The sequence below is a fragment of the Elusimicrobiota bacterium genome, assembly GCA_040757695.1.
Lineage (GTDB): Bacteria > Elusimicrobiota > UBA8919 > UBA8919 > UBA8919 > JBFLWK01.
Genome location: JBFLWK010000002.1, coordinates 1 through 57671, shown reverse-complemented (window position 1 = coordinate 57671; position 57671 = coordinate 1). Strand labels below are relative to the sequence as shown.

26 protein-coding genes (1 of these 26 running past the window's edge) are annotated in these 57671 nt (G+C 40.3%); all 26 read right to left on the bottom strand.

Annotation, left to right across the window (positions count from 1 at the left end; all coding sequences use genetic code 11):
* Nucleotides 1–7743, bottom strand: the 5' portion of a protein-coding gene (locus AB1349_00595; GenBank protein MEW6555835.1) for an alpha-amylase family glycosyl hydrolase. Its footprint begins 621 nt before the window's first position; only the first 7743 of its 8364 coding nucleotides appear in the window; the start codon lies at nucleotides 7741–7743; its stop codon lies off the left edge, out of view.
* On the bottom strand, nucleotides 7707–8264 hold the full coding sequence (locus AB1349_00590; protein MEW6555834.1) for a transposase: 558 nt from the start codon (nucleotides 8262–8264) through the stop codon (nucleotides 7707–7709). Before AB1349_00590 ends, AB1349_00595 begins: the two co-directional genes overlap by 37 nt.
* A 124-nt stretch (nucleotides 8265–8388) precedes the next feature.
* Entirely contained in the window at nucleotides 8389–9789 is a 1401-nt protein-coding gene (locus AB1349_00585; GenBank protein MEW6555833.1) for a sugar ABC transporter substrate-binding protein, read from the bottom strand.
* Nucleotides 9790–9797: 8 nt separating this feature from the next.
* Entirely contained in the window at nucleotides 9798–10607 is an 810-nt protein-coding gene (locus AB1349_00580; GenBank protein MEW6555832.1) for a carbohydrate ABC transporter permease, read from the bottom strand.
* A gap of 202 nt (nucleotides 10608–10809) precedes the next feature.
* Nucleotides 10810–11685, bottom strand: coding sequence for a sugar ABC transporter permease (locus AB1349_00575; protein MEW6555831.1), 876 nt, complete (start codon nucleotides 11683–11685; stop codon nucleotides 10810–10812).
* A 184-nt stretch (nucleotides 11686–11869) separates the two neighbouring features.
* Nucleotides 11870–13915, bottom strand: coding sequence for a hypothetical protein (locus AB1349_00570; protein MEW6555830.1), 2046 nt, complete (start codon nucleotides 13913–13915; stop codon nucleotides 11870–11872).
* A gap of 359 nt (nucleotides 13916–14274) precedes the next feature.
* Complete coding sequence (locus AB1349_00565) at nucleotides 14275–15141, bottom strand: hypothetical protein (protein ID MEW6555829.1); 867 nt, start codon at nucleotides 15139–15141, stop codon at nucleotides 14275–14277.
* Nucleotides 15142–15153: 12 nt separating this feature from the next.
* The gene (locus AB1349_00560) at nucleotides 15154–15846 is read right to left on the bottom strand and encodes a response regulator transcription factor (protein ID MEW6555828.1); all 693 of its coding nucleotides are present in this window, start codon (nucleotides 15844–15846) and stop codon (nucleotides 15154–15156) included.
* Between the two features lie 77 nt (nucleotides 15847–15923).
* The gene (locus AB1349_00555) at nucleotides 15924–16313 is read right to left on the bottom strand and encodes a response regulator (GenBank protein MEW6555827.1); all 390 of its coding nucleotides are present in this window, start codon (nucleotides 16311–16313) and stop codon (nucleotides 15924–15926) included.
* Between the two features lie 79 nt (nucleotides 16314–16392).
* Nucleotides 16393–17817, bottom strand: coding sequence for a HAMP domain-containing sensor histidine kinase (locus tag AB1349_00550; GenBank protein MEW6555826.1), 1425 nt, complete (start codon nucleotides 17815–17817; stop codon nucleotides 16393–16395).
* 182 nt (nucleotides 17818–17999) lie between these two features.
* Nucleotides 18000–19436 carry a hypothetical protein gene (locus AB1349_00545; GenBank protein MEW6555825.1) on the bottom strand — a complete coding sequence of 479 codons (1437 nt, stop codon included), beginning with the start codon at nucleotides 19434–19436 and terminating at the stop codon, nucleotides 18000–18002.
* Nucleotides 19433–21628, bottom strand: coding sequence for a fibronectin type III domain-containing protein (locus AB1349_00540; GenBank protein ID MEW6555824.1), 2196 nt, complete (start codon nucleotides 21626–21628; stop codon nucleotides 19433–19435). Before AB1349_00540 ends, AB1349_00545 begins: the two co-directional genes overlap by 4 nt.
* A 67-nt stretch (nucleotides 21629–21695) precedes the next feature.
* Nucleotides 21696–22682, bottom strand: a complete 987-nt coding sequence (locus tag AB1349_00535; GenBank protein ID MEW6555823.1) for a hypothetical protein — start codon at nucleotides 22680–22682, stop codon at nucleotides 21696–21698.
* A gap of 26 nt (nucleotides 22683–22708) precedes the next feature.
* On the bottom strand, nucleotides 22709–39073 hold the full coding sequence (locus AB1349_00530) for an Ig-like domain-containing protein (GenBank protein MEW6555822.1): 16365 nt from the start codon (nucleotides 39071–39073) through the stop codon (nucleotides 22709–22711).
* A 546-nt stretch (nucleotides 39074–39619) separates the two neighbouring features.
* On the bottom strand, nucleotides 39620–40864 hold the full coding sequence (locus AB1349_00525) for a hypothetical protein (GenBank protein ID MEW6555821.1): 1245 nt from the start codon (nucleotides 40862–40864) through the stop codon (nucleotides 39620–39622).
* Between the two features lie 68 nt (nucleotides 40865–40932).
* Complete coding sequence (locus tag AB1349_00520; GenBank protein MEW6555820.1) at nucleotides 40933–43770, bottom strand: SBBP repeat-containing protein; 2838 nt, start codon at nucleotides 43768–43770, stop codon at nucleotides 40933–40935.
* Nucleotides 43771–44087: 317 nt separating this feature from the next.
* Nucleotides 44088–44459, bottom strand: a complete 372-nt coding sequence (locus AB1349_00515; GenBank protein MEW6555819.1) for a hypothetical protein — start codon at nucleotides 44457–44459, stop codon at nucleotides 44088–44090.
* A gap of 520 nt (nucleotides 44460–44979) precedes the next feature.
* The gene (locus AB1349_00510) at nucleotides 44980–46245 is read right to left on the bottom strand and encodes a sugar ABC transporter substrate-binding protein (protein MEW6555818.1); all 1266 of its coding nucleotides are present in this window, start codon (nucleotides 46243–46245) and stop codon (nucleotides 44980–44982) included.
* A complete protein-coding gene (locus AB1349_00505; GenBank protein ID MEW6555817.1) occupies nucleotides 46242–46721 on the bottom strand; it encodes a tetratricopeptide repeat protein in 480 nt (159 codons plus the stop codon). Before AB1349_00505 ends, AB1349_00510 begins: the two co-directional genes overlap by 4 nt.
* Nucleotides 46722–46920: 199 nt before the next feature.
* Nucleotides 46921–47253, bottom strand: coding sequence for a hypothetical protein (locus tag AB1349_00500; protein ID MEW6555816.1), 333 nt, complete (start codon nucleotides 47251–47253; stop codon nucleotides 46921–46923).
* Nucleotides 47254–47288: 35 nt separating this feature from the next.
* The gene (locus tag AB1349_00495) at nucleotides 47289–48371 is read right to left on the bottom strand and encodes a prepilin-type N-terminal cleavage/methylation domain-containing protein (GenBank protein ID MEW6555815.1); all 1083 of its coding nucleotides are present in this window, start codon (nucleotides 48369–48371) and stop codon (nucleotides 47289–47291) included.
* A 15-nt stretch (nucleotides 48372–48386) separates the two neighbouring features.
* The gene (locus AB1349_00490) at nucleotides 48387–48959 is read right to left on the bottom strand and encodes a prepilin-type N-terminal cleavage/methylation domain-containing protein (protein ID MEW6555814.1); all 573 of its coding nucleotides are present in this window, start codon (nucleotides 48957–48959) and stop codon (nucleotides 48387–48389) included.
* A gap of 19 nt (nucleotides 48960–48978) precedes the next feature.
* Complete coding sequence (locus AB1349_00485) at nucleotides 48979–49605, bottom strand: type II secretion system protein GspG (GenBank protein MEW6555813.1); 627 nt, start codon at nucleotides 49603–49605, stop codon at nucleotides 48979–48981.
* A 67-nt stretch (nucleotides 49606–49672) separates the two neighbouring features.
* Nucleotides 49673–53848 carry a hypothetical protein gene (locus tag AB1349_00480; GenBank protein ID MEW6555812.1) on the bottom strand — a complete coding sequence of 1392 codons (4176 nt, stop codon included), beginning with the start codon at nucleotides 53846–53848 and terminating at the stop codon, nucleotides 49673–49675.
* A 328-nt stretch (nucleotides 53849–54176) separates the two neighbouring features.
* The gene (locus tag AB1349_00475; GenBank protein ID MEW6555811.1) at nucleotides 54177–56450 is read right to left on the bottom strand and encodes a TIM-barrel domain-containing protein; all 2274 of its coding nucleotides are present in this window, start codon (nucleotides 56448–56450) and stop codon (nucleotides 54177–54179) included.
* A gap of 257 nt (nucleotides 56451–56707) precedes the next feature.
* The coding region (locus tag AB1349_00470) for a tetratricopeptide repeat protein (GenBank protein MEW6555810.1) at nucleotides 56708–57671 on the bottom strand (964 nt) is incomplete at its 5' end.

Genomic DNA, 57671 nt, shown 5'->3' with positions numbered 1-57671 from the left:
ACCGTGTGATGTGATATTAGCGGTAGATGTTGAGGTTGCCATACCATTAGAGCCGCTTGTAGGGACGGTATCGTAATATGTTGTTCCGACGGTAAGTCCTGAGATTGTGAATGTAGAATATGCGAATAATATAAAATTGTAAGTTGTTCCACCAGCAAGATTTACAGAAAACTCCTGCTCGGTTGAATCATCAGCAGGTGCGGTCATATTTACAGCACGACCTGTTGATGTTAAATTAGACCTGCCTACTTCATCCCATGCGGACACGGTTTGACCTTCCTGGAATGCGATTGTTTTTCGGACATTACGCCATATTGGTTCTGCGCCTTTATTCACTCTTATTTTTACAACTACATACTCGTTAGTCGGGCACGCAGAGACAGTGGCAGAAAATACGCTGTAGCAGTTGCCGTCAATTCCGCCAGCAATTCCCTTAAAGGTATCTGAAGCACGGATAATGTAGTAATATGTGACGCCGTTTTTGAGTGGCGGGGATGTATATGTAAACGAACTACCGGAAACAGTAGCAGTTGCTTGATATTTAGAGAAATCGTTTGTGATTGCTATATCTGTGCAGACATATATCTGGTAGACACCGCCGCAGACAACATCTGCGGCTTTCATTGACTCACCACCACTTGCAGGCACATTACCTGTGTTTTGGGGTGGTGGCCATATCCATGCATTGCCGTAAGGTGCAGACCATACAAGGGTAACCTTTTGATTCCCGGGTATCGCTTGAATATATGTTGGTGCGGTAGGTGTAGATGCAAAATTAGCGAATACATACCAGGTAGCATCATTGTCAAGTGTTGTATCCACATACAAGATTCTGCGAGCATCATTATCTTTGCCTGCGTTACCAAACCAGCCGTATTGATTACCTGTTATAGAAGTTGAACTTTTAGATGTGATAAATTTTGCAGTTGATGGAACTACAGAATAACTATTCCAGGTGCCAGCGTTCCAGACGCAATCGTAGTATACGGTATTAGCTTTAAGCCCGTCTGGTGGTGTTGCGGTTGTTTCTGCAAAGAACAAGAAATTGTAGTACTGCCCTTTAATCAGCGGCACACTAGCGCGATAGGTTTTGTTTGTAGCATCTGCAGTCATATCAAGTTTTCCATTAGTAATATTCGCTCTGTCGGCTGAACTCCAAACTGAAGTTTGTGTTGATGACATTATCGCGAGTTGCAGTTGGATTTTACTACTATCACCCCAAGGCGAACTTGCAAGCCCAATTGTGTATGGCACACCGAAATTAACATAAACAATCTGGTTACTAATCCAGCAGGAAACAACGGTTGCGGTAGAACTTTCAAGTTTTTGGCCACCTGAATCAACTGCACGAATCAGGAATGAGTAAGTATTGCCAAGTGTAAGTCCTTCTACAGTGTATGGCTGGCTGTAAGAGACAGGTGATGCATTTAGCTGTATAGTTGTCTGGCTTGTAAGCCCGTCGTTTCTATAGATATTGTAGCCGAGTAATTCTTCAGCGGTTGTATTTCTATCCCAATAAAGATTCGCTTTTTGATACCCTGCATAAACCAGTGTGCCTGCAATTGCATCCGGATTTTCTTCCCAGTCGTCGTAGTTTGTTGTTGTTGAATATGGGATTGTATATTCACGGTCTGTAGATGCTGTATTAAAGTTCTGTTCTTTGTTATCTAAATCGTTATTATACGAGTATCTGTATCTGATGCTGCTATTAGCGACCATTCCGAGTTGGCGATACCATGTGGTACTATTACTCATTTGTGTAAGGTTTATCGATGTGGTCCAGTCAAGTGGTTCTGTATCACCGATAATCTGGACATTTGTTAATGTGATATTACCCATATCTACTTCAAAAGTGATTGGGAATAAATTCACAGAGAGTTGTGAGGTATACGGTGAACTGTTGCCTGAAGAATCAACTGCTGCGAGTTTGTAATAGTAAGTAGTGCCGGTTGTGATATTAGAATCGGTATAATAAGTAGCGGTTGGGCAGATAAGCGTATAATTCAATTTATTTGTAGTGTCGGGTGTGAAACCTGACACAGTTGATTTATAGATATTATATCCTGCTAAATCACCTTCGTAATTTTGCGACCATTTTACTTTGATTGCAGTCAAGCCATCAGTGCCTGCGCCTACTGCTTCAAGCCCTGTTGGTGTAGAAGGTGCAGATGTATCAGTTGCTCTCGGGTAGTCCGAAATTACAGAAGAATAGCCGGATGTATTGCCTCGTCTATCAGTAGCGGAAACAGAATAGAAATAGGTAACATTATTAGTTAGCCCGAGGTCAACATAATTGATTGCTGCACTTGATACCTGCACATATTTAAGTGTACTATCGGCAGTATTAGAAGTACGGATTGTGTAATAATTCAAATCCGGCTCTGCATTTGCCGTCCATCCAACAGTTAGTTGATTCGGTCCTGCGGTGATTTCAAGCCCTTGTGGTGTTCTTGGTGCTTGGTCATTATAGTATTGCCATTTATCCGCTAATATCATCTCGCCATTGCCTTCATCTTTTATTTCAATATCAGGCACCTGCTCGTTTTCATTCACACTATTTGACTGGTTATATTTGTAAAGTTCACCACGGTTGTGACCTTGTTGAGGCCCGTCAAGGAACAATTGACCACTACTACCCTCCCAAACATTATTACCATTGTGAAGTTTATATTTGTATTCCAAAAATATTGTATCGTCAAACTCAACCTCTTTCTGAAAAACACCGTCTACAACTTCATCCATTGCCAAACCGTTGGGCCAACTGCCATATGTAGCATTCCCGAATGCGAGTGCACCGCCAGTTACAGTAGCAGATGTTATGGTGAGTCCGGAATCCCGCGCATCCAGCCAGAATTTTACTTTTACAGCTCTTGGGATTACAGTAATTTGATTAGATAATGCAGATTTGTTACCGTTCCTATCAACCGCACGGATACGGTAGTAGTATGTAGTTCCATTTTGTATCCGGTCGTAGACATTGTCGTTGCTGTCTAATTGTCCGTCAAGATTGTTATCATAATAAAATGTTTTGAATACCTCAAAAACTGGTTCTGGGAATGAGCCATCGGGTATAGGTTCTGTTGACGAGCGATAGATAAGATACGACTGAAAATCCGATTCTGTATTTGGCTGCCAGGAAAGCATCACTGCTTCACTTCTTGGCTGTGCAGCGAGTGTTGATGGTGCTGATGGTGGTGTATTATCTGTTGTTAATGTAAAATCAACACCATTATTTATGAGTGCGGTTGTGAAATTAACATCTGTGGTTGCGATATTATAGCCATCCGCCCAGCAGCGTATAGTATGACTTCCGGTTAATATCTTTCTTAAATTGCCTGAAATAGAATAATAACCATTCGCATCAGTCATCACAGTCCAGTGTGATTTCTGGTCAATATCAACAACAGCGTTTGCGACAGGTGAGCCACCACTTGTAACGGTGCCTGTGCAGTTTACCCAGTCATAACCACCACGAATCAGAATTCTTCCGTAATGTGATGGCACTACAATTGTAGTTGTGAACTGTCCGGACGCATTCGTTGTATATCCAGCATCGGTAAGCCAGTCCTTATAACTTGTGCTTGCATCACCTGTGCCTATAAGAGCTGGCAGGGTTATATCACCTGCTGACCAGTTCCAGAAGACAATTGCTTTCTGACCCCAGCCAGTTCTTGAACATCCAAGAATATTTGTATCAAACTCGGCAGCATCTGTTCCGTTATACCATCCGCGACCGCCTTCTTGGGGATCGCCGCGCAATGGTGCGAAATTTGCTTTTGCTTGAATTGCTCGCCGGATAGCGGGTCTAACATTAGTCCACGGGTCAACATTAACTCTATCAAACTCCATTAGCCGAACATTGCCGTTGATATCCATTTTTGCTTTTTGTGAGCCATCGTAAGGACCTTCAAGACCGACTTCACCACCATACATAATACTTAAAGGCCCACCGAGTGTGATTGCTGCCATATAACCAACCTGAGAATCATATCCCCAGGAAGCACCATCATCTCCACGAGATCTGCTGATGAATCTTCGTTCATCATGGCTTTCCATAATTGTTGCGTTTATCGCCCACTCGTTTTTCCAATTGATTTCTTCATTATCTAAACTATTTCTACAAACTTGAGAAGTATTCCAGCCATCTGCGTTACTATGTCTATTATTAGCTTCAGCAGCCACACCAACAGTACCCTTGGGCATAGCCCACGAACTGATATAATACTGCCCACCTTCTTTATACCCACCTACTTTCATCTGCTCGCCACCGTGTAGCATCGGCCCGTTATTTCCTGTATAGTTATTGATATCGCCAGCGGTTTCTGGTATCTCAGAAAAGAGGTAGTACTGCGGGTCCCAGCGGTCAGTAAGTTTCCTCAACGCTCTATTAAACTCATATTGTTCAGGTCCGAGACCATTATCCCAGAATTTGGGGTTATCAAAACGGACAGCATCTGTTATTGACATATTCCAGATGAGATTGTTGAGATAAAGTGCGCGTGGTTCTGCATATTCCTGTTTTGTGCCACCGCCAGAGGTAGAAAACTGCTCCGGCTGATAATATGTAGGATGCTTCTTCGCAGTTGGTGAATCAGGTCCACCAACCTGACCCGGTACCCAGTCCATCATTACTTTGATATTATGGTTTCTGAGTGTTTTCATCATCTCAATATATTTGGAAGTACCACCGAACTTACCTTCGTGCTTGTAGATATCGTCAATATTGTAGCCCCAGATACCGCCACCATTTTCATGGAAAGGCCCGAAATAAACCATATTGATTCCCATCTCGTTGAGGTAGTCCACTTTATCTATAACACCCTGGAAATCACCACCGTAATCGTTAGTATCGCCGATATCGTCGTTAGTAGTATCGCCGTTATACCATGCATCCGGGAAAAGCCGATACATAATATAGTCCAGTGCAGAAGGCGGGCAGGGTGAGACACCGTTTGATGCGTTTTCTGGCTCATCCGGGATTGAAGATGTTGTTGATAGTGTAGAAGTAGCAGAACTAACATAGCCAAATGTAGAAAATGTGATTGCGAGATAATGGTCAACAATCCTGCCTTCAACTTCATTCCAAGTAGCAGGTCCTGATGAACTTACTACATCTACTATATTAGAATTTGTTGCAGGTGACCAGTTGCCGATAGCGTCACCATCATTCCAGAATGTTGCAACTGTGAAGTTAACCGTTTTGCCTAAAAATTTGCTACTGCCACCTAATTTTGATAATGGCATTGCAACTTCATAAAAGTAGCCGCTGTTATTTTCTGTATACTTTCCATACTGGCGGTTAGTGAATAAATTATCTTCTACACGAAACTGGTCGTTACCTGTTACAATCTCACATAGATATTCCCAGGAAACATATTTTGAGACATAACTGTCCTCGTATTTATCACCACGACCACGGAAGACGCGTTCTGCAGAGATGTTACCATTGTCAATTAAAATTTGTACAAAATTCCTGCCATCAAAAACAGGCGAACTACCACCGGTATTACTGGAAGCAAAAAGCACATACATATAAAGATTATATTCATCACAAGTAATTGAAAATGTAGCGATATCCAGTTGTGTATAATTTGGCTGGTTATCATCTGCACCACGCTCGTCAGTAGTTGTATCAATCCAGACCGCCTCACGCCAGTTTCCTGCACCTTGATAGGTAGTTATAAAGTTATATGTTGATAGGTTAAAAGTTGACCAATCGGCAAGCGAGCCGTCAACCGTTTTTGCATTCACATAGATACCGTCTGAAGCAGTCCAACTACCTGTGATGGCTTCGTCATTTGTGGCACGGACACGCGCATAATGATATTTTCCACGCACTAAACCCGTTGCGGTATATGTAGAAACAGTTGATGAAAGCGCTGCAGAAGATGAGTAGAATGAAAAATTTATATCTGTTGAGACCTCAATCTCGTATTTGGTGATATTCCCACCATCAGGTATAAATGGCCAATCCCAGGTGACAGTACCATCTGCATCTTCAATACCATCAATAAGCCCGTAATTGTTTGTATTTGTAGAAGAACGGTTATCATAGACCACGCTTACCTTTACTTTTTCAGAGGCAGTCGGTTGCGGACAGGCGTTTACTATCGTAGAAGTAATAGAGTTCAACACATAACTTATAAGCCCGGGGTCTGTATCACCTTTATCAAAAGTAACTATCCGGTAGTAGTAGGTTGTATGGATAGCGAGTCCTGTTGATATATGAACATCAGTAGGATGAGTAACGGTATCTACCAAAATAACATTCAGTGTTGTTGTGCTTGTGAATGTAAATGTAGCACGAAAAATATGGTAATACGAAATATCATCAATATATAGAGGGACAGGTTTTTCCCAGGACAGATTGATAGTTGTTGAGGAGTTGGAAATTGCAGAAAGTGAAGGTGGTGGATTAGGATTTAAGTCCAAAGCATAATTTCGGTTGGCTGTATTGACACCGACTGTTGACCATGATGCTGTATTCCCGGCGGTATCTATCGTTTCAATTGCGAAATAATAAGTTGTGCCTGGATTTAAACCAGTCATTGTGAATACCTGTTCTTGTTGTGCTATTATAGAACTACTTACATACCGTTCATATGTAGGATATGGTGGGGAGTCAAAATTTGTAATATTTTCTGTTCTTGTAGACCATTTGATATGGTATTGACCTGAGAAATCGCCAACTGCACCATCGCTACCGGGTGCAGTCCATTTGAGTAATATATCACCATCGTATTGTGTGCCTGTGAGTGCGGTAAGATTTGAGATAGCATCCGGTGGCTTGTTATCAAAGGCGAATTTTGCGACACCGCCCTGACCGAGTGTTGTATTTGTGGACGATGTGGCACCTTGACTGTCTTCTGCCCAGCATCGCCACCAGTATGTTGCTTTATCGGTTAGTGTAGTCCACAGGTATCCTGTAGTCCCTTGCGATAGATATGCAGATGTTGTACAGAAAAATGGCTGTGACCAGTCAGCAGAACTTCCACTTGTGACTGAAGTCACGTGTAGATAAAACTTTACAGTATCACCTGCTTGCGGGTCTTGAAGTGTGAATGACGAAATGATTAATGACGAATTTGTCCATTGCATTGAGGCTAAAGCCTCACTCCCAGCAAGTTGAGTAAGTCCTGAAATTGTCGGCGGGTTATTCGGGAATATCCAGTTAAAGTTGTTCCCGGAATCAGTAGAATAGTTAGCGGTAACCGTTTTTATACAGGCAGATGAGTCCTTAACATCTACATAATCAACCGATTGAGCGCTGTTTGGGAATTGAATATACCATAAAGAAGCGTCAACTGTTGACCGCAGTTTTATCAAATTACCCGAAGCACCTGTTAGTGTGAATATATTTGTTACCGTCTGGGTTGACTTTTCGGTAAATTGCAATTCTTTTGCTGAGGTTTCGCAACGAAAACAGTAAAAAGTGGTATTGCCTGTAAGTGTGCTTGTATATGTTGTATAAAATGTAATGGTTGAGGTGCCGAAATCAAAAATACCGGTATCATTTTTGGTCCAGTTTCTGCCTATATTGATAACACCACCGCTTGCTACGAACACTGCACCTGCATCAATTGCAACATCGCTTGAAATATCAACAGTTGTGAAATCAGAAAGCGTAGCCGTCCCCGCAGTTATAGTAAATGACCCATAAAGGTAAGAAATACCTATTACAATGTAGACGGCAATTAAATGCCGTATTAAATTATAAATTTTTCTATAGGGATTTGTATCCATAATCTTTTTTCACCGTAATACTGGTGATAACTTGAAAATTCATAATCTTTAGGGTGGTCAACAATCCCTGCTTTGACGGGATTCCAATGCATATATTCTATTTTTTCACGAACTTGTTTTGGGTCTCGTAATGCAGTGTCATAAAAACTTTCCTGCCATACAGGTTTGTATGAAAACCCTCTATAATCCCATTTCAGGTAGTCGGCGTTTAAACGCCGACTACCTGTGGGTTGGTTTTTTTGATACCATTCGTTGTATTTACGGGCAAAATTGCCTTTGATTTGCTTCATAATAACAGATAGATTATATTTCTCGCTTAAAATCTGCAACAACATATGTAAATGGTCTGGCATAATCACATATCCCAGAAGGTAAAAATTAAGCATAAACTTATGATACCCAATACATAATAACAGAAATCTTGCAGAAACTTCATCATTAAAAATTTTCACACGATTTATAGTATTAGTTGTTACAAAATGAACCGCACCTTTTTCCAAAAACCTGTGAATTTTGCCCATATATTTATCTCCTTCCGTAGACGGCAATTAATTGCCGTCTACCTTGTGTTACTTTTGACACTTCAGTGCCGGTTCTGATTCGGTTTTAACCGAAACTAAAGTTTCGTAGAAAAAGTTGACTCTATTATTTTACATAATATTTTGATAGCAGGTTTTCTATCTGTGGCTGAATTGTTTCTAAAACTTCTTTGGCTGGTTTTTTACCCTGCCAGACCCAATCAATCTCTCTGCCTAATAACTCATTTATTTCAACCCAGTATGGATTTGTCGGTGTCGGTTGAGCATATTTTATTGAATCAAGATAAACCTTTGCATCTATCGGCTGAGTAATCACTTTCGCTTTCAGGAAACGGTCTGACTTTGCAACTGATTTCAAAGACGGTATAGCATGACCTGCTTCTGCAACCAATTCCTGCCCTTCTTTACTCATCAAGTACTTTATAAGTTGCCATGCCTCTTCTTTATGTTTGGATTCGTTTGCGATACCGTAGCAGACAACAAAAAGCGTAGCAGCCCGTTTTTTGTTATACGGCAGTGGTGCGATATCCCACTTAAAATCTTTTATATGCCTGAATTGCATACACATCCATCTACCGTAAGTGCACATAGCCACTTTGCCAGTCATAAACATATCCGCAGTACCAAAATCAGTTGTCACAGTTGGTCTCGGTGCGACATTATGTTTCCAGACCAAATCCGCAAGGAACTGGACTGCTTCTGAATTTCTATCAATATACTCAGGTGAGCCGAGCAGCCATTTCTTTTTATCATCGCTCATTATTTTTCCATCATTCTGCCAAACCCAAGGTGCCCATTCTTGAAACCATGTCTCTAATACAAACCCGTACTGGTCTATTTTACCATCGTTATTAAAATCAACAGTCAGTTTTTTTGCAGCATCTAAAAAATCAGCCCATTTCCACCCACCCTTCTTATTCGGATATTTTACCCCCATTTTATCAAACATATCTTTGTTGTAATACAAAACTAACGGTGTAAAGTCCTTTGCAATCCCGTAATACTTTCCATCGTATTCAAAACATTTCATCAGTTCCGGATAAAAATCGTTAAGGTTAAACTCCTGCTTATCTCGTTCAAGATATGGATTGAGGTCTAAAAGCACACCGCGGGTTGCGAATGATGGGAATGTCTCAAGCCCGACATACATAACATCCGGCGGTGTATGTGCAGCGAACATCGTTTTTAGTTTATCGTCGTAATTTTGTGGGGTATGCAGTATTTTTATCTTGATTTTAGGGAACTTTTCTTCAAATTGTTTCAAGTACTCGGTTACCGTTTTTAATTCATCCGGCTCACCCCACATCATATATTCAAGTTCTACCTCGCCTTCTTTTAACTTCCCATCTTTTTTCCTGCAACCGGTAAAGCAGGTAGATAGGTAGATAGGTAGATAGGTAGATAGGAAAACCAAACCTAACCACCTAACCACCTGACCACCAAACCATCTATTCACTTGACCACTTAACCACTTGAAGTCAACAAACCACTTAGCCACTTTTTGCATAATCCCCCCTACTTAAGTCCTGTTAAGGCGATACCTTTAACAAAAAATCGTTGGTTGAATATATAAACCAACAGCACTGGCAGAAGCACAATCACACTTGCAGCCATAAGGAGCGTCCAGTCGGTATAATACATTCCCTGAAACGATGCCAGCCCGACTGGTAGTGTCATTTTTGTTTTTGTTTTTATCACAATCAATGGCCACATAAAATCATTCCAGGTGCCCATAAATGTGAATGTTGCCAGTGTTGCTAATGCCGGTTTTGATAAAGGCATGATTATCTGACACCAGATTCTGAATTTGCTCGCACCGTCAATCACTGCCGCCTCTTCTAATTCTTTCGGGATAGACAGAAAAAACTGCCTTAACATAAAAGTTCCATATGCGGTAAAAAGCCCCGGTAGTATCAGTGCTTGTATAGAATCAATCAGTTGCAATTTTGTGATTAAGATAAAAACCGGTATCATTGTTACTGGGAATGGTATCATCATTGTAGCGAGATAGCCTAAAAATATTTTATCTCTGCCTTTGAAACTCAGCCGCGCAAACGCATATGCAGCAAGCGATGATGTGAGCACCTGCCCGATTGTAACGCATAAAGAGACAAGAATAGAATTCAGGAAGAACCTGCCAAACGGAACCGCATTCCATGCATCAACATAATTTCGCCATCGGACAGGCACAGGCAGCCATTTTGGCGGATATACAAACACTGCACCGGGCTCTTTTAACGATGTAGAGAGCATCCACAGAAACGGTGCGAGCATTACAACTGCGCCAAATATCAGTATTGAATAAGTAATAATTTTTTTTACCATATTTTTGAACGCAGATTACGCAGATTGCACACAGATATACGCAGACACCGTTCCCGTCCCGTATGTGTCATTCCCGCGAAAGCGGGAATCTACGGGATAAACTCCAGCGGGAATCTACAATTATGGATTCCCAATAGAGACACTCGGGAATGACACTTCGTGTCATCTGTGTTCATCTGTGTTTATCTGTGGTTTCATTTTTTTAATATGTTAGTTCTCTGAATTTGGCAGTATATTTCCATTGAAGAATAGTAGCGCCAAAAATCAGCGCAAAAAGTGCCCAAGAGATTGCCGATGCATAACCCATATGGAACCACTGGAATGCATTATTATAGATGTAATAAACGATTGTCGTGGTTGAGCCACCGGGTCCGCCACCTGTCATCATAAATATCTCGCCAAATGTTTGGAAGACACCAATTACGCTCATAATGATAATAAAGAAATGTGTTGGTGAAAGCAATGGAAAAGTGATATGCCAGAATTTATTCCAAATGTCTGCGCCATCCACTTCTGCAGCTTCGTATAAAAAATCCGGAATGCCTTGAAGTGCTGCTAAATAAAGCAGCATATTATATCCTGCACCTTTCCAGATATTCATCAAAATAATTGCTGGTTTAGCCCAAGTTGTTGAAGAAAGCCATGCAGGACCGTTTATGCCAACCATTTTTAACAGCCCGTTCAAGAGCCCGAAATCAGGATTATAAATCCATCGCCAGAGCAGTGCGCAGGCGACAAATGACGAGACAACTGGCATAAAATAAACAGTTCTGAAAAATACGATTCCTTTGATTTTCTGATTCATCATTATTGCAAAAAGTAAAGAGACCGCCATTCCAACAGGTATTCCAAGCATAAAGAACAGTGTGTTCAACAGATATTTCCAGAAATAAGTGTCTTTGACCAGTTTCACAAAATTAGCGACACCGACGAAAACAGGTGTACTGAACAGATCCCATTCAAAAAAACTTAAGACCAGCGATGCGAAAACTGGCAAAAAAACAAATACCAGAAAGCCCAAGATATTTGGTAAAAGAAACGCATAGCCCGTAAGGTTTTCTTTTATTGTTTTTTTCATCTAATTTTAACCACAGAGAACACTGAGAACACAGATGACACGAAGTGTCATTCCCGAGTGTCTCTATCGGGAATCCATAATTGTAGATTCCCGCTGGAGTTTATCCCGTAGATTCCCGCTTTCGCGGGAATGACACATACGGGACGGGAACGGCGTCTGCGTATATCTGCGTTCATCTGCGGTTTCATTGTATTGTTTCTATTATTAAAACACCGTAAGTTTCAAGTTTCGGCAGTAGTGTCCGAATATATCCGTCTTTTAACTCCCAATCTAATGATTTAGGTATTAGTAATTCCTCGTAATCCGGCGTTCCATAATAGACCGCGACTGGTTTTTTGTTTTTAGGCAGAGTATAAGCAATTTCGTAGTTTTCTAATGTATTCGGTGTGGCAACTTTTTGATTCCATTCACTGTTGTTGCCGTTATGCAAAATACTTACCACGATATATCTATTTGATAAAAATTCTCTTGTAATACAATCCGGTAGTTCAAAATCTGACTTCAGGTTATTCACATTTTTGCCGTGTGTGATTCTGTATAGCAGTGTATCAAAAGTATAATAATTTTTTAAGATACCAAAATTGTCGTCGGGCATTGCGACATTATCAGGATAATAAAGCGTATTCAACGCATGCATTCGGTTGTTTTGTTCGTCAGGCTCGCCGGCAACCATAACGGAGCCGCCGCCGGTCATTGCAGCACCGAGTAAGTATTTCAGACATTCTTTTGAGAATATTTTTGGACTGCCCACAGTATCCGCTGGATAGAGTTTGATTACTACCCGCTGATTTTTAGCCACACGGTTTTTATAGCAGATATCAACTAAATCTTCTAAGCCGCTTTTATAACCCGCCCAATTCTCTATGAATAGGAAATCCACTATATTACACATTTGCTCTATACCGTATTCGTTGACACAATTAAACGATACAACAGAATCAGGTTTAATTTTATGTGCTATTTTACGAACAGCATTCACAAAAGTCATAATAATTGTGCTCAACAGTTCACCATTATATTTACTACTTGCACTATAGTATCGTTCGTTTTTGGAATGACCGTAAGAATCAATCTCAAAACCATCAAATGAAACCAAATCATCAGCAGAATTATCCATCGTTTTTCTGAACTGTTCCATAATGTAAGAATACCATTTAGTATCCTGTGCGATTGCCATCAGATAAAACCAGATATCCTTGTTTTGGTTTTTGGCGTCAAGTTCTGTTGTGATACTACCATTAAAAACTTTCGGGTTGCCTTTTTCATCAGTCATTGGATACGGGTATTTTTCATAAATAGATTTAGAAGCCGAATATGCAGCAACATATGCAACAGACAGGATATTTCGGTCTCGTGCAGAATCAATTTTTTGCTGAATATCGTCGGCTAAAATCGTTATACCGAATGGCTCAGATTTATACATTTTTTCTTTAGGTGCGTAATAACCGTGTGCTGGAAAATAATCGTAATACTCAATCGCATTGATATGCAGTTGTGCAAAATAGTCGGTTTTCTTCTTGTAGTCAGCGCCGATTTTATCCCAGTTTGCATAGAAGCCGTATCTTAAATCATCAGAAATATTTTTTACTATTGAAATAACTTCATATTCTCTATCTATAACTTTTTCTTTTTCTTTTAATTCAAACTCAAAAATATAACCGTCTTCACTGTAACTTTTTGTTTGGATTTCAAATGTTATAGATTTCTCTATTTTTTTTGTTTCTTTTTGTGCTAATACTTGGTTGTCAAACTTTTTAACATAAAACACAAGTGTAGTATCTTTTTTTTTACTCTCTATATTTTCTATATCTACAGTAACTTTCGTTTCTTCATTTGGTTTTATCCAGATTTTATGCAGGACTATTTTTTTTATATAAATGCTATCCAAATTTTTTTTGATTTTTTCAACAATTAACGGTTTTAGAATCCGACCTTCAACCAAGAGCCGTTTTTTAGTTACCGTTACAAGTTCGCTGAAATTAACCACTGAATTCCCATCATTATCTTTCTTAAAAGAGCCGGCTAAATATACTTTATGTGCATTCTTTGCGTCAAATGTGAACAGTACACCATCCTCAACCACTTTCGGTGCAGATGCAGTTGCATAAAGGCAGGTAGAAAGATAGAGAGATAGAAAGATAGAAAAATAGAAAGATAGAAAGGAAAATCTATTACCTAACCATCTTTCCATCTTTCCATCTTTCCATCTAGTAGTTATATAGGTGTGCATATTTTTTCATACTGACTTTAGTTTCGGTTAGAACCGCTCCAATTTATCGGAGCGTAGAAAAGTAGTCTTCCTGTAGTGTGGCATGAAGGCCACACTACATGACTACGAAAACACGAAAACACGAAACTTTTTGATAGTTTTTTTTCGGACTTTCGTGATTTCGTGGTTAAGATAGCCCTCGCTTCGCTCGGAATTCTCCAAGACATCATAAATCAGACCCGCCCTTATTTCCTATTAGAAGCATCCCCATTCCCGTTATTTGCTCCGTCCCTTTTTGGCGCGTCCCTTTAGGGCGATTTTCATCCGTCCCCATTTCAGTCCAGCGTCGGCTACTTTCTCTCAGAATAACAATTTTTTTTCTACGGGCCACATGGGAACCAGAATGCAGAGAAATTTGATTCAGAGAGATTCATATTTCCCCAGTGCTGGTCCTGTACCTTCACAGTGAGGGTTCCCGTCTGCGTGACCCTTTTCACGCCGACGCAAGTCACAAGCCAAGACCAACCAGTATAATTTGCTGCCTGTAACTGTCCTCCACTATAACCCATAACGTTCCAAGAAAGACCGCAACCATTTCCAAGTATTTGCCATTCAAATTTTGGGTAACCACTATCTGTACGGCAGCAACTCGTAGTGAAAACTGCATATATCATAGCAGGTTGTTGCGTTATGTTCAGTGTTCCATAAAATGGCACAGTATCAGTCCACGTACGCTCAGCAAGTCCACTCGTATTAGCAACATAGACAAAAGTTGAGGTGATGATTAAATCTTCATTTTTTACTGTTAAGTCCTTTAAGCCACCTGCGGGGAGACTTATCCCTGAACTGGTTATGATAGAGTAAGTTCCTGTTGCAGTGAAGGAAGCGCTTGCTGCAACAATCTCATATGTCACAGAACTCCTTGATACGCTTGACAATCCTGTAATTGATTCTGTTGCTGCTTTTACACCATATTTTGTATGAATATTACCGTCGGATGTTATGGAACTTACAACAACATCGGCAGAATCCCGCACCTGGAAACTGGTAGAACCGTCTGCGGAGTTCAGTTTCACTTTCATATCCTGTCCATAAAGGCAGGTAGAAAGGTGGAAAGGTAGAAAGGTAAAAAGTAAAACCCAAAACCGAGATTGCCACGCTAACGCTCGCAATGACATCCGTTTCCAATTCCAGTTCCAATTTCTACCAATCTGCAATCTGCAATCTGCAATCTGCAATTTTTTCATTGGCTTCCTCCGTTAATCTTCAAACTTATAGCCGGTTTTGCTGATTGTTTGTATTATTTTCCCGTCATCGTTCAATTTTTTTCTCAATTGCTGAATATGGACATCTACGGTTCGTGTTGTCCCGAAATAACTGTAATCCCAGACCGCTTGAAGTATCGTATTTCTGTCTAATGCTGCACCGTTTTTTTTCATCAGATAGACCAGCAGTTCGTATTCTTTCGGTGTTAACTTCACTTCTTTTTCACGCATATAAACCGTTTTACTTTTCAGGTTCACTTTTATATTTTTTGACGAGATAAACTCCTGTTCTTCATATCTATACCCCCCTCCGCTTGTCCGTCTCAAAATCGCTTTTACTCTCGCTATTAGTACATCAATATCAAACGGTTTTGCAATATAATCATCCGCACCTGATGAAAGCCCTGTAACTATTGATTGTGTATCTGTAAATTTTGCAGACATCAGGATAATCGGTATATTTTTTGTTTTGTTATCTTTTTTAAGAATCCGTGTGAGTTCAAATCCGTTTATACCTGGCAGCATCAAATCCAGAATCACAAGTGCCGGGCTGACCGCTTCAATTTTTTCCATTGCACTATCCGCACCTCTTGCTGTAATAACAGAAAACCCGGAAATCTCTAAAGTATCTTTCACAAGTTCTAAAATTTCTTTATCATCGTCAACAACCAGTATTTTTTCTTTCATTGTTCACTTCGTTCACACGCGAATGAAAACCGAATGTTAACCGAATTGAACCGAATATTCGCTTATATTTGGTGTTTTTATTCGGTGCATTTATTCGGGTTCTTACAGCGGGCAAGAACAGTTTTTATCCGTGCGATTAACTCTTTCGGCTCAAACGGTTTTGTGATATAATCATCTGCACCAAGTTCAAGCCCTTTTAGTTGGTCTTCTTTTCGGCGCCTTACCGTCAGCATTATTATTGGCAATTTTTTTAATTGTTCATCCGCACGGATTCGCTGACAGAGCGTATAGCCACCAACCCTAGGCAGATTTATATCAAGCAATAGCAAGTCAGTCAGATTTTTTTTGATAATCTTAAAACCTTCCTCAGCATCACCAACACTTACAACTTCAAACTCCTTAGAACATATTTTTTCTACAAGGTCTCTGAAATCTTTTTCATCGTCAATAACTAATATCTTTTTCATAGTCGCTACGCTCCTTAATCACGAATAGCAACCGAATGTAAACCAAATGGACCCGAATATTCGGTAGTATTCGGTGTTTCTATTCGGTGCCGTTATTTGGGTTTACAGGTAGTGTAAAATAGAATGTTGTGCCTTTATTTAATTCGCTCTCTACCCATACTTTTCCATTATGCTCTTCAATTATTCCTTTAACAATTGAGAGTCCAAGCCCTGTTCCTTTAGGTCCTTTTAGTTCATCTACGGTTCCTTTTACCTGATGGAACTTATCAAAAATTTTTGCTAACTGGTCACTGGGGATACCGATACCGGTATCTGCCACTGCAACTTCGATGCAGGATGCAAGATGCAAGATGCCAGTAGAATCAACTTCTTTGCCTTTACTTGCCTCTTGCCTCTTGCCTCTTGCTTCTATCTGTATTTTTCCGCCTTCCTGTGTGAACTTTATTGCATTTGAAATAAGATTGATAAAAACCTGTTTAAGTCGTTCACTATTCGCGATAACATCAGGCAACTTTTCTGGTAATTTATTTTCTAATTTTAGGTTTTTATCTTCTGTCTGCACTTTAAAAAGCGAGACAACATCTTCAACAACAGTATTTAATTTTACCACTTTTTTTTCGGATATTTCCCCACCCTTCTGTTCAATTTTAGAAACATCTAAAAGGTCGTCAATAAATTTTGATAATCGTGCAGTATTATTTTTTATTTTTGCAAGATTTTCGTAGTTAAGTTCTTCTTTATCTTCAAGCATAAGATTGATATAACTCTCTATTGCAGCCAGTGGAGACCGCAGTTCATGTGATACATTAGAGATAAAATCCGATTTTAGATGGTCCAGATACTTTAGTGATACAGCCATTTTATTAAATTCATTTGCCAAATCGCCTATTTCATCTTTTGTCAGAACATCTGCTTTGGTCTCTAAATTACCATCTGCGATAGCGCGAACTTCGGTTACCAGTTTTTTTACAGGTTTTGATAATTTTGCTGCAAACATAACCGAAATTATTATTCCAAAAACCAGAACAAGCAATGAAGTGAGCAGAACCTGAAATCCGATTTTTTTTATATTTTCATCAGTCAATTTTTTTAGTACTTCTGCAGAGAAATCAATACAAACAAATCCAATTTTTTTATTGCCTGATATAACATCATTACTGATTCTTATAGAATTATCTTTTTTATCAGGCAGTTTCTTTTTTCTTAGCAAATCCGCATTGGTTGTTGCGATAATTGTGCCTAATTTATTTATAAGATAGCCATTTTCAAACCCGAGTGCTGTTTTTTTTAATGCCTTCAAATAATTCAGTGCCAGCAAATCATCTTTTGCAATTATTGCCTCTCTGGCAACTGCAGAAAACTGCGAAATCGTTTTTGTTAGTTCCTGGTTCTGGTTTTCAACAAGCAGTTTTTTTTCTATCAGAAAAATAGAATAACTGACTGCAATGACGCAGACAACTATAAGTAAAACCGCAAAAATAGAGAATTTTGTCTTGATTCGCATATAAGAATCGCAGATGACACAAAATCTGCCCCCGAATGACTCTATCGGAGGTGTCATTCCCAAATGGTTCTATTGGGAATCCATTAAAGGAGTAGAACCTGTCCACGTGAAAACAAGGATTCCCGACAGGGGCATTCGGGAATGACAAATCAGCGGGAATCCGCGTTGTTTATCAGCGGCAATCAGCGTATTTCTGTTTTTGCTTTTTCTAACGCATTCTTTATTTTATCATTTTCTGTATCAATTTCAAGTGCTTTCTGCCAATAAGATATTGCCTGTTTTACATTACCTTTAGTGTACTCTTTGAGCCCTTTGTAATAAAGTTCCGCGGTTAATTCTTCTATTTTTAGTTTTGATTGTTTTATTAACCGAATTGATTGTTGATGGTCTGGCTGGAATTTCAGGATTTCGTTAAATTCGGCTATTGCATTTCTGTATTCACCTTTCTGATAATAATCCAGCCCTTTATCGTAGTATTGTTTCATAATTTTTTTCTTATCAAGTTCAACTTCTATTTTTTCTGTTTGTTGCGGTTCTTGTTGTGGTTCTTTCTCGGGCGCTATTTTTGACTCTTTAAGTTTGATATTTTCGGCTTGAACTTTTTGTATTGATTCTTCAAGTTTTAAGATTTCGTCAGTCAGTCGGTCAATTTCTTTTTTAGCTTCTGAGAGTTCGTCTTTAGGCTGAGGTCCAAATTTAAGTCCGATAGATAGCCGATGTGTACCGTATATTTCTTTCAAACCTGAAAATGGATACGAAACTGCATAATCAATCAAGAATCTTTCTGCAAACTTATAACCGAAACCGAGATTAAGATTCCGTAATTCATCAGTTCCGAATTCAAAACCTGACCTGAGTGCAAACTCACCAAATAGTTTTTCGCCACCAAGTATAACTCCGTATTTTTTATCTTTGTAAAATGTTTCAAGCCCGAGATTCAGGTTTTTGATTTTATATGCGGTAGCAAATTTAACGAGTAGTGGAACAATATCTTTATTGCCGAGACCTACATCGGGTTGATTAACATCTTTTACAACAACTGCAAAACTCAAATTTGCAGAATTGTACAAAATTGAAATATCACCGCTGACCGTGTTTTGTAAATAGCCATTTTTCTTAAACATATCATAATTGATTGTATAAATATCCTGTCCGTATTTTCTTGTAAGATATTTCAGTGTAGTTCCGAGAGATATTCTTTCAATAACATCTCTTCCATATGACAACAGAATCGTATTTTCAGAATAATAACCTGATAGCCCGAAATTGAGCCAGCCGAGTCCAAATGTGCCGAAATGTGATGGATAGACAAACCCAACAGATGTATCAGATAGAGCAGACTCATCAGGCCCGTTTAAGCCCCAGTAAAGTTTGCCATAGCAGGATGAAAGTTCAGGATACAATACATTTGTAAGCCCTGCAGAGTTATAAAAAATTGCATTTGCATCGTCAGCGATTGCAGTATATGCGCCGATAGAAATTGGCCGTGCACCAGTGCCAGTATCTTCAAATGCCCCATAAAGACAAGAAGCAAGAGGCAAGAAGTAAGAAAAAAGAAGCAAAAATTTTCTGACTTCTGACTTCTGACTTCTGACTTCTGACTTCTGGTTTATATTCATTTCACTACCACCACAGTGCCGTTTATTACTTTTTTATCACATTCAAGTTGGTAGATATACACGCCACCGGAAACAACTTTATCGTCGGTATCTTTACCATACCAATAAATTTCTGTATCGGTTGTTGAGTCACTAAAAATCTCTCTACCTTTAATATCAAATATTCTTAATGTTACTCGTTTCTCGGAATCATTTTCAAAACAGAATTTCATTCTATTATATGTATCATTTGTTTCATATGGTGCGAATATCTTTTTCGGATACATTCGTAAATCGCCAAACCCAATAGTTCTTAATGTTTTTCTCAACTTGTACTTACTCAAATGAGTAACTTTTGCTGTGATTGATTTCTCATTAGCATTCACAACACCACCAAGTTTTTCCCATTCAACACCGTTGTGATAGAATATAGAAAGCCAGCTTTTTGCTTCTGAAATTGGCAAGCCTACTTTTTCAATATAATCATCATTATTCAAATCATAGAAAAATGTTATTTCTATTTTCTGCTGAACAAACCTGAAATCATCTATTTTTTCACCAGTTGTTGATTTTTGTGGCTGGAAGTCATATACATAGATATCCCGTTCATCATCGTCCTGTAATTTCTGCATATTTATCACAATATCGTCGGTATATTTCCCATCTTTATAGAGCACAGCTGATACATCCTGTGGAATTTTTACAAATGCGACTATTTTACCATTTTCTTTCGTAACTGCCGAAAGCGCTGCAGTGTTGTCAATATATACTGAATCAGCGCTTTCGTTGTCACTGGTGTCAACTGCAGTAATTTTGTAATAATTGAATGAAAAGGTAGAAGGTAGAAGGTAGAAGGTAGACGATGATGGAACATCAGTTGCCACTTTCCAAGGCCCTTCCAGTATATTAGAATAATAAATTTTATATTTCGCTAAATCGGTACAAGTTGTTCCATCGGTATTTTTTGTAACTTCTGACCAAATAATTTTTGCAAGTTGCTCGGCAATTAATTCCCCCCTTACACCGCAAGGTGGTTTCGGTGGTGTAGTATCAGCCGATTTTGTTCTTGTAGAAACCGTTATATCAAATGCAGTTGCGATACCATTTTCGTTAATTGCCTGAACCTTATACCAATAAGAGGTTAGAGGTGAGAGGTTAGAGGACAGATAAGAAGTAAAGACGCCAGAATCAAGAAGTGAGAAGGAACTGCCATTGGTTGACCGATAAACCCCATAACTCGTATAATTCGGATTACTATTGTTTGACCACATCAGCGTAATCGTATTTGTTGTTATCTGCGTAATCTGCGTTCCTGACGGTGGATTAGCAAGTGTATAGGTTGAGACGGTAACAGATGCACTGCTACCTGAAATATTCCAACTTTCTACATATGCAGAATATGATGTGTTTGGTGTGAGGTTCGTGGTTGTCGTAGAGATTGTATTTGCTGGTAGTTCTTGAATCCCAACACCGATAACCGATAACCGATAGCCGTCTTCATTTGTTGCGTTATCAGTCCAGGTCCAAGTTATTGATGAAACCGTCACTGAAGTGGCGTAGAAATTAGATGGTGTAGCGGGTGGAAGTAACCCTACAGTTGAGACAATCTCATGAGTTAATGTATCATTACCTGCAGAATGCCAGTTATCTTCTGTGCCTTGGCCATTCTGGTTTTTAACTGTGAGCCGAAATGTTGAAGTCTGCCCTGAAGTTGCAGATGTTGACACATTAACCCCAACTATGAAATAATATGTAGTATCGGGCAGGAGCAACCCTGTAGAACTTATAGTTGTTTCATTTTCTTGATGTGTGCCGTCTTGGTTGTCGTCGGCATAAATTCGGTGTTGCCAGTTCTGACCTGCAATAGTTGCAACTGCAACTGTGAAACTATCTGAACCATTTGCATAATTTCTAATCTGATATGGATAATAAACAGTTGCTCCGGGCATCAGGTTCTGTTGACTGGCTGGTGTTGAAACCCATATCATAGCATAGCCGGTAGTAACGGTAACTGAAACAGGTAATGGTGATATACCATTAGGTGAAGAATGCCATGTTACAATCGTATCGCCGGGTGTATCAACCATGCCAATGGTTCCTGAATCACCACCGTTTGTAATCACCGTTCCCGGAGTTACACCAGCAGAATAGAGTATTACCGGTAAAACGAGTAGTGAAATGGCTATTGATAATAAGCGTGGTATCCTATACATAATCCAATTTTATTATTCTTGCCTGACTGGTAGTCGGCAATTAATTGCCGACTACCTTTTATACCTTTTAATTTATCTGGACCTTAAACTTCACTGTCTTACTGCTACTTGCATTGATAGTGCCGATATTAACAGTAATCGCATCCGCAGTGGTAACATTGTAATCTGCCTCATCACCATCATTAGCATTCGTCTTATTCACGCCGTCAAGTTGAACACCATAACCCGCTGCATAACTGTCCGCATTGAATGTTGCATTTGCAGGTATCTTGTCTTTCACAACAACATTACTTGCTGCACCTGTGCCGTTATTAGTTACAACAATTGTATATTCTACAAGTTCACCGGGTCTGGCAGACGCAACATCTGTTGATTTTGTAATAGTAAGCACTGCAACCGAACAGATAGTAATCGTATCATCTGTGCGTGTATCATCTCCAGCGGCTGGCCAGTTATCTTCTGTGCCGTCACCGTTTTTATCCTTAACAGTAAGCCGAACAGTTGTTGAAGAGCCATCTACTGCTGTGGATGGTACAGGAACCGCTACAAAAAAGTAATACGATGTATTTGTAAAAAATTGGCTTGTATTGGTAACTGTATTCGTTTCACCATTCTGATGGACACCATCATTCGCAGTTCCGCCACCTGCACCATCATCCGCATAGATAATTGGTAGCCATTCCTGCTGACCTGTTACAGGAACAGATGCCGCAGCCAGTGTAAATGTATCAGTTGAATTCGCGATATTACAGATGGTATATGCAAAATATGCAGTAGCGCCTGCCAATACCGTCTGGTCATTAGGTGTTGGAAGATTCGCAATCGCATAACCTGTTGATACAATTACAGTGACTGCGGTTGGACTGATTCCGTTTGCAGGACCGTTTGTATAAGTCACAATCGTATCACCTGCTGTATCAACCGTTCCGGCAGTTCCTGTATCGCCACCATTTGAGACAACCGTGCCTGCCTGTGTCCCATGTGCATTTCCAAGACCCGCGAACCCTAATACACCAAAAACCAACAATGTTACTATCAACAATACCTTTTTCATTTCAGTTTCCTCCGTCCCTATTTTTTTTATTGAATTTTAATATCAAATTTTACTGTCTGTCCTGTTATTCCAGCGTTTATTGTTCCAAGGTTAACATTAACAATTCCTGAACTATAATCCGCTTCGTCACCGTCAACAGCATCCGTTTTACTAATACCATTCAAACGGATACTACCGGACTGATATTCACAATTCTGTGGTATCTTATCTTTTACAACTACATCTGTTGCCGGAATACTTCCGGTATTTCCGAGTGTGATTGTATAAGTTATCGTCTCACCGGGCAGTGCAGAATCAACCGATTTTGTTTTATCAACTGTAAGGTTTAAATATGCTCGTATTCCGAGTACCTGTGCAGATGCATCTGACCAATTATCAGCGATTTCATCTCTTGTTTTTATCCAGAAGTAATATGTATTTGAGGAAGTAAGCCCTGTAATAATTCTTGACTCTTCAGTTCCGCTTACAGTATTTGTATCAAACAGGATTGAATACGGTGCAGTCGCCCAAGTGTCCGACTGGTTAGATGAGTATTTTATCTCGTATTTACCGCCTGTAATATTTCCGACGGTACCATCATCACCAGGTGCAATCCAGTGTAATCTAACAGTATCAACTGAACTTCCAGTAAGTGCTGAAAGTGTAGTTATTGTGGTAGGCGGGATAATATCCGGTTTGGCATATGTTGTAGCACCGTTAGAAATCAGAGACCAGTTTATCTGTTTAAACTCAGATGATTCATCACCTGTTCTTATTGCAAAATAATATGTTACCGCGGGTGTAAGTCCTGTGAGCGTTAATGATTCTTGTGTCCCTGAAGGATAGGGGATAGGGGATAGGGGATAGGGGATAGCAGAATAAAATGTTATGATTGATATCGCAGGTGAATTTGCACTAACGGTAGAGTATCTTATATCATAATAACTTGCTGTACCGACTGTTCCATCATCACCGGGTGCGGTCCATGAAAGTTGAATTTCGCCTGTATTTCCGCCAGTCAGTGCAGACAGGTCAGTTATCTTAGAAGGTGCTATTATATCAAGTTGTGCCCAAGATGTTGCAGTATTTGATAGTTCAGATGGATTATTTCGTTCGTCATATGTTTTTAATGCAAAATAATATGTTTTGCCACTCTCAAGCCCTGTGATTGTAGAGTAGCGAGTAGTGAGTGGAACGACATTAGAAGTGGATAAGTGAATAAGTGAATAAGTGGTTAAGTTAGAGTCGGTAGAATACCTTATCTCCCATTGCCCATCTATTATCTGCCCAACGGTACCGTCGTCGCCTGGCGATGTCCATTTGAGCAGGATATTACCTTCTGTTTGACCTGGTGATGCTGAAAACGCTGTAATTTCTGCCGGTGGTGTTACATCAACCTGGACCCACGCGGTTGCGGCGTTTGAAATTGATGACCAGTTCGGTACTTCATCCGCAAGCCAGACACGGCAGTAATATGTATCACCAGCAGTTAAACCAGATAGGAGATAGGAGATAGGAGATAAAGGAGCAACAGAAGTTGAGATAATAACTTGTGCGGAAGCGGTTGACCATAAAACATCACTCCATGTTGAGTATTGAATTCTGAATTCGCCGAGTTGAATTGTTCCAGATATCCCATCATCACCGGTAGAAGCCCAAGCGAGTTTCAGCATTCCTTCTGTATCGCCTTGTGTTGCTAAAAGTGTTGTGATTGCACTTGGTGCTGTAGTATCACCTACACCTTGAAGTGTATAAGTAAACGATGACGAAATTGTTGAGTTTGCATTCCCGTAATCATTACAGCCAGAAGAGTCAAAAGGTGTAGAATCAGAGACACCTAATTTTGTCTCGTCAGGTCGGAACAGATGAATTATATTTATTGAGCTACCCGGCTGGACTTTGAGTATATTCAGTGGTAGACGGAACTCTGCCCAATCATTGCTTTTTGATGATGAAAAATCTATTCCAGTGAATAGAGTTGTCCCACCATCCCAGTTTGTGCCGTCAGAGACATATCTGAGCATACCACCGAAACTATTCGCTGTGATACCATTGACCCAGCCGTTGACTGCCGCATCCGGCTTATTGTTCCACGAAACTTGTGTTGTAGCAACCCACGGGTCGGTTGCGGTACCTTGTGTTGTCTGTGTATCTATCAAGAAGTTATAATGTGCCGATTTTGTATCGTCCCAGGGGTCGCCTTTGAACTGGAAGCCGATATACAGATATGCCTGGTCGTTTGTTACATAAACATCGCGTGCATAATCAGCGGGCAGTTTGTAATTCACAGAGGTTGCATTCGGTGTCCCACCCCACTGACTGTCTTTTATTCCATCAATCACCGGTGTGAATGAGCCAGCCGGCGGTCCTGCTACTTGCGCATAACTTGTTGCTGTATTAGAGAGTGCTGACCAGTTACCGACATCGTCGGCGGCGCGTATCTGGCAGTAGTAAGTATCGCCGGGTGTTAAGTCAGATAGGAGATAGGAGATAGGAGATAAGGGAGCAACAGAGGAAGTAGAGAGATTAAGAGATTGAGAGATTGAGAGATTAGGGACTGTTGAGTATCTTATCTCCCAGCTGCCATCTACTATCTGCCCTATTGTGCCGTCATCACCAGGTGCGAGCCAACTTAATTTTATCTCACCTGAATTATCGCCTGGCAGTGCTGAAAGTGTTGTTATTGCTGATGGTGGTGTTGGGTCGTTTGAAGAGACCACCTGTGCGGATGAAGGTGTCTCGCTATCTGTCAAATTCAGAACATAGAAATGTGTAAATGTAACTGCAGTATCTGTATTCGGTGCCGGGTTTTCTATCGGGAATGATGCAAAAACATTTTTCGCAGTATCCCATTTATGAACAGACATAATACGAAGTTGCGTTGGGTTTGAAAGTGCGGAACGCAAAACTGCAATTTCCGAATTCCCACCTGCGGTTGCATCATTTATAGATGATGCGAAAATATTAGCACCATTCCCATCATTAACCCATGCAGAACCGTTCCATCTGTCAAGTGTTTTCCAGGCACTACCTTCAATTGACAAAGAATAATCTGCATAAAAAGGAAGTGAGTGTTGTGGCATTCCATCCCAATCGCCCGGCGGTGTTTTTGTCCCAATTGCAGTATCATAATTTGTATGAGTATCTATCAAAATGAACAAGTCCATATCGTTAAATTTGTTATTACCATAAGCAAAATATACTGCGGTTGACGACCATGTAATGTATAATGATTTATTCCCGCCGTTGCGATTGTCGTTGTCTACCAATTCACTAAATGCAGACCAGTCAGAAATGTTTCCATCAATGTTATTGATATTGTGGTATGTTACACCTGCTTTTGCAGAGGGTCTTGGTGAAGATGTATCTAAATCTGATGTTTTTGAAGCATCGTCAACTGATTTTATTGCCAAGTAATAAAGTGTACCGGCTGTTAAATTATCGACGACAAATGTCTGATTTGTACCCGGTGCAGAAGGTACCGGCTCGCCTGAAACATCTGTTGCAGTCGCCCAGTTTGAGTCACTAACAGCACCATCAGTTCTGTATCTTACAATATAATACGAAACCGCAGTGCCGTAGGTTCCATCTTCAGGCGGTGCTGTCCAGGTTAAAGTGACTTTTCCGTAATCGTCGGCAGCTGGGGCTGTATCGCCGGAAGTTGCCGCAAGATTAGTGATTGCGCAGGGTGCTGACGGGTCTTGCGTTGCAGTATTTATATGAGGTGCATCGTTAGGATTTTTACCAGAAGTAAGTTGAGCAAAATTATAATACCAACTTAAATTATCATCACCGCTATCACTAACGGTATTTTCAGCCGGGAATGCTTTATAGGCTGCTTTTGTGCTTTCTCGTTTTGCGAATGCGACAACTTTTATTGCAGATGGATTGCCAATTATACTCAGTGGAACAGCCATTTCCGAATTTGTGCCTGAAAAACTGTATTCTATTCCGCCTGTTGGTCCTGCAGATGTATAAGGCACACTATTCCAAGCGCCTGTGTAATTTCTCATCTCCCAGTAAGCAGCCGCACCCACTTCCATCGCAACTGAAACATTTCCCCTAAAAGGAAGTTTATGATTTAAGCCATCCCAAGTCCCATTAGAATATGTTGTAGAGCCCTCGTTTGTATCGTAATTAGGTGTAGTATCAATAAACACAAAAAAATCCTCAGGTTGAGTCCCAGCGGCTGAGAAATATATTGCAGTTGACGACCATGTAAAATAAAATGTTGTACCGGTATAAGTATCCATTTTTTCTTTTAGGTCAGACCATTCAGAAATTGTGCCATCAACATTGACAGGATGATAGGTTACGCCTGTATCAGTATTTGCATAACTGGTTGCTGAGTTAGAGATATCGCTGTAGTTTGCCGATTCATCGGCAGTCCAGATACGGATATAATATGTATCACCAGGTGTTAAGCCAGCGAGTGTGTAATTTATATTGGAAAGTGCGGTAACAGATGTGGAAATACTAATCTGTGCATTTGTTGTTGACCAAATAACTTCTGTCCATGTAGAATTTTGAATTTTGAATTCCCCATTTTGAATTGCCCCTACTGTGCCATCGTCACCTGGCGAAGTCCATGTTAATTGAATCTGACCGCCGTAAGTACCGGGTAACGCAGACAGATTAGTGATTGCTGATGGTGCCTCGGTATCCGTATTTCTTATTCTGAATATCCCGTCTGAAATATCCAGCCCTGTAAGTCCGCCGGGGTCTGTTGCAATAGCACGAATTAAATAATTCGTCGCATCCGCAACCAGTGTTGTATTCCATACATAACTGCCAAGATTATTCATCCCGACAATTATATTTATCCAGTTTGTGCCTGCCGCGGTTTGTGTTGACTGTTGTAGTGTAATCAACAATGTATCACCATCAGTATCGTTAGTTGTCCATGTAATATTTTGTGAACCAGCCCAAATCTCGCTGCCATTAGGTGATGTCACAGTAATCGTCGGTGCAGAGTTTGTATTGTTCACACGCACTGTTACTTCCGGAGAAATCCCATAATTTCCGTCAGCATCATACGCCTTTGCAATAAGAATATACTGTTTATCTTCGGCAAGGGGGGGTGATAGCGTATTCCAGAAAGTGCTGTAAGGTGTAACGGTTACTGTTGAAATAATTGTCCAGACGGTATCGGTTGATATTTTGTAATAAAATTCTACCCTTGTAACACCGATATCATCAGTTGCGGATGCGGTAACATTCACAGTAGAGCCACTGACCGACGAATTATTTGCAGGGTATGTGATATTTACCGTTGGTGTAGAAATAACTGTATTATCAACCGGTATTTTCCAGTTCTGTCCTGAATTATTATCCCAAGAACCATCATCCCAGTGGAATACAAAATTAATCTCTGTTACTTGCTGTATAGGATTATTAAAAGGACCGATTTGGATATAATATGAAGAACCGCTTAAAAGTAGCGGTGTTTCTACTGATTTACCATCACCGTAATCAACAGTTCCTGAAGGCCAGTATGCAGAATTTGGGAGTGTCCAGTTATTCACGCCCCAGTGAAGTTTGCCAGGTTTTGTCTGTGAGGCATTTACAGTAATAATATCATTTTTCGTCGGGTTTGATGGCTGCCAGAGTGTTGTCTGCCCCGGTGTTGTTGACTGTCCTACCCAGACATGAATAATTGGTGATTTACTGAGATTGCCTTTTGTATCTGTTGCCTCAACATAATAATCAATAAGTTTGTTTGACTGCCCTATTATATCAGCAGAAAATTTTTGTGCTTTATACATTGGCTGGGGATTGGTATTTGATGGCTCTGTTGTGCCTGTCATCGTCAATGAATTCCATGTCCCGCCTGAATACAAGTCATTAGCACCATCGCGAACACCATCTGCATCAACACGGTATTTTAATGAAACCGAATTCAGTCCTGATAAGTCATAAATATATGTCCAGACGGTAAAGGTTGATGGTTTCAACACACCCCATTCTGTGCCACCAGGGTTGTACGGCTCTCGTTGAGGGATGTATATCGTCGGTGCTATAATATCATTAGGGGTTGAACCAAGCACCTGGTCTGCATATGAGACCGCGAGATTACACGCTCTTGCCGGGTTAGAATCCCATATTTCTGTTCCATCCCAATACCAGTAGCACGATGTCTGACCATTATAATAATAATGCCATGCTTTTGCAGTATTATTGCCGGTATTATTCAGGATATCGGTAATTGAACCTGCTGGTAAAATTGACTCTGCGGTATCTAACCGATTTTTTGCAGCAGTAACAATCCCCCATGAATTTCTATCAGGTGAATATCCGTTTGAGGGGTCACCGTTCCATTTTAAGAATTCAGGGTCGCCGTTATCCGCACCTGACCACGAGCCATTTTCAACATGAATAATATCATTCGGGTCAGGCGGGAACATATCCAGATAGTCCTGGATAGTTGTGCAGACAAATCTTGACGGGTTTGCTAAAAGCCAGTTGACAAAATTCTGGAAGTTAGAATCGTAATAAGAAAGTGTACCACCACCGTAATTATCGCCATCATGTGGTAGAACAACTAACATTGGATGCTGTGCATCTGTATTGTATGCCTCATATTGTGACATCACCGCTTCATACAGTAAAGCACCGAATCCACCACGTGCATCTTCGTTACCTTCATATCTTGCGCCGGGGACTGCTATAATTTTTTTAGAAATGCCTGTCTCAGGGTTTGTGTATTGAACATAATGCGGTCTGTAGCCCCACGGCACAGAGACCTTTGTCGGTGCCCAGAGATTAACAAGTTGCAGCCATGTTATGCCTGACGGATTGTTTATCTGGTCAGAAGGATTAGGCTCGTATAAATTCCCACCAGAATTCCACGGATAGCCCTGAACCGTTCTATCAAAATGGATATTGTCAACTATTACCCATTGTATCCCTTCATCAACAAGTGCAGGTATCATTTCAGGACGGAATGCATTTTCAGGCGGGAAGATTCCTTTTGAATAACTTGTGATTCCAAAAACATTTGAATGCTGTTGTCTGTGGAGTTGAATCTGTTTTCTGACATCGGAATAAGAAACAAGCCCCATTAAAGGATGGTGATATCCGAACCCGATTAGGTCAAGTCGTGGATTATTTCCCCCGGGACCTGCGGCACCGGGTGGCGTTGTTGTTTCCGATTGTGTAAGCGAGTTGTATCCTGTTTTATAATCATTCTGCCAACCTGACCAGAATCCCCTGCCCGCTGCAACGATATTATTTATATTTTCTGATAATGAGCCACTGAAAGAGACCTGCGCACCGAGATGTTTAAGCCCTGCTGTAACACCTTTCTGTATCGCCATATTGGGCCATGAGGTATAAGGACCTGTTCTATCGTTATGAACATGGACAACACTGAATGAATATCTTGCATTATCATCTGTCTGCGGTGCGGTTTCGTAAGGATAGTATATTGGCTGGTGCATATGCCACTGGAAAGCGATATATATAGGTGGTTTCGGAAGTGTCCCACCAGTTGTTGCTATTGCATTTGATTGTGGAGATGTTGTATCTATCGGTGAGATATTGTTTGCATCATCTTTTGATTTTATTCTGAAATAGTACTGTGCACCCTGCGTAAGATTTATGATTGTTATGGATTGGGTTGTTCCTGGTGATGCTGGTGTTGGCGGATATGTAAGATATGTTGCCTGTGAGAACTCTGCCTCATCAAATGAATAAGTAGCATACCGAATCTCGTAGGAAGCAACTGCATTCCCGTAAGTCCCATCTTCACAAGGTGCAGTCCAGGTGATTTTGATACTGCCTGTTTCGGTGCCGGAAAGTGCCGACAGGTTTGTGATTGCCGCAGGAATTATTGATTGGACTGCTGCAATGCATGATGTGTTCACTCCTGAGACATCTAACGATGAGTTCCATACAGACCAATTATTTTTATCATCTTGTGCTTTTATCGCGAAATAGTATGTTGCGGATGGTGTAAGCCCAGTTATTGTAGATAATTGCTCACTACCCGATGGTAGGGGGGGAATTAATTCCCCCCCTACGCTTGTGGCATTGTAAAAAGTATTAGTAGTTACAGGTGCGGTTGCATATTTTACAAGATAGCCAGAAACAGTCCCGACAGTTCCATCATCACCCGGTGCAGTCCATTTCAGAGTAATTTCACCTTCAAGTGTGCCTGTTAAAGCAGTCAGGTTAGAAATTCCAGCAGGTGCGGTGTGGTCAACTTGGACAGTCGTTCCACCTGAAAGTTGAGAATAGTTATTTTTATCATCAGCAGTTCTTATCTTGAAATAGTAAGTTGAACCCTCGGTTAAATCAGATATGAGATAGGAGATAAGAGATAGGGGAGCAACAGAGGAAGTAGAGAGATTAAGAGATTGAGAGATTGAGAGATTAGGGTCTGTGGAGTAGCGAATTTCAAATTGACCGGTTAAATTTCCAGACCAGTTATCGTCGCCGGGTGATGTCCATTGCAATATAACCTCGCCATCTGATAATCCTGTAAATCCTGTCAAGTCAGTAATTATTGCAGGTGCGATATCATCAACTTTTGCCTGCGCGGTTGCTGCGTTAGAGAGCCCTGACCAGTTTGGCACTTCATCAGTCGCCCAGAGCCGAATGTAGTATGTATCACCCTCGGTTAAACCAGTGATTAGTGAATAGTGATTAGTGAGTGGTGAGTAGGAAGTAGTGATTTGTAATTTGTAATTGTCAATTGTGAATTGGTAATTGGAAATTGTACTGTAATCCACTTGCCACTTACCATTTACTACTGCCCCAACAGTTCCATCATCTCCTGTTGCGGTCCATTGGAGTTGCACGGCGCCTACTGAACTTCCTGTTAATGCAGAAAGTGTGGTAATTGCATCAGGTGGGCTAGTATCTGGTTTAGCAACTGCGGTTGCACCGTTAGAAAGTGCTGAATAATTATTTGTATCTTTAGAAATTATTGCAAAATAATATGTTGTTCCGTATAAAAGTCCTGTGAGTGTGAATACTTCCTGTGTGCCTGACGGTGAGGGGATAGGGGATAGGGGATAGGGGATTGCAGAATAAAATGTTGATGTAGAAATTGCAGGTGACACAGAAGCAATAGTAGAGTATCTTATATCATAACCTAACGCAGTTCCGACGGTGCCATCGTTACCGGGTGCCAGCCATGAAAGTTTTATTTCGCCTGAATTATCGCCTGTTAATGCAGACAGCGTAGTAATTGCCGACGGTGGAATGGTATCAGAAGGTGTATAAGCGGACGCAACAATTGTTATATCTGATTTGTTATTTGCATCATCTATTGTCTTGATACCGACAAAATACAAGGTTGCGCGGTTCAGTCCTGTGAGTGTTTTGGTTTCTGTAACACCGCAGTTTGCAACTGGCCAGTTTTGCGAATATGTATTTGCAGTTGTCCACCAGCCTTCAATGTTCCCGCCAACCACACCGTAGGTTGCGAATTTTACTTCGTATTTTGCATCTGTGGTATTATTCCCGACGGTACCATCATCACCGGGTGCAGTCCAGGTAAGATTAAGTTCACCATCGTTTGTGCCTGTTGTAGCAACTAAATTTGTAATCGCAGAAGGTGGGGTTGAGTCAACAGCAGAGGTTCCCGAGAGCGTGAGAGATACCGAAAAATTGGCACCACCATAAACCTCAAAGACCCGTGTATGTGCTGCGTTTGTATTGTCAGCTGTTCCGTCGGTATAAGCCGAGTTAAGTGTTGCGCCGCCGTTAAGTGCCAGATAGACACTACCGCCGGCTGTATTTTTCAGTCCAATATATGTTGTAGAACTAATATCTAAAAGGTTCTGTTTCCCGTTAAAATACATATCATAGACATTAGGTGAAAGCCCGAATTTGACATAAAGATTTGTGCCAAGTGTTTGAGTATAGTTTGCGGTTAATGTATCTGAATTATCAGGTAATGAGATTATTTTTGTGATTTTACCATCGGACGATGTGAATGTGATTGACGAAGTCCAGACAGATACAGAATAAGTATCGTTACAATAGATACCGAGATTTTCGTCTCTGAATGCCGAAATATGTCTGGTTGATTCCTCTTCGCCTTCGTTATCGTAATTTGTAGCAGGTGCGCCGATAAGTTGTACCCCCCCCACCCCGACGGTTGGCTGATATGCAAAACCCATTATCATTCGTCCACCGTATTTTTCAAATACGGAATAGACCTTGTTGTTATAGAGCAAATGCTCTAATTCACCGTCGGAATCTAAATCAACCGATTGAGCAACTGTATTAGCAGATATCCCGCCAGTAGAAACCGCATTCGCCCATTGTGCTGCTTTCGCAATTATTGAAGAATGCCTGATATGTCCGTGCAGATACAACGCCCAGCCGGAGATAGTATCATATGTTGTATCCGCGGCTGAAAACTTGTCAGAATTATCTTCATCATGCCATGCGGTTTCGTAGTTAAGCGTATTATAGACCATACCTGCCAGTGTGCTTAATTGTGTAGCAGTAGCAAGTTTAATATCACTCCATGTATCGCGAATAATAGTTCCAGCAGTTGCCAGATTCCCGTATTTTTTGTTTGATGGCAGTGGGGTAGTGCCTTTCACATTCGGGATACGATTTAAGAAACTTTCTTCCAGAGATGTGCCGTTATACCAGTTGTCATATGAGTTCTCACAGGCATGCATCAGCCAGTCATATGTGACAACTGGCAGTGTTGTATTAGTTCCGTGGTCTATTGGTGTCCAGCCGCGTGAAAGAATATCTTCAAGTGTTACCGTCTCAATCCACTGGTGGTTTGCAACCCAGCCGATTGTCTTATCCCAGTTATCCGCGTTATCGTTTGGCAGTGCTGAAGTGAATGACCTGCCCGCATATGCTTCCCAATCGTCAAACACGAGCACAAGTTGTTCCTGGTCTGAATCCTGCGCTCTTTCTAACAATAATTTTCTGGTTCCGATATGCATTCCGTTGTCCTGATTCCAGAATTTGGCGCCATCAGGGTCGTAGTAGCCGTAAGTGAGTTGATTGGTATCGCCCGGTTGTGCCTCGCTATCTGCACGGACACCGTTAATTAGGAACACATAGACACCATTTATTTTATGCAACTTGAATCTTTGTGAATCCGGCATTGCAAACCAGTTCCTGAGATGGTATTTGTCGTCTAATACAGTGGCGGTATAACCGGTTGGCTGTCCCGTATCGTGGTTAGTAAGTATATCAGCGAATGTCAGTCCTCGGATTACTCTTTCAGGAGTCCAGAAGACCTTTGGCTGTATTGCGAGGTTGTATATAGAGGTTAATAGCTCCGTCCCATTTTGTATCGCACGCGAATTTGGATTATAGCCGCCGGAGTCCTCAAAATACGGCATCATATGTTCTGCTAACACGCCACCAATAACCGCGGTCTGTCCGTTAGAGGTTAGATTAGCAATCCGTTGATTGAAAGTAGTGTCTGCCCACTGTATCGCACTTGCTAAAGTTCCGCTTACATGGATATTGCCTTTTACACCGAAATTTTCTATAGTATCAAGCCCACGCCGATAGCCCGTTGGTGTATGGTCAAGATAAGTTGTGTAAATCCAGCCCCGAATATCATTCGCAAGATTCAGTGATTGGTTCCCGTGATAAATAAATCCGTATTTTGCCCTGCCAGTTGATGCGGTAGAAAGTGTGTTTCCATTCAAAATACCGTCGGAATATCCCCTATCATCGTCTTCAATGGCATCAACAATATCAGAAGCACCGGCAATTTCGCCGGTTCCGCCATTGGTTCCATCTTTTGTTGAAAATGTCTGAATCCCAATTGGTGTCCCGGGTGTCCAGCCGTAAGCGGTGAGTGCTGATTTTGAGATTGCGAGTTCTACAGAGTCATACTGGCTATTAAATTTTGCACCCTGGAATGCGGTATTTACCGTCGTCCAGTCGTTCTTGTAAATACTCGCAGAGGTAGCGTTATAGAGTGCGATACATATTTCCCACGGCTTGTCCGTCTGACAGTCCATATAATCAGGCAGCCAGACCTGTCCGCCTGTTGCACAATCAATAGCGAGATACAAGTCCAGATAGCCGTTTTCTGCATAAAGCCCTAACTCGTGAAAATCAACCCTGAAATAGTAATTATTAACGCCTTCACGAGAATAAAGTGCTACAATATCTCTCGCAGAATCATAGCCATCTGAAAAATTATATGTATCCTCACAGGCATCCAGAGCCCTGACATCAGAAAATTTCCAATCCAGGAAACTGCCATCAATAGTGCGTTCTTCATAACTTGGCTGAGAAGATGGTGTAGCAGTTACTTGTAATGAATTTGTACTTAAATTCCCAACGGTATCTGATGCACGGACAACAAAATAGTATGCTGTGCCGTTTGTTAATGGTGACGCGGTATAGATAACTGTTGTTGACGAGATAAATGTGGATGTGCTTGAATAAGGACCACCTGTGTTTGTTGACCAGAATACATAATAGCCGGCTAAATCGGATTCTGTATTTGCAGACCATTTCAGTTCAACTGCAGAATCTTTAGCAGTCGCAGTTAAGCCCGTGACAACTGCTGGTGGGTCATCAACACCCGCAATCGCAGAAACCGGCCCGCAGATACCGCTTTTCTGTCCTGATAAATCCTGTGCTTCTATTTTTACATAATATGTATTGTTATTCTCAAGTCCGGAAAGCAAATAAGATGTTGAGGTTGTTGTAGAAACACTTTTGATATAGCCAACTGTTGAAGAATAACTGCTTGTATAAATGTTGTAGCCATGTAAATCCCACTCAGTATTTGCGTTATATTTTACAAGTATTTTGCTATCTAATTGTCCTGTTGCGGTGAGCCCTGTTGGAACCAGAGGTATCGCATCGCCTGCTATGTTCCATTTATTTGAGACATACATAGAATTCGCATTATTCGGGCTGATTGTAATTTGACGGTTGTTATTCGGTGCGGTACCGAAATCGTTCTCCCAATTCGCGCCATTATATGTATATTTGTATTTAAGCGTTGCATTTTGAGCAAGACTAATAGTGACTTTCCAGATACCTGAAAGTGTGCCTGATTGGTTTGTTAACGGATTGGCAGTTGCTGACCATGCTGGCGTTAAAATATCGCCTGCTATATTTACGGAAGTCACATTTGCGATATCTCGCATATCAACCTGAAAAATAACAGGCACTAACGCAGCAGGTATTGCAGAAACCTCATTTGAAAATTGCGATTCACCTCCGACAGTATTTACTGCGGTGAGTTTATAGTAGTAGGTTACACCATTTGTGAGTGAAGTATGCGAATAGGTTGTTGCACCTGTAATAAGCGCGGTATTAACTTTGTAATATACACCGACAGACGAGCAGTATAGATTGTAGCCAGCGAGATTTGCTTCTGTATTCGGGTTCCAGTTCAGGTACACTTCTGCATTCCCGGGTGTTGCAACAAGACCGGTTGGTGCTGATGGCGGTGGGACCGATTGAGCAAGCCCGTATTTTTCAGATGTCGCAGATGATTCATTATACAGATTATCAAGTGCTGTGATTTGATAGTAGTATGTAAGCCCGGCAGTTAGTCCTGAATCATTATATGAATAAGATGGTGCTGTGACTGTTGCAATAAAAACTTTTTGAGCGAACGAACTGGTATATGTGCTTCTGTAGACCCTGTAGCCGTATAGGTCTGTTTCAAGATTAGCGGTCCAGTTAAGGATTGTTTTCTCAATACCGCCTGAAACTGAGAAGTTGGTTGGTGTTTGGGGTGCAAATGTATCAGTTGCTACAGGCGAGGTTGTTACAGATGTAGAATATCCGGCTTCATTGCCAGTAGTATCTTTTGCGGTTAGGACAAATGTGTAAGTTGTACCGTTTGTTAGTTGGGAGACAGTGTAACCAGTTGTCCATGTTACAAGTTGTGAATTGAGAACAGCATAACTTGAAACGAACCATTGATAGATATTGTAACCGGCTAAATCCGGTTCTGTATTCGCCTGCCAGGATAGGTCAATTGCAGTATTTTTTGCAGTTGCAGTCAGTCGTTGAGGGCTTGCCGGCGGTGTTGTATCCACAGGGCTTATCGCAATTTTCCAGTTTGCGCCACCATTATTATCCCAGGTGCCATCATCCCAATGGAATACAAAATTTAACTCGCTTACTGCCTGGTTTTTGTTGAAAGGACCGAGTGTAATATAGTAAGAAGTTCCATCAAACAGCATCACCGTCTCAACTGATTGTGCATCATAGACGGTTGTTGTGGAGTTGCTTGGCCAGTATTCTGATGACGGCTGTGTCCAACCATTAACACCCCAATGCAGTTTGCCAGGTTTGCCGAGAATAGAGCCGTAAATAGTAATTTGGTCGCTTGCAGTTGGATTTGTTGGTGTCCAGAGTTGTGTTCCACCACCACCTGCACCTGAGCCATCACCAACCCAGCAGTGTTGAATTGCTGTTTTCCGGATATTGCCTTTTTTATCCGTCGCTTCAATATAGTAATCAACAAGTTTATTGGCACCCGGTGAGACATGTGCCCAGCATCTAACAGGCATATAATTCGGTGTAACAGGCGCAGGAATCTGTTCGGTTCCATTTAACATAACTTTTACCGTCCATGTGCCTGTAGACATATTTATTTCATTCCAACTGGTTACTGCTGTTCCGCCTGCGTAAATAAAATTATCCGGCTCAATTGGTGTAGTATTCGCACCTGTTGCTGTTCTATATTTTAATTTTACAGATGAAAGCCCAGAAGCATCATATACAAAACTGTACACATCAAACTCTGCCGGATAATTGAATGACTTATAATTATACGCACAGCCATAATTCAACGAGCCAGGATTATATGGAAATCTCTGCGGTATCCATACAGTTGGCGGAACGGTATCAGCACCTGTAATCTCGCCACTGCCAATAATCGCATCGCAATAAGGCATCGCATTGTTCATGGCGATAATAGGTATCCACGAAAAATCTTCGGCAGTCCCGTAATAAACATGTCCGGAATCAAACCCTGCTAACCAGTAGTGCCATGCTAAATCTATATTTGATGGTGTGGTCTGGTCTGGATGTAAAACATTTGCCATATTCGGAGTGCCGACATAACTTTCAGCGGTTAGAATGCGATTTGTTCCTGCTGTTAAAATTGCCCAGAATTGCGAATTATCATCCCATGCGGTTGAGTCAAATGTCGGTGCATTTGGCAGATTATCCTTTTTCCAGGGCCAGTTCCAGTTTGAAAAAGTAGGCGAGCCAAAATCACCCGCTGCATTTACCCACGGACCATCTTCAACATGCCAGATATCACTAACAGGTACAGGATGGTCTGCTAAATACTGTGATGTCTGTGAAGGTGTATAGCCCCGAGCACTTGCACCACTTGCTTTCTGTGGTGTATTGGTCATATAAGAATCATAACCACCGCCCCAGGCGTTATCTCCATCGTGTGCTAATACTACAAGGGCAGGACGTGTTGCATCTTGTGCGCCGGCAATTGCATCAAAAAGCCCAACATCAAATGTCTGATAACCGTCAATATAACCTTCGTAATCACCGCAAGGAACAACTATTATTTTTGACGCTGTGCCAGTTTCAGGGTCAATATATTTAGCATAATGAGGTCTGTACGCCTCTCGTAAATCATTAGTTGTGGGTCTTCCATCTTGCGTTGCGTTCCGCCATCCCGCAGTACCATTTGGATTATACTGGTCTGCTTTGTTTGGCGGCTCTGTATTCATTCCGTTACCGGGCGTTGCAGGCCAGTTCGGCATACACCGCGAGATATGGCTATTTGCAATATAAGTCCAGGTAACACCCTCTGATAGAAGTGTTGGTATCATTCGCTCTGAAAATGCGAGTTCCATTGGCCAGAAACCAGTAGATTGTGAAGGTGTTGTACCCCACCATTCAGGATAGCCCTGTTTGTATAACTGAATTATTCTTCGTGCTAATGTATCGTCGGGCAGAAGCGGAAAAAACTGGTGATGAAAACCAGTCAGTAAAATATCCATCCTGGATTTTCCACCAGAAGTTGTCCAAGCGCGTGCTTCTTTCCAGGGATTGTTCCAGTCAGGACCATAGCCGAGTGCATATGCGTCACCGAGTGATTTCACATTTTCTGCAAGCGCACCTGTATATGAAATAGTAAAGCCTGCTTCAGGATAACCAGTAATTGTTCCAAGTGCATCTTTACAACGATACTGGTAAGCGGCTTTTCTATCGTCTACATTAAACACACCAAAAACATCTACAGACGAATGTCCTGCGTAAGGCGAATTGTTTTTGTTATTGATTGTCTCGTTTCCGTATTCATATCGGTTGGCAGATGAAGCGCGTGTTTTGTTAGGCCAGTAGATTGGCTGATGGTCATGCCAGTGATTAACATAATGCAAGGACGAACCAGCATAAAGACAGGTAAGAAGGTAGAAGGTAGAAGGTAGAAGGAAAAGCAGCCGATACTTCAGCGTCTTTTTCATTTTTTATATTATCACATTGTCGCTAATATGATACTCATATTATCGCTAATGTGATATTTGATTTTTTCAATATAATTATAAGGAAAGAGTGTTAGAATTTGGTTAGAGAAATGTAAAATTTTTGTAAGGAAAGATAAGGCGGGGAATGGAAAACAAAAAGCAATAGTTCGGATGAGTTCGGATGTAGTCGGCACTTCAGCCCTTTAGGGGCTTCAGTACCGACGGGATAATGGGGACGGGATAATGGGGACGAAGGAAATTAAAACCAAAATGTAGTTGCAGGGTTTCCCTGCTTCACTTGTCATTCCCGAATGGTTTTTGGGGACGCTGATTCTCGCAGAAATGTCTGGATACTTAAAATCCTGATAATCTGCGCAAATCTGCGTCCTGCTATGTCATTCCCGAGTGCCTCAATCGGGAATCCAGTTGTATCCACTCAAAAATTAGGAGCGTCCCCAGTTTCCTCAAAAAATAAAAAAATTGCAAACAAAAAAATGACTCCGAAATAATCAGAGGCATTTCTGTAATTTGAATGAAAACTCAATTTTATTTTTTTAAGTTCAATTGCTTTTTTGCAGTTTCTATTTTATGTTGGGATATCTTGTGTTGCGGGTCAAGTTTCAAGACCGCTTCCCACTCGGCGATTGCTTCCTCATATTTTTTTTTCTGATATAATTGAGTCGCTTTATTAAAATGTTCCGTCATCAGGTTCTTTTTTTTCCGATTCGTTAATTGCTTGTCATTGCGAGCCGTAGGCGAAGCAATCTCGCCTTTAGGTTCTGCATCAGTTTCGCGTTCTATTTCCGCGTCAGTTTCGCGTTCTATTTCCGCGTCAGTTTCGCGTTCTATTTCCGCGTCGGTTCCGTGTGCTTCTCCGAATCGGTAGCCAACGTTAACTCTGTGTGTATCAGATAAATATGTTGCAGGTAGAAAAGAATAACCAAACTCAAGTTTATCTGCAAGCATTATTCCAAACCCTGCCTGAAAAACCGCATCACCGTTTTTAATAAACCTGTATCCTGAATTTATGGAGAATACTGAAATACCATACTCAAGTCCAACACCGGGTATCAGATGTTCATCTTTTACAATATATGGAACTTCAAACCCGAAACTTAAATAAGATTTCTGAGTCAGTTTGCTCGTATATCCGCTACCAAATGATATACTTACAGGTAGTTTTTCTTTTTTTTCTATAAATTTTGTTGAAAGCCCTATATTCTGAACCGCTACAGATAAAGATAATCCGTTAATATGTGCTAGATACAACAGCCCGAAATCGCTGCCAATTGCGGATGCCGATTTTACTTCTGCGATATTACTATTTGCAAATTTTAATGTAGTACCAATATGAAGTTTTGCTGTAAATTGCCGTGCATATGATATAAATCCGAGTAAATCACGCTGTGCTATAACTTCTTTCTCTTTCTCCAGCCCGTTTTCTATCCAGTAAAGTGTCATTTTACCAGCATTATACGACATTATACCAGCTGCTAGTGTCTGCGATTTTAACGGCTGTGCATAAATTAGTCCTGCAACACTATCTTTTGCAAGCCCTGTTTCGCCTAATATAAACACTTCTTTTTGCTCAGCTGATGCAACTGTAGCAGGGTTGTAAAGCACACCGGATAAATCACCTCGTACTGCGCATACCGCTGTTATTGATTTTGGTTTTGGTGATTGCAACTTACGAAATATAATCCAGCCACTTTTTCCGTAATGAGACCACAGAGGACACAGAGAAAAACCACAGAGGGCACAGATAAACACAGATAAAATTTTTCTAAACATCACACACCACCAATAAATCAGACACGAGAGAGTAGACGGCTACTACTAACGTCTATCGTCTGTCTTTCTTACCTCAATATTGCTACCTTCTTGTGAACCTTTACACCGGGTCCATTAACCTGAACAATATAAATACCAGACGCAATATCTTTCGGTAGCCATTTCATCCATGTATCATCTGCAGTCTGTGGTATTTTTGTGAACTCTTCTATAAGTTCACCAACTAAATTAAATATCCGTATAGTAAATTTCTGCCCGATATACTCTTCCGGTTTTTTGTCCGGCTTGAATACAATCCCAACTTCTTCATTCTTATCAGGATTAACAGTACCGCGCTGCTCTTTAGGTTTTTCAGAATGCTCTTCAACTACTATTTTTGCATCATTTGGTTTTGGCATTTCTATTGTTACTGGCTTATCGTTTTCGCCTAATGGAATATCTATATTTACAGGGCTATCAACTAAAAGATATATACCGGTAAAATTCTGTTCTGTATTTGCAGTAAGCAGAATAGTATAATTTGACGGGCTAAAACTCCAGTTTTCTTTTTTAGGTGTTATTGTATAACTTTTCTTACCGGCTAAATTCAGAAATTCATAATACCCTGTTGAACTTGTAGCCGCAGATTTTACAGTTGCGCCTGTTAAACTCATTGTCACATTCGCAATCCCTGTGCCATTACTATTCTTCACATAGCCCTTGATGTAGTAAGTGGAAACACTAACACCTGATTGTGCAGCAGTTACAGTTATGTTTACACTTTTTGAAGCACTACCGCCTTTGCCATCAGAAACAGTAGCAGTGATTGTATAGGTGCCTGAAGATGATGGCGCAGTCCAGTTGACTTGATAGCCACTACCAGAAATCGTGCCACTCGCAGAACTCCACGCATAACTCAATGTATCGCCATCAGGGTCTGATGCAGAACAAGTAATCACAGAAACCGCACCTGTAGAAACACTTGTCGGGTTTGCCGTAAGGGATGATATTGTAGGTGCATTGTTAGGCGGTGTTAAAGATGAGGTATACCTTATTGTGCGAATGTCATCATTTACGCCGTTATTTGACCAACCCGTAACATAAACATTGCCTGAATTGTCTATTGCTATATCAGTACTACAATCATCATTACCACTACCACTATCAAATGTTGCTGATGATTGAAATACCAGATTAGAATTGTATTTTATTAGGCAATAATTAACGCCTTGACCTTTAGGTTCTGCATATGATGTAACATAAACATTACCAGTATTATCCAACGCTATTCCACTGCCCCAATACCCCAATAGATTAAACACAGCCGAGGACTGAAATACCATGTTGGAATCATATTTTATTGTAATAGTTCGGTCATCAGTATAAAATGAATTCCCTGTAACATAAATATTGCCCGTATTATCCACAATAATATCACTACCTCCGTCATTATAACCACCATTAAATGCGATTGATGACTGGAAAACTAAGTTAGAGTTATATTTCACTATGGCAATATCTTCAGTTGCGCCATTTGACGAGATACATGTAACATATACATTTCCCAAATTATCTGTTGTAATACCATTCCCTGTTTCACGGTAACTATTATTAAATGTAACAGAGGATTGAAACACTAAATTATTGTTATATTTTATTGTTACAATATCGTCATTTGGGAAATTGTATGAAATACATATAACAAAAACATTTCCTGAATTATCTACAACTACACCTGTGCCGATAGCCCATCCACCGGTTCCAATACAAGCCGACGACTGAAACACCAAATTACTATTGTATTTGATTGTGAGACAGTTCCCAACTATGCCGTTATGCGACCAACCAGTAATATATACATTACCTGAATTATCTATTACTACATCTGTAGCCACCTCCTCCCAGCCACTATTAAATGTTGCAGAAGCAAGCATTACACCGGAAGCATTATATTTTATTGTGAAATAATCAAAGTCATTGACACCATTTGAAGAAGGGCCTACAACATAAATGTAAGGTCCACCAACAGAAATTGTATCTACTGCTACACCATAGCCATAGTCATCACTTCCACCATCATACACGCTACCACCTGCCTGTGAAAAATCACCAGTGAAGCCCGCAGGAACAGCAGCATAAACATCAGGCGCATCTATCGGGTTTGTCGGTAGCCCTGTTGCAGAAGCACCTTTTGAATCCTGTGCTTCAAAATAGTATGTGTAATCAGTTCCTGTAGTAGCGAGGTTCACCTCGCTTTTGTAAATCGCACCGGTGTTGTAATTTCCTGAAATGTATGTCATCGTAAACGGACTACCTGAAATTTCAGAGCCGCCTTTTTTGATATGCACTTTTGGAGTCCCGCTGAGAGGCACATCATTATCCGCATCTGTATAAGTTACACGATAAGTAAAGTTTGTTGATGTATTGCCTGTTTCAGGGTCAAGCCCATCTGATGTATAATTTGCCTCACCGGTCCATGAAAGTATCGGCGCGGTGTTACCGTACTTATAGTTAAGCGAGCCAGACCAACTTCCACCAACAGAATATGTTCTTATTTTCAAATAATATGTCTGGGTATTAGCAGCTTGATATGAAAAGGCGAATTGCAGATTTCCACCGCTATCGTCATTATATGCTACACGATTTGTACCGCCGGAGTCGCTGTAAAGTTCACCATAATTATCGCCGGAACCACCAACAGTATTAAAATAATATGTAGTTCCAGCAATCATATCTATCCTAAACCAATCAGTTGTATCAGTAGCAGATAAGTCATGTGGACCATGTGATTGTTCTACTGTTGTAGGAGTAATGACCGTTCCATTAACCGCTATATCATCTGTTGGGTCCCAGGCATCAGCCAAAAGACAGGTAGAAAATAAAAATATAAAAATTCCAATAATTGAGACGGTTCTGATTCTTTTCATATAAAATCGCACTACAATGAACTATTTTAAAGGACTTGACAAAAGTGCATTGGGGATTGTCCCGTGTACCAAGGTACTTGCCTTGAGTACCAAGGTACTTTTTATCATCCCCTAGGTACTCGTCATCATCCCCTAGGAACTCTTCATAATCCCCTGTGTACTCGGCTTGAGTACCAATGTACTTGCCATCATCCCCAATGTACTTTTCATCATCCCATAGGTCCTCGTCATCATCCCATAGGAACTTGTCATCATCACATCAGCAGTAGCCTACCCCTTAAGGGGTAGGCTACTGGGGTTACTTTTCATTATCCCCATTACTTGTTGCTCGTCCCTGCCTTTTTGCCACGCAACGCCTCTAATGCCATCTCATCACGCAGGTTTTTTAACCGTTTTGTGAGTGCGTGTGTTTTACCTAACGCACCTGAAATCGCATCAATCGTTGCAGACGCCTTGTTATACGCCGCTTTCCTTTTCTCAATTGATACCTTTGTCGCCTGTCTCGCTGTCGCCTGCGCCTTTATCTGCGCTGCCTCCGCTTTATCAGCGTCTGCTGCAAGCGTTTCTAACTCCTTTACCCGTCTGTCAATATTTAAATCAGTACCCTTGAATTCATCTTTTGTCTCTTTTAAGATACTGATTACCCGACGCGTGAATTCGCGTTCACCCGATTCTGTAAGTTTGCCCATTTTCTTATCACCCCTTTTTGACGGCAATTAAAAATTAAAAATTAAAAGATTTCTACCCAACTTTAGTTGGGATATTTGGACTTAAGTCCTTAAACCGACGCTAAAGCGTCGTAGAATCCTACTCATCTACAATCGGAATAAACAATACCCACTAAAGTGGGGAGTAAAAAGCACGCCACGAGCGTGCCACTACAAAATTCTGACTTCTTATTTCCTGCTTCTTACTTCTGGTTTTTACCCCACCTACCCACCCGAAAATTTTGGGGTTATTCACAGGGGCGACATCTATGGATTCCCGATAGAGCCTGTCCCCGAAATTCACTATCGGGGAACATTCGGGAATGAATACCCCGTCCCTGCGGGACACCACTTTTGAGAAAAGGGGAATGACAGTATGAGATTGTTTCGCTTCGCTCACAATGACAACATTATCAAACATTTTCTTCAACCTCTGGTAAAAGTATAATATAAAATGTGCAGTTTGTCAAGTGCTTTTTTGATTTTGCAAATTTTTTTTTATTCAGTTTTTTTCATGCTTTTCTAATTCGCTATGAAGGGTAGAGAGTGCTTTTTGAGGCGGTATTTGTTCTGTAAAAATACTGTTCAAATGTTTATCCATGATTTTTATTATTTCAGGCCAGTTGGCTGATGTTGGTGTAAATTTTCCGTTTTCAATCGCTTTCAGAAACACATAATTATCAATACCAGGAAGTGAATTTATAAAATATGGCGATTGTGCGATACTCCGTCGGGCTGGGATTGCCTGTCCTTGTTGTGCAACCAAAATTTCGCCGCCGGCTCCTGTTAGAAACCTGACCAGTTTCCAGGCATCTTCTTTATGTTTTGATTTCTGGTTTATTCCGTAGCCGACTGCGAGCAGGACTGTAGTTTTGTTTTTATATTTTGGCAATGAACAAACATTCCACTTAAAACTTTTGATATTCTTGAAATCTAAGCAGGACCATCTGCCTGAAGAAAAAGTCGCCGCTCTGCCCTCTATAAAAAGTTGGGTGGCTGACTTTTTCTGTAATACTTTCGGTGAAGGACTCGTTTTATATTTATACACCATATCCTGTAAAAAATCCAGCGCTTTTATATTTTCTTTACTGTACAAATTCCAGTTGCCTTTTCGGTCAAAGAAATCACCGCTGGCATTCCATAACCATGGAGCATACTGCCCAAGCCAGAACTCAAACACAAAGCCGTAGTGGTCGTTGCTGGTTGTTTTTTTTGCAGTCTCCAAGAACTCAGCCCAGTTCCAGTTTTCAGTTGGGTATTTTACTTTACAGTCATCAAATATGTTTTGGTTATAGTACAAAATAAGCGGTGTAAAGTCCTTCGGGATTGCGTAGTATCTGCCAGAAATAGCGAATGATTTTTTTACATTATCATAAAAATCGTCAAACCCAAACTCTTTATCTTGTTTTATAAAATCGGTTAAGTCACACAAAATCCCTGTTGAAACAAAGAACTCAAACCATTCCCGTGAGATATAAAACACATCAGGATATCCATTTTTATTCTCTAATTCTAACAATTTGCCGTGAAACTCAAACGGATTGGTTGATATAATTTCTACTTTGATTTCCGGATTATACTTATAAAATGTTTTCAGATAGTAGCGGGCTGTTTTTACTTCTTCCTGTGTGCCCCAGACCATAAGTTTCAGAACTGTTTTTTTAGTACAGGAAGTAAGAAGAAGCAAGAAGCAGGAAACAAGAATCAAGATATTCAATCTGCGTTTATCTGCGTTTCTATCTGCGTTTATCTGCGTTTCGTTATTCATTTCATAAACCTCTTTAATTTTTTTGCTCGTTTATCATTTGGATATTTTTTACAGTATTCTTTAAAAATCTGGTGTGCTTTTTTATGGTTACCGATAAAATTTTTATAGATAATACCTGTTGTATAAAGCGAGTCATTCGCCTTGTTAGAATTAGCGAATTTTTCTATTATTTCTGTATAATGTCTTATTGCTAATGTATAGTCAGATTCTAATATATAGATTTGTGCGACACAAAAATGTGCATCAGGCGCATCAATATAATTAGGTGACAGACCGAGTGCTTTCTCAAATCGCAATTTTGCCTGTGTATATTTTCGTTCTTTATTTAATTCAAATGCAGATTTATAAGTATCTTCTATTTCAGCGATACGTTTTTTATATCTGTATATTTCCCATTTTTTTTGCAAAAAAGTAAGCCCTGAAATTGCGACTACCGAACTAAAAATCACCAAAATAAATCTAACTCTTGCTGTCATAATAACTTTTAACCTGTCGTTAAAACCAAATAGCGAGGAAACCTCGCTACTACAAAAAAATTATTCCGTGCTTCCGTGGTTGAGAAAATAATTTGCTCCGTCCCTTTATTTCTTTGCTCCCCACTTTAGTGGGTTTCTTTTTTTCAGCCGACTGAAGTCGGGTATAAATCTTTTTACCTTTAACCTTTTACCTGCATTTCTACGGTATATCATCAATAGTAACGACTACGCTTGTGCCTCGGATAAAGTATGTAAATGTGGTTGTATCGTTTGGCAAATCATCAAGAAACGGTTTTGCTATTGCAGTTGACGACCTTAACAGATAAACTACTTTTTCTGTACCGGCTTCTGCTAAATACAAATCCGCGGTGACCAGTTTCTTATGTGTTGCCTGTTTTGACTCGGAGGTAAGCCATACAACCAGTGCAATCCCAATACCACTCAGAAAAACAAGAAAAATTAACGCAGTAACAAGCGCTGCACCGTTAGAAACAGCAAATAGCGAATAGCGAATAGCAAATAGTTTTTTCATTTTAACTTTTAACCTTTAACCTTTAACCTGCTCTTTTATGGCAGCATCGGATAGATTCTTGTTTGTAAAGTATACGATTTTTTTTCATTACCTCTGCCGGGCAGTATTTTCTCCGTTTCGACTGAAATATTTATATAACCGGCGACCAGCAATAAATTCAATGATTTCACATTTTCAGCGACTGGATTAAGCCCTGGTGCTTTTGCCCAATCAGAGCCGACTCGGTATTCTCTGTATAGATATTTTTGGACAGGGTCGTATCTGAACCTGTATCTCTGCCAGCCACCCCACGAGCCACTTGCGATATCAGTTGTGATATATGTTTCAAATTCTATAATATTTCCTGTATCCGGGTTGTTCTTAAAACAGCCGTAATAATTTGAACTATAAGATTCTGACAGAATTAGATTCTGTGGTATTAAAGAGACATCATCAAAATAGGAGACCAGTCCCTGTTTTGAGTTTTTCAGGCGGATTCGCAGTATATCACCGCTACCAAATAAAATTGTTGTTGATTTATACACCCAATAAGTTGTAGAAGAAGAGAGCGATTTAAGTTCTGATGTTTGATTCCAGATAGACATCTCTGCTACTGTGTCGGTTGATGATGTTTTAACGAACCCCGTAAAATAGTAGTTACCTGCGACGGTAATTGTTGAGAATGCCGATGAATAATAAACACCTGAAGTAGAAACAGCGCAACTATAGAAGCCGGATTTGATTTGCGGATTGCTGGCACCACCGGGGTCTGAAGGCCCGATTCTGGTAATCCCGTCTGGCAACGCATCCCAGCTTTCAGGTGATTCATTTTTAGAATATGGCTGTTCAAACCCGGTATTTAAGAAAATCGTTCCAATAGATGAGAACCTTGCGCCTTTCATATCCTGATTCAGCCAGTATAAAACCTCTCTGCCCTCCTGTTGCATTGCCAGTTTGGTTGACGAAGTCCACCATGTCTCAAATGCATATCTTGAGAATCGGGCAAGCGTGATACATATTATTGATAAAATCAGGATTGCTGCAAGCACTTCTATCAAGGTAACACCGGAATGACAGCGAGTAAGCGAGTAAGCGAGTAAGCGAGTAGGTTTTTCATCTGCGTAATCTGCGTTTTTCATCTGTGTAATCTGCGTTTATTTTCGGTAGTTTGACCTTATGGATTCAATAGCAACTTTGCATTGTTTATTATCAGCCTGCCAGGAAACCGTTATTTGCAGCCATTTGTAATTTGTTTTCACAGAACCCAATCCATCACCTGCAGTTTGCATTTCGCCACCGCTATCAGGAATAGTATAATATTTAACAATAACTTTTCGGCTAAATTTTGATAATACTGTTTCTTGATAACTATTATAGTCGTCAATATCGTCAAAAGTCAGTTTATTAGAAAGCGATTCGCCGCTATCAATCCCGATATTTGATGCATTTGCTAAATCTATTGGCGAGCCATCAGGCGGTGAATTCTCGTCCCATTTTTTGCCTTTAATTTCTTCTAACAACTCCTGTGCCAGTTTATCTGCTTTTGACTGGTCGCCAAAAAACTGTGTCGTTTTTATACTATCTGTAAGAAATTTTAACAACGGCACCAGTGCAATAACCAGCACCGCTACTGCAATCATCACTTCAATGAGTGTAAATCCGTAACGAGTAACAGGTAACGAGTAACGAGTAATTGATTTTTTGACTTTCCATTTTTCATTTTTCATTTTTAATTTTTAATTGCATTTATTCCATCCATAACACGATATCAAAATTGTTTTTGTTAGCAGGGTTATCGTTTTTATAGACGATAGAGAAGCCGGTTTTATCAGGCGGGTTGATATTTTTACAGGTCTGTGTATAGTCCATATCTTTTTCCTTGTCAGGACCCATTGAAACGATTGCTGATAATCTAGTATTATCTGTAGAATAGTCGTGGAATTCATATGCGGTATTCCAGGGGTCAACCGGGATTTCGTTTGTATATGGACCATACCAGCCTTTTAATCTTGGACAGTCTGGCGGGTCTGAAATCCCCGGTGCTGACGAAACATCTGCATCATAGCCATCTATAAGTTCAAGTTTCCAGCGATAGGTTGAATTCCCTGGTTGTTCAGTTCCGTAACCAAGGCTTCTCATACACGCGGTAGAAGCACCTCTATCTGATACAAGTTGGCGGATAGCATTTTTTAGTGAATACATATGCGATTTAGCGGTATTTATTTTTGTCTTTCGGACCATCTCGCCAAATTTGATAATTCCAACAGTAAGAATGATTCCAAGCAACGATAGTGTAATCAGTGTTTCTATCAGAGTAAAACCATAACGGCAGCGATTAAGCGATTGAGCGATTGAGCGATTAAGTTTTTTCATTTTCACTTTTCACTTTTCACTTTTAGCCTTTAATTTTTCCCTTTACCCTTTTCCCTTTAACCTGCCTTTATTCTACGCCTTTCTTGATTTCAGTTGCGATAATATTGCCGACTGTTCCGCCTTCTGCATTGATATATGTGATGATTGATTTAGGTGTTTTCCCTATCTGTGCGGTAGCAGTGACTCGTATCATTTTCGGACCTGATATCTGCCCGGCATATCGTGTATACATCGCCCAGCCGTGGTCTTTATCAGAATTTTTCGCAGTATCAGAATACGGGTCTGTCCAGGTAGAAGGTATTGCACCATGGTTGTTTCTTTTTGTAGCGATATCATCATTTTCGTTAAGTTCAGTTATATAATTTCTAGACGGCGTACATTTATACTGCGGGTCGGAATCATTATTACACACAAAAATCCGATAGTAAAGATGTTTATTAACATCAGATGGTCTTAATGGAATCTGTGCAGAACATTCGCCACCTGAACCTGCTGCAAGAGTTTGGAATTGGACATAACCCTTGCCATCACTATTAGTATCATTTCGGTCGTATTCAGGTGCTTGACCTAAAGCAACATTATTGGGGATTTCAGCCTCATCATTAATGTAGCTATCAGCATTTGTTGTAGCACCGGGTTCTAAATAATCTTTAATTAGATAATAAACCCTTGTATCGTGAACTAACGAATCAGCCGCACCAATATCAGAAGCGCTCCCAGAAAAAAGTCCTGAATTCTCGCCAACAGAAAGTGTATTAGAAAAGTTTTCTTTCTCAGCCGGCAATGCATAATATCCATCTTTGTCGTCGTAAATATCCGCGGTAACTGTTGCAGGTGACAGAAACGAAAGTTCAGTAACTCTGGGATTCTGTGGTCTTAATTCAGGGTAGGTGCCTGAGATACCATCTCCATCAGTCCATTTTATATAAGGTCTTGAGCGGTCGTCCTGCAAGATATTGTATGAAAACGGACTGCCCTGCGCGGTTGCTTCAACATCCGTTACCTGCGGCGGTGTAGCGGATAAAAAAACATACTGATTGCCATCGCTTCCATCAACGGGATTGAAATAGTAATTTACAACCGAGCCTTCAGGAAGTCCCTGGTTTGAAACTTTAGCAAAAATAGAATTATCAGAAGTCCTTAAAAAATTGTAATGCGACCAGAAATAATCGGTTGTTGCAGGGTCAAGTGTGCCTCTACCACCACCCCAGTAGTTTGAACTTTTATAATCAAATCCATCATTCAGATCAAACCCGACCATAACCCGTTCAAGGTTGTATTCCTTCGTCCAGGCGGTAGTAGAATTAGTAGAATAAACAACTGACGATTTAGCAGAACCTATTTCAGCATCGCCATAGCCAACCCGTAAAAAAATATTCGGGTTCTCACCGTAGATGCAGTCGGGTTTATCATCAGATGTCTTACTTAAAAAACCATTTGCATCAACTGTATAGGTATCCATCTGGACTCTTGGTGTAATTTCACCAGGCATATCAGGTTGAAAATAGCAGCAATCTGATTGCGGGTCTTCAATCAGCCGTGCGGATTCTTCTTGTGAAACCAATTTTGGGATATGTTTCAGCGGTCGCCAGAGAACATCTTCAGGTCGTTCACCGAAATATGTAGTGCCTTCTTTTAATGTAACCGGCCATCTGGTGATAAAATAGAATATAGAATTCGGCTCTGCAGACCATATAGAAGTATTCTTGTCTCTACCAACGATTCTTATGCCAATTTCACAACCTGTAGTTGATGCACTCCAGTTATAATCTGATTCACCAGCAGTTCCAATATCTTCAGGAATAATAATCTCATGCTTATCGTAATCACCATCCTGTGCAACAAAAGTGCCTGTAAGATACGGGTCGTCAGTGCCAGCATCAACATTAGAGTTCGGGTAATATCCGTGGATATTGTAATAGAATCTTATTTCTGTATTCCCGGCGGGTGAGCCTGCAAGCCGTTTGGTCTTTGCCTGTAATTTTACACAGTGGTTGTTGTAGATTCTGTAAGATGCATCATTATCATTGTTATCATTTTTCTGGTAATCATCTACAAAATATACCCAATCGTTATCAGGTTCGCCTGTTTTGAAAATTGTTCGTTTATACGCGGGTCGTTCAGGACCGTATCTATAGAGATATGTTAAAGGCTCGTAGGAATTAAACATCCAATACCCGGAATGCAATACTTCATTAAGCGTATTTGACCAGGTGGATGTAGAACCTTCAACATCATCTGAGTATGCAAATACTCGCCAGTAGTATGTTGTTTTTGTTGTTAAGCCCGCGATTGCGGAATGCGAATTCCCAACGATATTTTCTGCAACAATCGGTGTAGAAAACGAGGTAGATGAGAATTCAAACCGATAACCAGTTACACTTTCACCTGTATCAGGGTCATTTGATGCATTCCAAGAATATGTGGTATCCAGTGAAACTTCTGGAATATCGTCGGCTGGAGTAGGATTACTTGGCTCGGTTGGTGGCGCATTCGCAATCGTATAAGAAAACGGGCTTGACTCTGCATCTAATTTGTCTCTTGATGAGCCACCTTGATAGATGTATGTATCTGAATAGCCGGCAATACCTGAGAGTTTGAAATAGTACTGGATGGTATTATTTTTGACAGCGCCGCCGACAGTTGCAGTAGAAAAAGTGCCTTTGTAATAGTCGGTTGTTCCAACGACTGTCTCATAACTCATATTCACGGTAGTCCAGGAATCAGCCGATTTTCTTACTTTTACTTCTGCAAGCCCTGTTGCACCCGCAAGTATTTCTGCTAAATATAAAGTAACAGTATCACAAACATAAATTGCGTGTGCTGGTGTTCTTGCAGATGACTGTTTATAGCCGGAAGATTTGCCGGTTCGCATTGCTTCAGCAGGCGGGTCTGGCTCAAAACTGTCCGGTATATGATAAGCGTTTATTAACGGAAGCGTGGCAGCAGCGGGCGAGTTTGGTAGTTTCGGTGTACCCCAATTCTGGTCTGTGTTATTGTCCCAATTATATGCTGTTCCACTACTTGAACTTGTAACCCATTCTGAAGCAGATGTGCCATTACGAATAGTTGGGTCTGCAGAGACACCCGTGATTCGTTCCATTGATTTTCTGGGTGGATTTGTGTTATCCCCTGCCAGAGGTGCTCCGGAACCGTCATCTGCAATGTCAATAAGGCAACTGTTTGCACCCCAAGTTTCACCATACAGTTTTATTTGAAGTGCGGTATTAACTAATTCAAATGTACCATTATCATCAGATACTGTTCCTGCAATTGCATCTGGTTCTATTGCAAGTTTTGAATTAGTAGCATCTTTATCTGCGATTAAATAATATCCATTACCAGCAATAGAATATCCACCAGGATAAGAAACCGAGGCTGGTGGCCAACAAAGTGCTTCACTGCCTCCTGACAGTTTTGATAATCCCCACCCATAAATAAAGATATTGTTTGCAGTTAAATTCCTCAATTCAATCCATTCATTTGCAGCAGCATCTGTATCACCAGGCCACATCAATTCGTTTATAACAACATCCGCACGATAGATTCTTATAGTAATATTACCAGCACCAAATGTCACTCGGAATTGGTAAGTGCCTGTTTCTGTAGGCGTATATGTTAGATTCGCACTTGTACCAATAGGAACAGCAGTATAATCAGTATCTATATTAATATCGGGACCTACAGTTCCATCATTGTCTCCAAATGACCACCCATTGTTGTCGCCTGATGCGGCTGAATTTGGGTCATACTCGGTATCATTAGGATAAAACTTAAACTGAATTTGTGCCCCTGCTGTTAATCTAACAGTTTTATACCATATATGCGGATTAACCGTATCTTGAATCATATCATTTACATTGTCACTGCCAATCCATGTTATGGCTGGTTGAGTAAAACCCTGTCCTGCAAGAGCCATCTTTGTTATTTCTGTAATCCAATATCGTGTATTATCAGTTCCGGAACCATCAGTACTAAAGGAAATGATATGTGGTTTATTTGCTACTATTGTTCCACCATTTGAAAGGTTATTACCTCCATTAATATCCGCCCAGCCACCATTTGTTGGCACATCATTGTCTCCATACTTATTTCCCGGACCATATGAATTGTTATCTCCGCTGAATATAAATTCAGAGTTTGTTTGATTTGCATTTTGGAAACAGTAATGCCATCTTTCTGCGTTTGAATCCTTTGCCATTGTAACATCTGTCCATGAATTAAAAGCACCTTTTAAATACATTTGTGTCCAGCAGAAAAGATTTTGGAAAGTGGCTAAAAAACTAAAACATATGACAAAAAGTATCTTTATTCGCATCTTCATTTTCAGGGTTCTTCGCGCTTTCGTGGTCAGTCATTCAGTTCTCAATACAATAAGAAAAAATTGATTTAGTACATTTGCACTAATTGAAAAACCAAAATTTACCGACGAGCAAAATTAAAATGTAAGCATTTGCTTACATTTTTCTTCGGGTTTATTACGAAGAATCGTTATAATTATATTATAAAATAATTAAACTTTTGTCAACGAAATGTAAAATTTTTGTAAGGAGTTCGGCTGAAAATTAAGTTCATTTTATAATGATTTCAATCTTTTTATCCCGGCTGTAATGTCCAAGTTCAAGTTGTAAGAATGTAAAGAAAGAAACAACCGTTCCTGAAAATATTTTTTGGGTATACTTGATTTCTTTTTGTGCATTATTTACAAAAACGGATTTGAGCTTTTTTTTGTCCCAAAAAACATTTAATTTATATGAAATCTCTTTTGGACAATCTGTATAACTTCCGACAACAGGGAATATTTCAATTTTGGTTTCTTTTTTGGATTTAAGCACACTAATTTTTTGTGTCAAGAATTGTCTTTTAAGATACTCCTGTGTTAAACCGTCATCTTCGTAGTAGTCGGCAATTAATTGCCGACTACTTATTTCTGGGAATATGTTAAATTCAATTTCTGTTGGTTTGTTACTTAGATTTTGTTTTATAGGATAGGTAGAAATAATTGATCCCAGTTTTATATAAACCGGGATTTTATCAATCGGAATTTTGATTCTCTTTTTACAGGGTCCTTTGATAAATGGATTTAAGTAGTCGGCAATTAATTGCCGACTACTATTACTACCTGATTCAAGTGGGATCCAGTTGCCTTTCGGGAAATAGACCTCTCGTTCAAAAACATTACCAGGACCATATGCAGGTGCAACTAATATAGAGTTCCCGATTAGATATTCGTCATCGTTCAAATACGCATTTTCGTCGTCAGGATATTCTAAATAAAGACCTCGTATCAGCGGCATACCGGTATCGTAACATTCGCGTGCTAATCTATAAAAATATGGAAATAATGCATACCTTATTTTCAAGTATTTTCTGAATATCTTAATTATATCCTCAGAATAATCCCATATATTTCGGCTTGCACCCGAAGAATGCGTTCTTAAAACAGGTGCGAAACAGCCGAATTGTAGCCATCGGATAAAAAGTTCATCACTGATTTTGCCGATTGATGGAGTATTGTTTCCGCCAAGTATATCGCGGTCGTCACCGCTGCTATCGCCTAAAAAGCCACCAATATCATGCGACCAGTATGCCGCGCCGATATTCCCGCCTTTATGTGTGAATGAAATCTGGTATTTTAATGTATCATATGATGAATGTGTATCGCCTGAGAATTGAACTGGATATTTATGCGAGCCCAATCCACCCCAGCGTGAAAGTATAAGCGGGCGATTGTGAGTGCCTGTCCTTTTGGCTGATTCAAAATACCATTTATTAACCCACTGCTGTGACGATAAATCAGGTAGCATATCGGTTGCACCCCAGCCGTCAACCCACCAGAAGTCAATGCCATCTTTCAGAAATTTTGTAAAAATTTCGTCCAGCCAACTATAAACATATCGTTTATCAGACCATCTGATACGGTATTCGTTGATATCAGGAATCCGTGCTTTTATTTTTTCTCGGTAAGTGTCGGATTGCGGTAATTCGTCAGATTGACCGTAGCCGGGATGGTCATTGAGGCAGGTATGAATATTCTGTCTTTTTAACTCTTGAATAAACGCTTGTGGATTCGGAAAAAGTTCTTTGTTCCATTCATAACCGTTCCATGTGCTCCCCCCCTTCCGCCCACCACGCCAGTCAGTATCTATCACAAAAACATCTATTGGTATATCGGTATCTTTTAATTTTTTTATTACATCGAGAATATCCGTATCTTTGAACTTATACCATCTTGAATACCAGTATCCGAATACCCATTTAGGCACCAGCGGTATTTTGCCAAAAAGTTTCACAAAATCCGAAAACGCTTTTTTGTAGTCAGACCCGTATCCGAACAGATACCAATCCTGTGCTGCCCAGTCGCTTTTTCGTTTAATCCAATTTTTCGTAGTATCCCATAAAAACTCGCAATGGTTCCTGAATACAAAATAGCCGTTTTTTGATATAAGCCCGTCTGTGAACCGTTCCTGATATTTTCCTTCCGGGAATTTGTATAAATCCAGCATTGCACCACCAACATTTTGAGTATCAATAATTCCCGGCTGCCAAGTATAACTATTTTCTCTAATTCTGAAATACAGATTCCCTATATCAAACTGCCGACCATCAGGCATAAGTTTCAGTTCAAAATAATCGGTTGATAGTATAAAAAATTTTTTCGTTTGTCTGATTTTATGAGATACTGATTCACCAAACGACGGTTCTAAAATCAGCGGATTCTCATCATCAAAAAGCCCTTTTTTAGAAAACTCAACTCGCACAAGTGATGAAGAATACAGTGTAAGCCGATAATTTTGCGAAACAAGATATTGAACTGGTTTTTCCTGTATTTTTTTTATCAACATCTTAATTTATTTTGGAAATCCTATACAAAATGTAAGCAAATGCTTACATTTGAATTTTGCTCGTCGGTAATTTTTGGTTTTTCAATTAGGACAAATGTACTAATTCAAAATAAAAACCTTCACCGCAGAGCCACAGAGAAAACAGAGTTTTTTGTCTAACAGTATTATTTTACAAAAAATCTAAAAAATTGCAAATAAAAAATGGCTGGTATTGAACCAAGCCATATCTATTTGGTAGTAGCGGGGTTACCCTGCAACTACTTTATATGTTTTCTGGCAGTTTCTATTTTCTGCTGAGATAATTTGTGTTCAGGGTCAAGTTTCAGTACTTCCTGCCATTCTTTTATTGCTTCTTCATATTTTTTCTGCTGATACAACTGCCCCGCTTTATTGTAATGTTCCGACATAAGTTTCCTTTTTTCTACATCGGTCATTTGCCTGTCATTGCGAGCCGTAGCCGACGCTTCAGTGCCGACAAAGTCGGTCACTTTAGCGTCGGTTTTCGTAACAATCTCGCCTTTCAGTTCTGCGTCAGTTCCGCGTTCTCTTTCCGCGTCTGTTCCGTGTCTTGTTTCGTGTCTGTTCCGTGTGAAGTAATAATACACCGCCAAATTCGCGACCCATTCCACGCCATCTATCTTGAATTCATCTGATTTCAAGCCGATAAATGTCGGTGCAAAATCAAGAGCAAAAGAAAAGTTCTTGAAAATAAAATACTCGCCACCAAAAAATACCGCACCTTCATAACCAGTGCCTTTTATATCTAATGTATCAAATGAAATATAGCCACCTTCAAGCCCGGTAAATAATTGTAGCCGACGCTTCACCAACCCTGAAGTGCCTTGTAGCCGTGGTTTCAGCCCCTTGTGGGCTTCAACCTCGGCGGCACTGAAGGGTTGGCTACTATGGGCTTCAGCGTCGGAACCCAAATAATAATTCCAATATCCTCTACCTGCATAAACATTTATTCCTTCACCAGTTGCCCACCGCAATTCAGAACCGAGCCGCTGTGAAAAATTATACTTCACACCAAGATAAGGCCATCCGAGTCCAACACCAAATTCAGCAGAAAGGCAGGTAACAAAGTAATAAAGTCTGTAGTTTGGCAAATTTTTGCTAATAAATGTTGAAACATATTGTTCATTGACAAAAATGGAATAACCCTGTAAAACAGGGATGCACAAGAAACCTGAACAATTCCTATGAATAGTTAAGTCAAGC

Excerpts from the sequence above, each read along its gene's own strand:
- AB1349_00525 (MEW6555821.1), bottom strand. The coding sequence starts at position 40,864 with ATGTTTAGAAAAATTTTATCTGTGTTTATCTGTGCCCTCTGTGGTTTT.
- AB1349_00515 (MEW6555819.1), bottom strand. The coding sequence starts at position 44,459 with ATGGGCAAACTTACAGAATCGGGTGAACGCGAATTCACGCGTCGGGTA.
- AB1349_00500 (MEW6555816.1), bottom strand. The coding sequence starts at position 47,253 with ATGAAAAAACTATTTGCTATTCGCTATTCGCTATTTGCTGTTTCTAAC.
- AB1349_00555 (MEW6555827.1), bottom strand. The coding sequence starts at position 16,313 with ATGAAAAAGATATTAGTTATTGACGATGAAAAAGATTTCAGAGACCTT.
- AB1349_00560 (MEW6555828.1), bottom strand. The coding sequence starts at position 15,846 with ATGAAAGAAAAAATACTGGTTGTTGACGATGATAAAGAAATTTTAGAA.
- AB1349_00490 (MEW6555814.1), bottom strand. The coding sequence starts at position 48,959 with ATGAAAAATGAAAAATGGAAAGTCAAAAAATCAATTACTCGTTACTCG.
- AB1349_00505 (MEW6555817.1), bottom strand. The coding sequence starts at position 46,721 with ATGACAGCAAGAGTTAGATTTATTTTGGTGATTTTTAGTTCGGTAGTC.
- AB1349_00590 (MEW6555834.1), bottom strand. The coding sequence starts at position 8,264 with ATGGGCAAAATTCACAGGTTTTTGGAAAAAGGTGCGGTTCATTTTGTA.
- AB1349_00530 (MEW6555822.1), bottom strand. The coding sequence starts at position 39,073 with ATGAAAAAGACGCTGAAGTATCGGCTGCTTTTCCTTCTACCTTCTACC.
- AB1349_00580 (MEW6555832.1), bottom strand. The coding sequence starts at position 10,607 with ATGGTAAAAAAAATTATTACTTATTCAATACTGATATTTGGCGCAGTT.
- AB1349_00510 (MEW6555818.1), bottom strand. The coding sequence starts at position 46,245 with ATGAATAACGAAACGCAGATAAACGCAGATAGAAACGCAGATAAACGC.
- AB1349_00485 (MEW6555813.1), bottom strand. The coding sequence starts at position 49,605 with ATGAAAAAACTTAATCGCTCAATCGCTCAATCGCTTAATCGCTGCCGT.
- AB1349_00585 (MEW6555833.1), bottom strand. The coding sequence starts at position 9,789 with ATGCAAAAAGTGGCTAAGTGGTTTGTTGACTTCAAGTGGTTAAGTGGT.
- AB1349_00550 (MEW6555826.1), bottom strand. The coding sequence starts at position 17,817 with ATGCGAATCAAGACAAAATTCTCTATTTTTGCGGTTTTACTTATAGTT.
- AB1349_00520 (MEW6555820.1), bottom strand. The coding sequence starts at position 43,770 with ATGAAAAGAATCAGAACCGTCTCAATTATTGGAATTTTTATATTTTTA.
- AB1349_00565 (MEW6555829.1), bottom strand. The coding sequence starts at position 15,141 with ATGAAAAAATTGCAGATTGCAGATTGCAGATTGCAGATTGGTAGAAAT.
- AB1349_00575 (MEW6555831.1), bottom strand. The coding sequence starts at position 11,685 with ATGAAAAAAACAATAAAAGAAAACCTTACGGGCTATGCGTTTCTTTTA.
- AB1349_00540 (MEW6555824.1), bottom strand. The coding sequence starts at position 21,628 with ATGTATAGGATACCACGCTTATTATCAATAGCCATTTCACTACTCGTT.
- AB1349_00570 (MEW6555830.1), bottom strand. The coding sequence starts at position 13,915 with ATGCACACCTATATAACTACTAGATGGAAAGATGGAAAGATGGAAAGA.
- AB1349_00480 (MEW6555812.1), bottom strand. The coding sequence starts at position 53,848 with ATGTATTTAAAAGGTGCTTTTAATTCATGGACAGATGTTACAATGGCA.
- AB1349_00475 (MEW6555811.1), bottom strand. The coding sequence starts at position 56,450 with ATGTTGATAAAAAAAATACAGGAAAAACCAGTTCAATATCTTGTTTCG.
- AB1349_00535 (MEW6555823.1), bottom strand. The coding sequence starts at position 22,682 with ATGAAAAAGGTATTGTTGATAGTAACATTGTTGGTTTTTGGTGTATTA.
- AB1349_00495 (MEW6555815.1), bottom strand. The coding sequence starts at position 48,371 with ATGAAAAACGCAGATTACGCAGATGAAAAACCTACTCGCTTACTCGCT.
- AB1349_00545 (MEW6555825.1), bottom strand. The coding sequence starts at position 19,436 with ATGAATATAAACCAGAAGTCAGAAGTCAGAAGTCAGAAGTCAGAAGTC.